The sequence below is a fragment of the Microbacterium sp. LCT-H2 genome, assembly GCF_001866135.1.
Classification (GTDB): Bacteria; Actinomycetota; Actinomycetes; order Actinomycetales; family Microbacteriaceae; genus Microbacterium.
The window spans coordinates 111599-168171 of the sequence record NZ_MODW01000005.1 but is presented as its reverse complement, the minus strand read 5'-3'; the positions used below and the strand labels follow the sequence as shown (position 1 = coordinate 168171).

The 56573-nt window shown below is 70.3% G+C and carries 54 protein-coding genes and 1 tRNA gene (1 of these 55 cut by a window edge); 41 read left to right on the top strand and 14 right to left on the bottom strand.

The annotated features are described in order from the left end of the window. Positions 1-294: 294 nt before the first annotated feature. Positions 295-1443 (bottom strand): M20/M25/M40 family metallo-hydrolase, encoded by a 1149-nt coding sequence (locus BK819_RS13275; protein ID WP_083391797.1) that lies wholly within the window; start codon positions 1441-1443, stop codon positions 295-297. A gap of 93 nt (positions 1444-1536) precedes the next feature. Here BK819_RS13275 and BK819_RS16885 point away from each other — a divergent pair, with 93 nt between their 5' ends. The 11 genes from BK819_RS16885 to BK819_RS13220 all read left to right on the top strand — a co-directional run bounded on the left by BK819_RS16885 (position 1537) and on the right by BK819_RS13220 (position 13417). Beyond that, on the top strand, positions 1537-2313 hold the full coding sequence (locus tag BK819_RS16885; RefSeq protein WP_177173845.1) for a GNAT family N-acetyltransferase: 777 nt from the start codon (positions 1537-1539) through the stop codon (positions 2311-2313). After that, a complete protein-coding gene (locus BK819_RS13265; RefSeq protein ID WP_071329560.1) occupies positions 2310-2999 on the top strand; it encodes a MurR/RpiR family transcriptional regulator in 690 nt (229 codons plus the stop codon). Before BK819_RS16885 ends, BK819_RS13265 begins: the two co-directional genes overlap by 4 nt. Further along, a complete protein-coding gene (gene menC / locus BK819_RS13260) occupies positions 2996-4144 on the top strand; it encodes an o-succinylbenzoate synthase (RefSeq protein WP_071329559.1) in 1149 nt (382 codons plus the stop codon). Before BK819_RS13265 ends, menC begins: the two co-directional genes overlap by 4 nt. Positions 4145-4176: 32 nt before the next feature. Next, positions 4177-5064 carry an aminotransferase class IV gene (locus BK819_RS13255; RefSeq protein ID WP_071329558.1) on the top strand — a complete coding sequence of 296 codons (888 nt, stop codon included), beginning with the start codon at positions 4177-4179 and terminating at the stop codon, positions 5062-5064. Position 5065: 1 nt separating this feature from the next. After that, positions 5066-6178 carry a dipeptidase gene (locus tag BK819_RS13250; protein ID WP_071329557.1) on the top strand — a complete coding sequence of 371 codons (1113 nt, stop codon included), beginning with the start codon at positions 5066-5068 and terminating at the stop codon, positions 6176-6178. Continuing rightward, on the top strand, positions 6175-6888 hold the full coding sequence (locus BK819_RS13245; RefSeq protein ID WP_071329556.1) for a type 1 glutamine amidotransferase: 714 nt from the start codon (positions 6175-6177) through the stop codon (positions 6886-6888). Before BK819_RS13250 ends, BK819_RS13245 begins: the two co-directional genes overlap by 4 nt. Further along, a complete protein-coding gene (locus BK819_RS13240; protein WP_083391794.1) occupies positions 6885-8411 on the top strand; it encodes a serine hydrolase in 1527 nt (508 codons plus the stop codon). Before BK819_RS13245 ends, BK819_RS13240 begins: the two co-directional genes overlap by 4 nt. A gap of 84 nt (positions 8412-8495) precedes the next feature. Beyond that, positions 8496-10109 carry an ABC transporter substrate-binding protein gene (locus BK819_RS13235; protein ID WP_071329555.1) on the top strand — a complete coding sequence of 538 codons (1614 nt, stop codon included), beginning with the start codon at positions 8496-8498 and terminating at the stop codon, positions 10107-10109. Between the two features lie 46 nt (positions 10110-10155). Then, positions 10156-11103 (top strand): ABC transporter permease, encoded by a 948-nt coding sequence (locus BK819_RS13230; RefSeq protein ID WP_071329554.1) that lies wholly within the window; start codon positions 10156-10158, stop codon positions 11101-11103. Between the two features lie 20 nt (positions 11104-11123). Next, entirely contained in the window at positions 11124-11912 is a 789-nt protein-coding gene (locus BK819_RS13225; protein WP_256209472.1) for an ABC transporter permease, read from the top strand. Next, complete coding sequence (locus BK819_RS13220) at positions 11909-13417, top strand: ABC transporter ATP-binding protein (RefSeq protein ID WP_071329552.1); 1509 nt, start codon at positions 11909-11911, stop codon at positions 13415-13417. Before BK819_RS13225 ends, BK819_RS13220 begins: the two co-directional genes overlap by 4 nt. On the opposite strand, the gene BK819_RS13215 is transcribed toward BK819_RS13220, so the two are convergent. Beyond that, a complete protein-coding gene (locus BK819_RS13215) occupies positions 13407-14048 on the bottom strand; it encodes a pentapeptide repeat-containing protein (RefSeq protein WP_071329551.1) in 642 nt (213 codons plus the stop codon). The genes BK819_RS13220 and BK819_RS13215 overlap by 11 nt on opposite strands. 252 nt (positions 14049-14300) lie before the next feature. Here BK819_RS13215 and BK819_RS13210 point away from each other — a divergent pair, with 252 nt between their 5' ends. The 5 genes from BK819_RS13210 (at position 14301) to ndk (ending at position 21050) form a co-directional block, all read left to right on the top strand. Next, complete coding sequence (locus BK819_RS13210) at positions 14301-15152, top strand: endonuclease domain-containing protein (RefSeq protein WP_256209471.1); 852 nt, start codon at positions 14301-14303, stop codon at positions 15150-15152. A 313-nt stretch (positions 15153-15465) separates the two neighbouring features. Beyond that, positions 15466-18870, top strand: coding sequence for an isoleucine--tRNA ligase (ileS, locus tag BK819_RS13205; RefSeq protein ID WP_071329550.1), 3405 nt, complete (start codon positions 15466-15468; stop codon positions 18868-18870). After that, entirely contained in the window at positions 18867-20219 is a 1353-nt protein-coding gene (locus tag BK819_RS13200) for a folylpolyglutamate synthase/dihydrofolate synthase family protein (protein WP_060921675.1), read from the top strand. The genes ileS and BK819_RS13200 overlap by 4 nt, the downstream gene beginning before the upstream one ends. Next, entirely contained in the window at positions 20216-20632 is a 417-nt protein-coding gene (locus BK819_RS13195; protein WP_256209470.1) for a DUF4233 domain-containing protein, read from the top strand. Before BK819_RS13200 ends, BK819_RS13195 begins: the two co-directional genes overlap by 4 nt. 1 nt (position 20633) lies before the next feature. Further along, complete coding sequence (ndk, locus tag BK819_RS13190) at positions 20634-21050, top strand: nucleoside-diphosphate kinase (RefSeq protein ID WP_071329548.1); 417 nt, start codon at positions 20634-20636, stop codon at positions 21048-21050. A gap of 67 nt (positions 21051-21117) precedes the next feature. Here the strand turns inward: ndk and BK819_RS13185 are convergent, their stop codons facing one another. After that, a complete protein-coding gene (locus tag BK819_RS13185; RefSeq protein ID WP_071329547.1) occupies positions 21118-21729 on the bottom strand; it encodes a vitamin K epoxide reductase family protein in 612 nt (203 codons plus the stop codon). A gap of 282 nt (positions 21730-22011) precedes the next feature. Between BK819_RS13185 and BK819_RS13180 the strand changes: the two genes are divergently transcribed. Further along, positions 22012-24447: an Rne/Rng family ribonuclease gene (locus BK819_RS13180; RefSeq protein ID WP_071329546.1), complete on the top strand. Its 2436-nt coding sequence runs from the start codon at positions 22012-22014 to the stop codon at positions 24445-24447. Here BK819_RS13180 and BK819_RS13175 read toward each other — a convergent pair. Further along, positions 24409-24678: a DUF4031 domain-containing protein gene (locus BK819_RS13175; protein WP_071329545.1), complete on the bottom strand. Its 270-nt coding sequence runs from the start codon at positions 24676-24678 to the stop codon at positions 24409-24411. The genes BK819_RS13180 and BK819_RS13175 overlap by 39 nt on opposite strands. Before the next feature lie 213 nt (positions 24679-24891). Here BK819_RS13175 and rplU point away from each other — a divergent pair, with 213 nt between their 5' ends. The 11 genes from rplU (at position 24892) to BK819_RS13120 (ending at position 32533) form a co-directional block, all read left to right on the top strand. Then, positions 24892-25200 (top strand): 50S ribosomal protein L21, encoded by a 309-nt coding sequence (rplU, locus tag BK819_RS13170; protein ID WP_025104973.1) that lies wholly within the window; start codon positions 24892-24894, stop codon positions 25198-25200. Between the two features lie 18 nt (positions 25201-25218). Next, entirely contained in the window at positions 25219-25476 is a 258-nt protein-coding gene (gene rpmA / locus BK819_RS13165; protein WP_025104972.1) for a 50S ribosomal protein L27, read from the top strand. A 98-nt stretch (positions 25477-25574) separates the two neighbouring features. Further along, positions 25575-27074 carry a GTPase ObgE gene (gene obgE / locus BK819_RS13160; protein ID WP_071329544.1) on the top strand — a complete coding sequence of 500 codons (1500 nt, stop codon included), beginning with the start codon at positions 25575-25577 and terminating at the stop codon, positions 27072-27074. Then, positions 27071-27856: a glutamate 5-kinase gene (gene proB / locus BK819_RS13155; protein ID WP_071329543.1), complete on the top strand. Its 786-nt coding sequence runs from the start codon at positions 27071-27073 to the stop codon at positions 27854-27856. Before obgE ends, proB begins: the two co-directional genes overlap by 4 nt. Positions 27857-27865: 9 nt before the next feature. Next, complete coding sequence (locus BK819_RS13150) at positions 27866-29119, top strand: glutamate-5-semialdehyde dehydrogenase (RefSeq protein WP_071329542.1); 1254 nt, start codon at positions 27866-27868, stop codon at positions 29117-29119. 67 nt (positions 29120-29186) lie between these two features. Next, the gene (locus BK819_RS13145; protein WP_071329541.1) at positions 29187-29408 is read left to right on the top strand and encodes a hypothetical protein; all 222 of its coding nucleotides are present in this window, start codon (positions 29187-29189) and stop codon (positions 29406-29408) included. 6 nt (positions 29409-29414) lie between these two features. Next, the gene (nadD, locus tag BK819_RS13140) at positions 29415-30017 is read left to right on the top strand and encodes a nicotinate-nucleotide adenylyltransferase (protein WP_082749995.1); all 603 of its coding nucleotides are present in this window, start codon (positions 29415-29417) and stop codon (positions 30015-30017) included. Continuing rightward, the gene (locus tag BK819_RS13135) at positions 30014-31066 is read left to right on the top strand and encodes a hypothetical protein (protein WP_071329540.1); all 1053 of its coding nucleotides are present in this window, start codon (positions 30014-30016) and stop codon (positions 31064-31066) included. Before nadD ends, BK819_RS13135 begins: the two co-directional genes overlap by 4 nt. Then, complete coding sequence (gene rsfS, locus BK819_RS13130) at positions 31066-31446, top strand: ribosome silencing factor (RefSeq protein ID WP_071329539.1); 381 nt, start codon at positions 31066-31068, stop codon at positions 31444-31446. The genes BK819_RS13135 and rsfS overlap by 1 nt, the downstream gene beginning before the upstream one ends. Position 31447: 1 nt before the next feature. After that, a complete protein-coding gene (locus tag BK819_RS13125; RefSeq protein ID WP_071329538.1) occupies positions 31448-32137 on the top strand; it encodes an SDR family oxidoreductase in 690 nt (229 codons plus the stop codon). A 138-nt stretch (positions 32138-32275) separates the two neighbouring features. Next, the gene (locus tag BK819_RS13120) at positions 32276-32533 is read left to right on the top strand and encodes a hypothetical protein (protein WP_231919629.1); all 258 of its coding nucleotides are present in this window, start codon (positions 32276-32278) and stop codon (positions 32531-32533) included. 139 nt (positions 32534-32672) lie between these two features. On the opposite strand, the gene BK819_RS13115 is transcribed toward BK819_RS13120, so the two are convergent. Next, the gene (locus tag BK819_RS13115) at positions 32673-33245 is read right to left on the bottom strand and encodes a hypothetical protein (protein WP_071329537.1); all 573 of its coding nucleotides are present in this window, start codon (positions 33243-33245) and stop codon (positions 32673-32675) included. Positions 33246-33797: 552 nt separating this feature from the next. Further along, entirely contained in the window at positions 33798-34481 is a 684-nt protein-coding gene (locus BK819_RS13110; protein ID WP_071329536.1) for a Crp/Fnr family transcriptional regulator, read from the bottom strand. 748 nt (positions 34482-35229) lie between these two features. Between BK819_RS13110 and BK819_RS17125 the strand changes: the two genes are divergently transcribed. Continuing rightward, complete coding sequence (locus BK819_RS17125) at positions 35230-35394, top strand: hypothetical protein (RefSeq protein ID WP_177173844.1); 165 nt, start codon at positions 35230-35232, stop codon at positions 35392-35394. Positions 35395-35423: 29 nt separating this feature from the next. Here BK819_RS17125 and BK819_RS13105 read toward each other — a convergent pair whose 3' ends face one another. Together BK819_RS13105 and BK819_RS13100 are read right to left on the bottom strand one after the other, a co-directional pair. Next, entirely contained in the window at positions 35424-35903 is a 480-nt protein-coding gene (locus tag BK819_RS13105; RefSeq protein WP_143049304.1) for a hypothetical protein, read from the bottom strand. Positions 35904-36765: 862 nt separating this feature from the next. Then, positions 36766-36838 (bottom strand) — tRNA-Ala (locus BK819_RS13100). Positions 36839-36973: 135 nt separating this feature from the next. Between BK819_RS13100 and BK819_RS13095 the strand changes: the two genes are divergently transcribed. The 5 genes from BK819_RS13095 to BK819_RS13075 all read left to right on the top strand — a co-directional run bounded on the left by BK819_RS13095 (position 36974) and on the right by BK819_RS13075 (position 41292). Beyond that, complete coding sequence (locus BK819_RS13095) at positions 36974-38041, top strand: NAD(P)/FAD-dependent oxidoreductase (protein ID WP_071329534.1); 1068 nt, start codon at positions 36974-36976, stop codon at positions 38039-38041. Positions 38042-38083: 42 nt separating this feature from the next. Beyond that, the gene (locus tag BK819_RS13090; RefSeq protein ID WP_071329533.1) at positions 38084-38875 is read left to right on the top strand and encodes a hypothetical protein; all 792 of its coding nucleotides are present in this window, start codon (positions 38084-38086) and stop codon (positions 38873-38875) included. Further along, on the top strand, positions 38872-39399 hold the full coding sequence (locus BK819_RS13085; RefSeq protein ID WP_071329532.1) for a DUF3592 domain-containing protein: 528 nt from the start codon (positions 38872-38874) through the stop codon (positions 39397-39399). Before BK819_RS13090 ends, BK819_RS13085 begins: the two co-directional genes overlap by 4 nt. A 28-nt stretch (positions 39400-39427) precedes the next feature. Continuing rightward, positions 39428-40084 carry an SDR family oxidoreductase gene (locus BK819_RS13080; protein WP_071329531.1) on the top strand — a complete coding sequence of 219 codons (657 nt, stop codon included), beginning with the start codon at positions 39428-39430 and terminating at the stop codon, positions 40082-40084. A gap of 83 nt (positions 40085-40167) precedes the next feature. Then, complete coding sequence (locus BK819_RS13075; protein ID WP_256209469.1) at positions 40168-41292, top strand: glycoside hydrolase family 3 N-terminal domain-containing protein; 1125 nt, start codon at positions 40168-40170, stop codon at positions 41290-41292. Between the two features lie 3 nt (positions 41293-41295). Here the strand turns inward: BK819_RS13075 and BK819_RS13070 are convergent, their stop codons facing one another. From BK819_RS13070 to BK819_RS13060, 3 genes are read right to left on the bottom strand one after another with little or no spacing between them, the layout of a single operon-like run. Next, complete coding sequence (locus BK819_RS13070) at positions 41296-42159, bottom strand: 3-methyladenine DNA glycosylase (protein WP_083391791.1); 864 nt, start codon at positions 42157-42159, stop codon at positions 41296-41298. Position 42160: 1 nt separating this feature from the next. Beyond that, a complete protein-coding gene (locus BK819_RS13065; protein WP_071329528.1) occupies positions 42161-43186 on the bottom strand; it encodes an App1 family protein in 1026 nt (341 codons plus the stop codon). A gap of 4 nt (positions 43187-43190) precedes the next feature. Beyond that, positions 43191-43862 carry a DedA family protein gene (locus BK819_RS13060; protein WP_025104953.1) on the bottom strand — a complete coding sequence of 224 codons (672 nt, stop codon included), beginning with the start codon at positions 43860-43862 and terminating at the stop codon, positions 43191-43193. A gap of 41 nt (positions 43863-43903) precedes the next feature. Here BK819_RS13060 and BK819_RS13055 point away from each other — a divergent pair, with 41 nt between their 5' ends. From BK819_RS13055 to BK819_RS13045, 3 genes are all read left to right on the top strand, one after another. After that, on the top strand, positions 43904-45217 hold the full coding sequence (locus BK819_RS13055; protein WP_071329527.1) for an anthranilate synthase component I family protein: 1314 nt from the start codon (positions 43904-43906) through the stop codon (positions 45215-45217). Positions 45218-45263: 46 nt separating this feature from the next. Continuing rightward, positions 45264-47828: a leucine--tRNA ligase gene (gene leuS / locus BK819_RS13050; RefSeq protein ID WP_143049303.1), complete on the top strand. Its 2565-nt coding sequence runs from the start codon at positions 45264-45266 to the stop codon at positions 47826-47828. A gap of 159 nt (positions 47829-47987) precedes the next feature. After that, entirely contained in the window at positions 47988-48587 is a 600-nt protein-coding gene (locus BK819_RS13045; RefSeq protein ID WP_071329526.1) for a ComEA family DNA-binding protein, read from the top strand. A gap of 7 nt (positions 48588-48594) precedes the next feature. Here BK819_RS13045 and BK819_RS16920 read toward each other — a convergent pair whose 3' ends face one another. Continuing rightward, the gene (locus BK819_RS16920; RefSeq protein ID WP_071329525.1) at positions 48595-49344 is read right to left on the bottom strand and encodes a DUF2510 domain-containing protein; all 750 of its coding nucleotides are present in this window, start codon (positions 49342-49344) and stop codon (positions 48595-48597) included. Between the two features lie 272 nt (positions 49345-49616). Here BK819_RS16920 and BK819_RS13035 point away from each other — a divergent pair, with 272 nt between their 5' ends. Further along, positions 49617-51980 (top strand): ComEC/Rec2 family competence protein, encoded by a 2364-nt coding sequence (locus BK819_RS13035; protein ID WP_083391790.1) that lies wholly within the window; start codon positions 49617-49619, stop codon positions 51978-51980. A gap of 34 nt (positions 51981-52014) precedes the next feature. Then, positions 52015-53052 carry a DNA polymerase III subunit delta gene (gene holA, locus BK819_RS13030; RefSeq protein WP_071329524.1) on the top strand — a complete coding sequence of 346 codons (1038 nt, stop codon included), beginning with the start codon at positions 52015-52017 and terminating at the stop codon, positions 53050-53052. 66 nt (positions 53053-53118) lie between these two features. Here the strand turns inward: holA and rpsT are convergent, their stop codons facing one another. Then, the gene (rpsT, locus tag BK819_RS13025; RefSeq protein WP_060921459.1) at positions 53119-53379 is read right to left on the bottom strand and encodes a 30S ribosomal protein S20; all 261 of its coding nucleotides are present in this window, start codon (positions 53377-53379) and stop codon (positions 53119-53121) included. 221 nt (positions 53380-53600) lie between these two features. Between rpsT and BK819_RS13020 the strand changes: the two genes are divergently transcribed. Next, positions 53601-54974: a glycoside hydrolase family 1 protein gene (locus BK819_RS13020; protein ID WP_071329523.1), complete on the top strand. Its 1374-nt coding sequence runs from the start codon at positions 53601-53603 to the stop codon at positions 54972-54974. Next, positions 54971-56209, top strand: a complete 1239-nt coding sequence (locus BK819_RS13015) for an MFS transporter (protein ID WP_071329522.1) — start codon at positions 54971-54973, stop codon at positions 56207-56209. The genes BK819_RS13020 and BK819_RS13015 overlap by 4 nt, the downstream gene beginning before the upstream one ends. Here BK819_RS13015 and BK819_RS13010 read toward each other — a convergent pair. Continuing rightward, positions 56201-56573, bottom strand: partial view of an alpha/beta fold hydrolase gene (locus BK819_RS13010; protein ID WP_071329521.1) — the 3' portion only. It continues 359 nt past the right edge of the window; only the last 373 of its 732 coding nucleotides appear in the window; the start codon falls outside the window, past its right edge; it ends in the stop codon at positions 56201-56203. The genes BK819_RS13015 and BK819_RS13010 overlap by 9 nt on opposite strands.

Below are 56573 nucleotides of genomic sequence, written 5' to 3'. Positions count from 1 at the left end.
AGACGCATGGAAGGTCCCTTCGGGCGCCGCCCGGATCCACAGTGAAGCCGGGTCGGTGCTGACCATGCAAGCGGAAGACGGCCCCGTGGTCAAGACATTCGATGCGTATCGCGGAAGAAATCTGCCGCCCTCGGGAAAGATCGCCGGCTGTCGAGGTGGTGTAACACGGCGGAAACACGCGGATGCCAGGATGCGCACGCCGAAACCGATCGCGGAGGCGTCGATCACACGTCGCAGACATCCGGAACGTATCTCGGGCCGTTCGGGTCGGGCACGGGAACCGGAATCGTATCGTCACTCCGCCGTGACGGTGAGCACGGCACGCAGGAGCGCGATGCGTTCGTGCAGAGAGGAGCGCAGGAAATGCTCGTCCACCGCATGCGCGCCGCCGCCTCGGGGACCGAAGCCGTCGACCGTCGGCACCCCGCGTCCGCCGAGGAGGTTCGTGTCACCGGCTCCGGCAGCGGGGCGGCCGTCGACCTGCTGGCCGAGCGCGGCACCGGCCACGGCGATCCGGGCCAGGAGGGCGCTGTCCGCCGCGGAGGCCTGCCAGGCAGGGCGGGCGCTCAGGACGGCGACATCGACGCGGGCGCCGGGGCGTACGGGGGTCAGGCCGCGGAGAGCGGCGAGGACGCGTTCCTCCGAGCCCGGGTCGAGGAAGCGGAGGCCGACCTCGGCGGCAGCTTGCGCGGGGATGACGTTGGTGCGGGCGCCGCCGTCGATGACGCCGACGTTGCAGAGCACCGGGCTCGGCAGGGCGGGGTCGGCCACGATCGCGCGGACCCGGAGGAGCTGGTCCACGAGTTCGTCGATCGCGGAGACGCCGTGCTCGGGGTCGAGCGCGGCGTGGGCTGCGCGTCCGGTGACGGCGATGCGCACCCGGGCGCTGCCGCGGCGGCCGACCTTGAGGGCGCCGTCGGGATGGGGGGACTCGAAGCCGATGGCGCAGGCCGCGCCCCTGGCCCGTTCCGCGAGCAGGGGGCCCGAGACGGGGGAGCCGATCTCCTCGTCCGCGACGAGCACGATCCGCACGGCGCGCCGCTGCGCGAGCGGCAGGGGCTGCAGGCGCCGCAGGGTCTCCAGTATCACGACGATGCCGGCCTTCATGTCGTACGCGCCGGGGCCGCGTACGACATCGCCGTCCTCGGCCCACGGCAGATCGTCCGCCAGGGTGCCGACCGGCCACACGGTGTCGGTGTGGCCGATGAGGAGGACCGGGTCTCCGGTGCCGGGGACGTCGATGACGAGATCCGTCCCGAGCTCGTGCGGGATCCGCTGGACGCTGCCGCCGACGCCGGCGAACCAGGCGGACAGCAGGTCGGCGATGCGGGCGCTCGCCTCCGTGTCGCGGCTCGGCGTCTCGATCAGCACGAGTTCGCGCACGAGTGCGATGATGTCGTCGGAAGGATGGTCCCCGTCGCGCACTGCCGAGAGAGTCGTCACGGTTACGAACCGTATCTTGCCCCTTGATCGCCCCGCAACCCGCCGATAGCATCGCTCTCAGCAGCAGGACTCCTCGATCTTAGGAAACGTATCGTGCCTCATTCTTCGGTGGCCGCCGGTGTCGCCCACGGCTGCCGCGAACTCACCCGGTACACCGAGTTCCGTGAGGCCGCCGCGCTGTACGCCCGCGTCTTCGCGTACACGGAGAACGAGTACGCCCTCAACGCCAACCTGCTCACCGCCCTCGCCCGCAACGGCGGTTCCGCGGTCGGTGCCTTCGCCGACGACGGGGAACTGATCGGGTTCGCGTACGGCTTCGCCGGCTGCGACACCGCGGGTGCCTCCTTCCACTATTCGCAGGCGGCCGCCGTGGACGCCGCATTTCAGGGGCGGGGCGTCGGCCAGGCCCTCAAGCGGGCGCAGCGCGACGTGGCCGTGCGCTGGGGGCAGCGGACGATGCGGTGGACGTTCGATCCGCTGCTCTCGCGCAACGCCCATTTCAACCTGAGCTCCCTCGGGGCCGTCGGCATCGCCTACGAGCGGGACTACTACGCCCGCCCCGACACCGACCGCCTGGTGGTCTCGTGGGACCTGGACGCCGCCGAACGGCCTTCCCACCGGTCCCTCCCGGTCCCTCCCGTGCTCGGGTCGGACGACTGGGGGCGAGCCGTGGCGGCGGACGGCGGCACCTGGATCGCGATCCCGACCCGTCCCGGCGAGCTCGACGTCGAGGCTCGCGCAGTGCTCCGGCGGGAGCTGGAGCGGACGATGACCGCGGTGTTCCGCCGCGGAGACGTCCTCGTCGGGGCCACCCGCCTCGACGACGACACGGCGGTCTACCGCGCGACACCCGGGGAGGGCACGGCATGAACGACCACCATCACGACCAGGAGGATCGCGACCTCGTCTCTCCGCGAGACCGCTACGGCGAGCGCATCCGCACCAACCTCTCCGCCGAGAGCATCCAGGCGCGGATCATCGAGACGGAGCAGCGCACGCTCGCCCAGACCTTCGAGGAGCTCAGCCGTTCGGCTCAGGTCCCGCAGGCCGCCGCGCTGCTGCTCGGCGCACGACGACGGTACGTGGCCGGCGAGGGCAAGGCGGCGGCGTACGCGCAGCTCCTCAACGCGGATCTCTCGGCGACGCTGTCGAACGTCTTCCTCGTCGACGGGCACGCGCTGCAGCCGCTCACCGTGCTCACGGACGTGCGGGCCAGTGACGTGCTCATCGCGTTCTCGCTGCGGCGCTACCGCGAGGAGACCGTCCGGCTCGGGCGGCTCTTCCATGAGGCCGGCGGTCAGCTCGTCGTCATCACCGACAGCGAGGACGCCCCGCTCGCATCGATCGCGACCTCGCTCATCCGGGTGCGCACCGGATCGGCGTCGTACGCCGACTCGCCGACCCCGGTCGCGGCCGTGTGCCATCTGCTGAGCGCGCTCACCACGGCGAGCGCGAAGGGAGCGCGTCGGCGGCTGGCCGAGCGCGACCGGCTGGTGGCCCGCCTGGGTCTCTACGGCCCCGAGACGGCGCGGGCCCGCCCGGAGGAGGACGCGTGAGGGTCGTCCGCGTCCGGCTGTTCGCCCTGCGTCAGCCGCTGCGCCACAGCTTCGAGACGAGCTCGCACCGCAAGTCCGGCATCGAGCACGTGCTCGTCGAGGTCACCGATGCCGACGGCCAGACGGGGTGGGGGGAGATCGCGTCTCCGAGCGACCCGTTCTACGGTGCGGAGACCACGGTCACCGCGTGGGAGATCGCGACCCGCTACCTGGTGCCCGTGCTGCTCCGTGCCGAGGGGGAGGAGCCGGCGGAGCTGGAGTCGTCGTGGGCGCGGGTCCGCGGGCACGAGTTCGCGAAGGCCGGGTTCTCCGGAGCGGTGTGGGACCTGGTGTCGCGGCGGCGGGGGATCGCGCTCGCCGCGGCGCTGGGCGGGACGCGTGACGAAGTCGTCGCAGGGGTGTCGCTGGGCATCGAGGCGTCGATCGACGAGCTCCTCGCCCAGGTGGAGCTGCAGCGCGCCGCCGGCTACCCCCGCGTCAAGCTCAAGATCGCTCCGGGATGGGATGTCGAGCCGGTGCGTGCTGTGCGCGGGGCTTACCCCGATCTGGATCTCCACGTGGACGCGAACGGCGCCTACGCCGATGACGAGCGGGCGGCCGCGGTGTTCGCGCGCCTGGATCGCGAGGCGCTGACCATGATCGAGCAGCCCTTCGCGCCACGGGATCTCGTGGCCCACGCCGATCTGCAGGCGCGGCTCGACACGGACGTGTGCCTGGACGAGTCTGTCGTCGACCTCGGCGACCTGGGGACCATGATCCGGCTGGGAGCGGGGCGGGTCCTCAACATCAAGGTGTCGCGGATGGGCGGGCTCACCGTCGCCCGCGCCGCGCACGACATGGCGCGGGACGCGGGCATCCCCGTGTGGTGCGGCGGGATGCACGAGTTCGGCGTCGGGCGGGCTGCGAACGTCGCGCTGTCCTCGCTCCCGGGATTCCTGCTGCCGTCGGATGTGTCGGGATCGGACAAGTACTACGAGTCGGACATCATCGAGCCTCCGGTGACCGCGGTCGCCGGTCGCGTCACGGTCCCCACCGGACCGGGGATCGGACACGAGGTGCTCGCCGAGCGCATCGCCCGTGACGCGTCCCGCGTCTTCGACTCCTCCGTGGCCGAGGCCCCTGAGGCCGTCCTGACCGCGGGCTGACCGGCCCCCGAACCCTGCGAGAGCGGAATCCCATGCGCGCACTGCTGCTGTACCGACTCGATCTCGCCGCCGAGCCCGCGGAGGACGGGATCCATGCCGTCGATCCACGGGAGCCGATCATCCGGGCGACCGACCTCGGCGTGACCCGCGGCGACGGCGTGTTCGAGACCGCCGTGGTGCGCGGAGGCAGGCCGCAGGCCCTGGAGGCGCATCTCGCGCGGCTGGAGCGTTCGGCGCAGCTCCTGGGGCTGCCCGCGCCAGGCCGCGAGCGGTGGGCGCGGGCGGTGCGCCGCGCGGCCGCCGAGGTCTCCCGCCCCGGAGTGCTCCGCGACGGGGAGATCGCCTCGATCAAGTTCGCGATGACCCGCGGGGACGAGATCGACGCGGCCGGCCCGACGGGGTGGGTGCTGGGCTTCGCGGGAGAGGACCCGGAGGCCGTCCGCGCGCGGGGCGTCTCCGCGGTGGTGCTCGACCGCGGGTACCGGCACGACGTCATGGAGACGGCACCCTGGCTGCTGCAGGGAGCGAAGTCCCTCGCCTACGCCGTGAACCAGGCGGCCCTGCGGGAGGCACGGAGCCGGGGTGCGGACGACGTCGTCTTCGTCAGCACCGACGGGTTCGTCCTCGAAGGGCCGCGGTCGACGCTGATCGCGCGGCTCGACGGGGCGCTGGTCACGCCACCGCCCGAGTATGGGGTGCTCCCCGGGACGACCCAGGCCGACGTCTTCGCGGGACTCGCCGAGGTGCCCTCCCGCGTCGGTCCGATGGTGCGGGACGATCTGGAGCGGGCGGACGCCCTCTGGCTCTGCTCCAGCACCCGGGGTGCGGTGCCCGTGCGCGAGCTGGACGGTGTCGCGCACGCCGTGGACCCGGTACTCACCGCGCGGATGAACGCGGTGCTGGATGGACGAGAGGACTGAGATGGTCGACGCGGACCTGCCGATCGATCGGGTGATCGACGGCCACAACGATCTGGCCTGGGCGAGCAGGACGCTGCTCGGCTATCGGGTCGCGGAGCTCTCCGGGGCGGTGGCGGCCACGCAGACGGATCTGCCGCGACTGACCGCGGGCGGGGTCGCCGGCCAGTTCTGGTCGGTCTGGGTCGATCCCGTGCTGGAGGGGGCGGAGCAGGTGGTGGCCACGCTCGAGCAGATCGACTTCGTGCACCGCCTCGTCGACGCCCACCCGCAGCGCTTCGCGATTGCTCGGACGGCGGCCGACGCGCGTGCGGCGATGGCGGAGGGGAGGATCGCCTCGCTCATCGGCATTGAGGGTGGCGACCAGCTCGGCGGATCGCTGGCCGTGCTGCGGCAGTTCGCGCGTCTCGGCGCGCGGTATCTCACCCTCACCTGGTCGCGGACGATCGCCTGGGCGGATTCGGCGACCGACGAGGCGCGCCACGGCGGTCTGACGGACTTCGGACGCGAGGTGGTGCGCGAGATGAACCGCATCGGTGTGCTCGTCGACCTCTCGCACGTCGCTCCGACGACCATGCGGCAGGCCCTGGAGGTCACGACCCGCCCGGTGATGGTGAGCCATTCCGGCGCCTTCGCCCTGTGCGACCACCCCCGCAACGTGCCGGACGACGTGCTCGCCGCGATCGGCGCGCAGGGCGGCGTCGTGATGGTGCCGTTCGTCCCCACGTTCGTCTCGCAGGCCCGTCGCGACTGGTGGGAGGCGGGGGGAGAGGGAGAGGCCCCGCGCGTCGGTGTCGCGGACGTCGCCGATCACCTGGATCACGTGCGTCGCGTGGCCGGCGCGCAGGCGGTCGGGATCGGCGCCGACTACGACGGCTCTGATGCGATGCCGGACGGTCTCGGCGACGTCTCGGGGTACCCGGCGCTGTTCGCCGAGCTGCGGCATAGAGGCTGGTCGGAGGACGACCTCCGGGCCCTGGCGCACGAGAACGTCCTCCGCGTGCTGGAGGGGTCGGACCCCGACCACGAGGCCTTCCTCGCGGGCGGCGCAGGAGAGCCGGCCGCAGCCGCGCTCGTGCCGGCGGTCGACACGACGATCCGGGGAGGGGCGCTGTGACCCCGCGCGTCCTCGTGATCGTGAACTCCGCGAGCTCCGGCCCGCGCCGCCTCGGCACCTGGCTGCGGGAGAAGGCGATCGCTGTCGACGAGATCGTGGGAGCCGAGCAGTCGCTGCCGACCTCTCTGGACGGCTACGCTGGACTCGTCATGCTGGGCGGCGGGCTCATGCCGGACGACGATGATCGCGCGCCGTGGCTCGCGGCCGAGCGGGCGCTCGCCGCGGAGGCCATCGACCGTGACCTCCCCACCCTCGGCATCTGCCTGGGCGGTCAGCTGCTCGCCCACGTGGCCGGCGGCGAGGTCGCCGAGAAGACCGGACCCATCGAACGCGGCGCGACCCCCATCCGCCCCACCGCGGCAGGACGTGCCGACGCCCTGTTCGCGGCCCTCGGCGATGAGGCTCCGATGATCGAGAACCATCAGGACATGATCACGCGGCTGCCATCCGCGGCGGTGCTGCTGGCGACGAGCGCCGCTGTCGAGAACCAGGCCTTCCGGCTGGGGGCGCGAGTGCGCGGGGTGCAGTTCCATCCGGAGGCCTCCGCCGCCGACCTCGCGCGCTGGGATGATGCCGCGCTGCGGGGCGAGGGGCGTTCTCTTCCCGCCCTCATCGCCGCCGCCGAGCGCGTGCACGACCACAACACCGCGGCCAGCCGCGCGCTCATCGAGGCCTTCGCCGACGAGGTGCGCGCCGGGGTCCCCGTATGACCGGGCAGGATGCGGATCTCCTCGTCACCGCCGAGTCCGCCGCGGAGGCCCTCCGCCACGGCCTGGACGAGCGCGCGCGTCATGCCGCTCCGGCCGCCATCTCCGCGGTGGCCGAACGGGGAAGCATCCGCGCAGTGCTCACCCACGGCCATCCACGCGCCGATGAGGCCCCGACGACGCGGGACACCGTCTTCCGCATCGCCTCGATGTCCAAGAGCTTCCTGGCCGCCACCGTGCTCTCCCTTCGAGACCGCGGCCTGCTCGACCTCCACGCGCCGATCCGCACCTATCTGCCGGAAGCCCGGCTGCGGCATCGGGGTGCGGACGTCGAGGTCACCGGCGACCTGCTGCTCTCCAACCGGTCCGGTCTGGGGGAGGACAACGCCTGGGTGGACCGGCATCTCGGCGCCTCCCGTGCGGAGATCGCCGCCGTGTTCGCAGGTGGGGTGCGCCTCGCGGCCGCGCCGGGAACCGTCTACCAGTACTCCAACCTCGGCCAGTCGCTGCTCGGCCGCGTCGTGGAAGCGGTGACGGACCGGGCCGTGGAGGACGTGATCCGGGAGACCCTGCTCGAGCCCCTCGGGCTGCGCCGGACCGCGCACGTGTCGGACGGCTACGCGCCGGAGACGCTGGCCGGCGGTTTCCGGACGTTCGACGACGGCACCACGTTCCGCCCCGAGCCGTTCGTGGGGTCCGGCGCGCTCGGCTGCATCGGCAGCATGTTCAGCACCGTCGACGACATCGCGAGTTGGATGTGGTTCCTCGGCTCGGCCTTCACCGACGACCCGCTGGCGCCCGCCGTGCTGGCTCCGGCGTCGCGACGGGAGCTGCAGCAGGCCCGCACCCCCATCCCGGTGCCGTCGGCGATGTTCGACGGGCGCGACCTCGCGGGGGCCGGCTACAGCTACGGCCTCTTCGTCGAGGACGACCGGCGGTTCGGGCGGATCGTGCAGCACTCCGGCGGTCTTCCCGGATTCTCGGCGCACATGCGCTGGCACGCGGCCAGCGGCATCGGCGTCGTCGCCTTCGGGAACTCCGACGAGTTCGGCGCCCGGCGGATCGCAGGCGCCGCGCTCCAGCAGCTGCTCGAACGGACGGACGCCCCCTCCGCGATCCTGCACCCGTGGGCGGAGACGGTCGCCGCCGCGCAGGCTCTCGACGCCGCGATCCGCTCGGGACGGCCCGCCGCCACGTACCCGTTCCTCGCCGACCATGTGCTCGATGACATCCCGGCCGGCGTCCGCGATGCCCGGCTGGCGGCACAGGTCCAGGAGATCGGCGGATTCCGCGCGGACCAGGACCCGTTCCCCAACCGTGTGGTGGCCGCGGCGACGGAGGCCGAGTTGCGCTGGCGGATCGCGGGGAACCGCGGCGACCTCCTCGTCGACGTGCGGCTGGTCGGGCTGCCGGAGCCTCGCGTGCAGGGGGTGAGCGCGGCGGTCGTCGCGCCAGGACAGATGCGTGTTGAGGGGGAAGGGGTCGGGGCCGCGGAGCGACACCGGATCATCCTGCCGTCGCCCTGATCCCGGGTCGGACACAGATCGACCGGGTCCAAAAAACCGCCCTAGGATGGAGACATCCCGACCCGTCCGTTCTGAGGAATCCTCATGCCCGCCACCCCTGTGCGTCGCCTCCTGCCCTTCGCCGCCCTCGCCGCCGCCACCGCCCTGGTGCTGAGCGCGTGCGCCGGCCCGTCCACGGAGAACGACGGCGGTGAGCTCGTGTGGTCGATCGAGGGCGCGAACCTGTCCGCAGGGCACATGGACCCGCAGGTGAGCCAGCTCGACGTCTCCGGCATGGTGCAGCGCGCGGTGCTCGACTCCCTGGTCTTCCAGGAGGACGACGGCACGTTCAGCCCGTGGCTCGCGAAGAGCTGGGACGTCTCGCCGGACAGCACGGAGTACACCTTCACGCTGCGCGACGACGTGACCTTCACCGACGGCGAGCCGTTCGACGCGGAGGCCGTGAAGGCGAACTTCGACCGGATCGTCGACCCGGAGACCGCCTCGGCCCAGGCGGCGAGCATGCTCGGCGCGGACTTCTACGCCGGAACCGAGGTCGTCGACGACCACACGGTGAAGGTCTCGTTCACGCAGCCGTATGCGCCGTTCCTGCAGGCGGCCAGCACCCCGCAGCTCGGCTTCTACTCACCGGCCGTGCTGGCCGAGTCGGCCGACAAGCTCAAGGCGGGCGGCCCCGACGTCACGGTCGGCACCGGACCCTTCGTGCTCACCGAGTACACCGCCGACCAGGAGATCGTCTACACGCGCAACGACGACTACGCCTGGGGTCCGCACGAGACGAAGGCGCCGGCGTTCGAGACGCTGCGCGTGCAGATCCAGCCGGAGGCGTCGGTGCGTACCGGAGTGATCGAGAGCGGCGAAGCCGACCTCGCCAGCAACATCCCGCCGAACCAGGTCGCCGGTCTGGACGACGCCGGCGTCACGGTCGACTCGGTGGAGTACCCCGGACTGCCGTACTCGCTCTACCTGAACGAGAAGTACGGCGTCTTCGCCGACGAGAAGGTGCGGCAGGCGTTCGCCCGCGGCATCGACGTCGACGCGGCGGTCGAGGAGATCTACTTCGGACAGTTCCCGCGGGCATGGAGCGTCCTCGGCAGCACGACCCCGGGCTATGACGCGTCGCTGGAGGACTCCTGGCCGTTCGATCAGGACGCCGCGAACGCCCTGCTCGACGAGGCCGGGTGGACGGAGCGCGACGCCGACGGCATCCGCATGAAGGACGGCGAGCGCCTGTCCGTGCGGTGGATCGCCTGGACCCCGGTCCCCGACGACCGCGCGGCGCTGGCCAACGCGATCCAGTCTGACCTCAAGGCCATCGGCTTCGAGGTGCAGCGCGAGGAACTGGAGCCCGGTGCCTACAACGCCCAGTACGAGCCCAAGACGTTCGACCTCACTGACTGGGGCTTCTCCGGCGTGGACGCCGACTTCCTCCGCGCGCACCTGCACACCGACGGCTTCCAGAACGCCTCGCAGGTGAGCGATCCGGAGATCGACGCGCTCCTGGAAGAGGCCGTCGCGTCGAGTGATCAGGACGCCCGCAACGAGCTCTACACGCAGCTGCAGGAGTGGAACGCGGAGTACACCGCGATCGTCCCGCTCTACAGCCCCTCGGCGATCACGGCGGTCGGCGAGCGCGTGCAGGGTCTGGACTACGACCTCTACGGGCGGCCGCTCTTCTACGATGTGAGCCTCGGCTGACATCCGGCGGCCGTCGTATCGAGGGAGCGGGCGGGGTGATCGAACCGTGACGGCGGCGCTCGGCCGCGCCCTCGGGCTCCTCGCCTCGGTGGTCATCGTGCTGTGGGGCGCCGCGACGGTCGCGTTCCTGGCCTTCCGGGTGATCCCCGGCGACCCGGTCTCGGTGATGCTGGGCCCGCAGGCGCAGGTGAGCGAGGCGGTCAAGGACGGCATCCGCGCCGATCTCGGTCTCGACCGCCCGCCGCTGGAGCAGTACGTCGGCTTCATCGGGCAGCTCGCCCGCGGCGACCTCGGCGAGTCGTACCAGCTGCGGCTGCCCGTGACCGAGGTCATCGGACGACAGCTCGGCGCGACCGTGCAGCTCTCGGCGCTGGCGCTGGGGATCGCCGTCGTCCTCGCCCTCGCGGTCGCCGTCTTCGTGCGGGGCCGTGTCGGGCGCACGGTGGCCGCCGGCGTCGAGCTCGTGGTGCTCTCCTCACCGGTGTTCTGGATCGGGCTGCTGCTGCTCAGCGTCTTCGCGTTCGGTCTCGGCTGGTTCCCCGTCTCTGGCACCCGCAATCCGGTGACCATCGTCCTGCCGGCGATCACGCTCGCCCTCCCGGTGGCGGCGCTGCTCAGCCAGGTGCTGCGCGACGGGTTGATGCAGGCGGAGCGGATGCCGTTCGCGGAGACGGTCCGTGCCCGTGGCGCCGGGCCGACCTGGTTCACGCTGCGGCACGGGGTGCGGCACGGCGCCGCGTCGGCGGTCACCCTCGCGGCCTATCTCACCGGCTCGGTGCTCGGGGGCGCGGTCCTCGTAGAGACGGTGTTCGCCCGGCCCGGCGTGGGGCGGGTCACCCTCGCCGCCATCAACGACCGGGATCTCCCCGTCCTCACCGGGATCATCCTGCTGAGCGCTCTCGTGTTCGTCGTCATCAACGTGGTGGTGGAGCTCGTGCATCCGCTGATCGACCCCCGCGTCGCCGCCTCCTCCCGACCGGGAGCCGTCCGATGAGTCGGGGGGAGCGACTCCTGTTGAGCTCCGCCGCGGTCGTGCTGGTCGTGGTCGCCATCGCCGCCCTCTGGCCGGGACTGCTCGCCACGCACGATCCGCTGCAGACCGAGGTGCGGGCCGCTCTGCTGCCGCCGAGTGCCGAGCACCTCTTCGGCACCGATCAGAGCGGCCGCGATGTCTACTCCCGCGTGGTGTTCGGCGCGGGGCGCTCGGTCGGGATCGGACTTCTCGCCACCGCCATCGCCCTCGCCGCCGGCCTGCTCGTGGGCGCGCTCGCCGGCATGTCGCCGCGGGGCGTGGACGTCACCCTCATGCGCATCAACGACGTGCTCATGGCGTTCCCGGAGTTCCTGGTGGCGCTCGTCGTGGTGGCCGTGCTGGGACCGGGACCGGTGAACATCGCCATCGCGGTGACGCTGGCCGCGGCACCCGTGTACGTGCGGCTCGCCCGCGTGCAGACCCGGACGCTGCGGGTGGCGGAGCACGTCGAGGCCGCCCGCATCCTCGGCGTGCCTCCGCTGCGGGCGTTCCGCCGGCACGTCATCCCGGGAGTGCTGGGATCGCTGAGCGTGCTGGCGACCATCGGTATCGGGTCGAGCATCCTCGCCGCGGCCGGGCTGAGCTTCCTGGGCCTCGGGCCGTCCGAGCCGACGCCGGAGTGGGGCCTCATGCTCGCCGGCGGTCGCAACGTGCTCGGGCAGGCGTGGTGGGTGTCGGTCTTCCCCGGTCTGGCGATCACGCTGACGGTGGTGTGCGCGACGGTGATCGGACGGATCCTCCGGGCTCGGGCAGACGGGAGGGACGCATGAGTGCGGCGCTGGAGGTCGAGGGGCTGCGGATCGGCTTCGCGGGGACTCCCGTCGTGGAGGGCGTGTCGTTCGCGGTGGAGGCCGGCGAGTGCGTGGCGATCGTGGGGGAGTCGGGGGCGGGGAAGTCGCTCTCGGCCCGCGCTCTGCTCGGCCTCACGCCGCCCGCGGCCGACGTCGCCGTCGACCGGCTCCGCATCGATGGGGTGGATGCCGCCGCCCTGACCGAGCGCGGTTGGCGGCGGCTCCGGGGCACCGGGATCGGCCTCGTGTCGCAGGACGCCCTCGTCTCCCTGGACCCGCTGCGGCGGATCGCGGATGAGATCGCCGAGCCGCTGCGGCTGCACCGCCTCGTGCGCGGTCGGGCGGCCCTCGCCGCGCGGGTGCGGGAGATTCTCGGACGGGTGTGGATGCCCGACCCCGACCGCCGCGCACGGCAGCGTCCGCAGGAGCTCTCCGGAGGGTTGCGGCAGCGCGCGCTCATCGCCTCGGCGCTGGCCGGGAACCCCGCGGTACTCGTCGCGGATGAGCCCACCACGGCCCTGGATGCGACCGTGCAGGCCCGGATCCTCGTGCTGCTGCGGGAGATCGCCGACGACGGCACCGCCGTGGTGTTCATCAGTCATGACTTCGCGGCGGTGCGGCGGGTGGCGGATCGCGTGCTCGTGATGAAGGACGGCCGGATCGTGGAGTCCGGCCCGGTCGCGGAGGTGCTCGCCGCCCCCCGGCACCCGTACACGCAGCAGCTCCTCGCGGCGACGATGCACGAGCCGCGGGAGGAGCGTGCGGCGTCCTCGGAGGCCGTGGTCGTCGCGGAGAAGGTGTCCAAGGCTTTCGGCGGGGTGCCCGCGGTCGTCGACGCGTCGTTCACGGTGACCGCCGGTCGGACGCTCGGCATCGTCGGCGAATCCGGATCGGGCAAGACGACCCTCGCCCGGATGCTGGTGGGCGTGGAGACGCCGGACACCGGGGCGCTGCGGTGGACCGGGGCACCGCGGGTGCAGCTCGTGCACCAGAACCCGCTCGGCGCCTTCGACCCGCGGTGGACGGTCGGGCGGTCCCTGGAGGAGGCGCTGGAGGCGGGGGGAGTGCCGCGCGGTGCCCGTCGGATGCGGGTCGCGGCGCTGCTCGCGGAGGTCGGCCTCGACGAGAGCGTCGTGGTGCGACGACCGGCGGCGCTGTCGGGCGGACAGCGGCAGCGGGCGGCCCTGGCCCGCGCCCTCGCGGCGGGCCCGGACGTGCTGGTGCTGGACGAGCCCGTCTCCGCTCTCGACCCGTCGGTGCGGGAGCGGGTGCTCCGGCTCCTGGCGCGGGTGCAGGAGGAACGGCGGCTGACGATGGTCTTCGTCTCCCACGATCTCGACGTCGTCGGCGCCGTCGCGGACGACGTCCTGGTCATGCAGGACGGCCGGATCGTGGAGCAGGGGCCCACGGCGGCGGTGTTCGCCGCCCCGCAGCACCCGTTCACCCGGGAGCTGCTCGCGGCGAGCGGCCCCGTCAGTCCGTGACGATGATCCCCAGTCCCGCCGCCATCACCGGGGCGAGCTGCTGCACCTGAACCGACGAGAGCGTGGTGCCGCGGAGGCTCTGGACGTCGAGGTAGGACAGCACGTCGAGGCCGCGGAGGTCCACATCCTTCGCGCGTAGGCCCCGGGGGTCGACCTCGTCGCTGCGCGTGGCCTGGAACCGGACGCGCGTGAGCTCGGCCTGCGGGATGTCGATCGTGCGGATCGCGCAGGCCGCGATGTCGAGGTCTTCGGCGCGGGCGGCGCCCAGGTTCAGATAGTCGATGCGCACGTCGCGCAGCTCGAGTTCCGCCACGCGGGCGTCGCTGAGGTCGAGGGTCCCGATGCGCCCTCCCGTGATCCGGAGCCGACGGATGCTCGCGTTCCGCAGCCGGAGCGCCGCGATGCGCGGTTCCGGAAGATCGACGTCGAGGAGCGTGGCCCCGGTGAGGTCGACGCTCTCGGCGTCCGCCTGCACCGCGCACTGCTCGAGCGTGGCGTATGCGAGGTCGACGGTGCCGGTGAGCTCCAGGGCGGCGGCGAGGAGATCGGCGCGGCGCGCGGCTTCACGGGGCTCCAGCACGGGCGGCAGATCAGGCGCGGACACACGGGGTGCGGTCGGGGGCTTCGGCATCCTCCGAGGCTATGTCCTCCCTCCGACACCCCAGTTTTCCTCCTTGCTCCTGCGGGAGCTCGCTGATCTGCGCCGCGTCGCAGGCTCTCGGCGGGAACGTCCGACGGGGCGGGAATCTGCGACATCGAGCGGGGGTCCGGAGGAGGGACTCGGGCTGCACGGGAGGGGGAGTGGGGGGAGTTGTGCACAGGGAATGGGAGGAGGTGGCCGAGGCTGGGAACGAGGGAGGGGCAGGGGAGCAGTATCAGGGCCATGAACGGGATGAGGCGAACGCGGCTGCTGCAGGCGATGCGCGAGGTCGACGGAGTCGCGCGGGTCGAGCGGCTCCGGGAACGCGGGGTCAGTCGGTACGACCTCGAGACGGCGCTCTCGGAGCGGATGATCCACCGGGTGCGGGTCGGGTGGGTGGCGCTGCCCGATGCTGATCCGGCTCGGGTGACCGCGGCGCAGCACGGTGTTCTGCTGGCGTGCGTGACGCAGGCGCGACGGCTGGGACTCTGGGTGCATGACGAGAGACCCCGCCTTCACCTCGCCGCCAGCCCGGGCAGCCGGGGAGGGAAGCCGTCGGAGGCCCGCGTGCACTGGGCACGGCCTCTGGTCCCGCGACACCCCGATGTCCTGGAGGACCCGATCGAGAACGTGCTGAGCCTGGTGTCCACCTGCGAGCCGTACGAGCAGGCGCTCGCGACCTGGGAGTCGGCATTGAACAAGGGGCTCGTCGATCGAGAAAGGCTGCTCCGCCTCCCGTGGGGACCGCGCGGTCGGCGGCTCCTGGCCGAGGCGCTGCCGTTCGCGGATGCGGGGCTTGAGACCTACCTGCGCGTGCGACTGCGCTGGCTCCGGCTGCCGCTGCGCTTCCAGACATGGATCGCCGGGCATCGGGTGGACGCTCTGATCGGCGAGCGACTCGTGCTGCAGATCGACGGCGGCACCCACGTCGGAGCCCAGCGCGACCAGGACAACCGTCACGATGCGGAGCTGAAGCTGCGCGGCTTCCACGTCATCCGTCTGGGCTATCACCAGGTGATGGACGAGTGGCCTGCAGTGCAGGACCTCGTCATGCGCGCCATCGCCCAGGGACTGCATCGTGCGCGCACGGCGTGATGTCGCAGATCCCGCCGCGGGTCGCAGGGCTGTCTCCAGATCCTGCGACGCCGAAGGGAATCCGCGGGGGGGAGGAGCACGCGTACAATGGGCACACGAGCATCGATCCGGCCATCACCGGGGAGCTCTCGGAAGAACGGTCCGGCGACGGACTCAGTAGAACCGAGCGGGGCAGGCCCGTCACAGCCGCAGTGAGAGTGGTCCGTGGGTCTCTGAGCTTGTCGAGGGGATGCAGGGGCACGCGAGGTGGTACCGCGGTCCGCGAGGATCGTCCTCGCAGCAGCATCCGCCACGACGACCACTGCGAGAGACCATGACCTACCCGCGCTCCTCTTTCGGCCCCGCAGCCGACCAGGCCGCCACTGTGGCGCCGAGCCCCCGCTTCCCGCAGATCGAGGAGGAGGTGCTCGACTTCTGGAAGACCGACGACACCTTCCGCGCCTCCATCGAGCAGCGCGAGGGCGCCCCCGAGTGGGTGTTCTACGACGGCCCTCCCTTCGCGAACGGTCTGCCGCACTACGGCCACCTGCTCACGGGTTACGCGAAGGACGTGTTCCCGCGCTTCCAGACGATGATCGGGCACAAGGTCGACCGCGTCTTCGGATGGGACACCCACGGGCTCCCGGCCGAGCTCGAGGCGATGAAACAACTCGGGATCACCGAGAAGAGCGAGATCGAGGAGATGGGGATCGACGTCTTCAACGAGAAGGCGCGCTCCTCGGTCCTGAAGTACACACGGGAGTGGGAGGACTACGTCACCCGCCAGGCCCGGTGGGTGGACTTCGAGCGCGGATACAAGACGCTCGACCTCGGATACATGGAGAGCGTGCTCTGGGCCTTCAAGACCCTGTACGACAAGGGGCTCGCCTACGAGGGCTACCGCGTCCTCCCGTACTGCTGGCGCGATGAGACGCCGCTGTCCGCGCACGAGCTCCGCATGGATGACGACGTCTACCAGATGCGACAGGACCCGTCGGTCACGGTCACCTTCCCGCTCACCGGAGCGAAGGCCGAGGCGCTGGGGCTCACCGGGGTGCGCGCTCTCGCCTGGACGACGACGCCGTGGACCCTGCCGACCAACCTCGCGCTCGCCGTGGGGCCGGACATCGAGTACGTCGTGCTGCCTGCCGGTCCCGCCGGCGCCTCCGACGTACACCAGGGGCGCGCCGCTCCCTCGGCCGACCAGCTCGCGGTCGAGGCCTCCGCGCACCGCTACCTGCTCGCGAAGGATCTGCTCGGCGGGTATGCCAAGGATCTCGGCTACGAGAGCCCGGAGGACGCGCACGCCGCGGTCGACGCCACGCTGCGCGGTGCGGAGTTGGCGGACGTCACCTACGACCGCCTGTTCGACTACTACGCGGACGAGGAGACCTACGGCACGGAGAACGCCTGGCGCATCCTCGTCGACGACTACGTCACCACGACCGACGGCACCGGCATCGTCCACCAGGCACCCGCCTACGGTGAGGACGACCAGCGCGTCGCCGGCGCTGCGGGCATCCCCACGATCCTGTCCCTCGACGACGGCGGCCGCTTCCTCCCGAACGTCACGGATGTCGCGGGCGAGCTGTGGATGGACGCGAACACCCCGCTCGTGCGGATCATCCGCGACAACGGCCGCCTGGTGCGGCTGCAGAGCTACGAGCACTCCTACCCGCACTGCTGGCGCTGCCGGAATCCCCTGATCTACAAGGCCGTGTCGAGCTGGTTCATCCGGGTCACCGACATCAAGGACGACCTTCTCGCGAACAACGAGCAGATCACCTGGGTGCCGGAGAACGTGAAGGAGGGGCAGTTCGGCAAGTGGCTCGAGGGCGCCCGCGACTGGTCGATCAGCCGCAACCGCTACTGGGGCTCGCCCATTCCGATCTGGAAGAGCGACGACCCGGAGTACCCGCGCGTCGACGCCTACGGCTCGCTGGAGGAGCTGGAGCGCGACTTCGGCACGCTGCCGCGCAACCCCGAGGGCGAGGTGGACCTGCACCGCCCCTACATCGACGATCTGACGAGGCCGAACCCCGACGACCCCACGGGCAAGAGCACGATGCGGCGCATCGGCGACGTCTTCGACGTGTGGTTCGACTCCGGCTCGATGCCGTACGCGCAGGTGCACTATCCGTTCGAGAACCAGGAGTGGTTCGACTCGCACTCCCCGGCGGACTTCATCGTGGAGTACATCGGCCAGACCCGCGGCTGGTTCTACGTCATGCACGTGCTCTCGACGGCGCTGTTCAACCGCCCGGCGTTCACGGGCGTCAGCTGCCACGGCATCGTGCTCGGCAGCGACGGCTACAAGATGTCGAAGTCTTTGCGCAACTACCCGGACGTGTCCGAGGTGCTGGACCGCGACGGGTCCGACGCGATGCGCTGGTTCCTGATGTCGAGCGCAGTGCTCCGCGGCGGCAACCTCATCGTCGCCGAGGAGGGCATCCGGTCCGGCGTGCGGGAGTTCCTGCTGCCGCTGTGGAACTCGTGGTACTTCTTCGCGACGTATGCGAATGCGTCGACAGGCTCGGCACCCCAGGGAGGCGGGTACGAGGCGTCGTGGCGCACCGACTCGACGGACGTCCTCGACCGGTACATCCTCGCGCGCCTGGGCGACCTCGTCCGCGAGGTCCGGGCCGATCTGGAGGGTCTGGACTCGACCAGCGCGTCCGCGCGACTGCGCGACTTCGCTGAGGTGCTGACGAACTGGTACATCCGCCGCTCGCGCGACCGGTTCTGGGTGGGCGTGACGGACGACCCGAAGAGCCGCGAGGCCTTCGACACGCTCTACACGGTGCTGGAGACGCTGTGCCGCGTGGCCGCGCCGCTCGTCCCGCTCATCAGCGAGCGCGTGTGGCAGGGCCTCACCGGCGGGCGCAGCGTGCACCTGCAGGACTGGCCCGATGCGGATCAGTTCCCCGCAGCCGACGAGATCCGCGACGCCATGGATGCGGTTCGTGAGCTGTCGAGCGTCGGCAACGCGCTGCGCAAGAAGGAGAAGCTGCGCGTGCGGCTGCCGCTCGCACGGCTCACGGTGGTCTCTCCGCTGGCGGCCGACCTCGGCCAGTTCGAGGACATCCTCCGCGAGGAGCTCAACGTGAAGACCGTCGAGCTCGTCCCGCTGACCGACGAGGCGGCCGGGGAGTACGGCATCAGCCACCGGCTGAGCGTGAACGCCCGCGCTGCGGGTCCGCGCCTCGGCAAGGACGTGCAGAAGGCCATCCAGGCCGCGCGCTCGGGTGACTGGTCCGAGACCGACGGCGTCGTGACCGCCGGCGGCATCGCGCTGGAGCCCGCCGAGTACGACCTCGTCCTCGAGACCACGGGTCGCCCCGAGGGGGAGGCTCTGGCCATCGTCCCGTCCGGCGGCTTCGTCCTGCTCGACACCGACACGACGCCGGAGCTGGAAGCCGAGGGCATCGCCCGCGACGCCATCCGCGTCGTGCAGGAGGCGCGCAAGAACGCCGGGCTCGACGTCAGCGACCGGATCGTGCTGGCCCTCAACGCCGCTCCCGCGGAGGCGGCGGCGCTGGAGACCCATGCCGACCTCATCGCCGCCGAGACGCTCGCCGTGGCGTTCGCCGTGCAGCCGACCGACGACCTCGACCGGCTCGTCGACGAGGTCACCAGCCCCGGAGACGGCGTGCATCGGAGCGGGGCGAAGGCCCTCGGGGCCGGGAAGGCGCCGCTCCTCGTCACGATCGACACGAACCTGGAGAAGGTGGGCGCATGAGTGCGAGAGACCGGGCCGATGCCGTCTACGAGACGCTGCTGAGCCGAGCCGGAGAACGCTGGGTGCAGCCGCGCAAGGAGCGGACGGCGCGGATCCTCGAGTACCTCGACGATCCGCAGCGCACCTACCGCGTCATCCACATCACGGGCACCAACGGCAAGACGTCGACCGCGCGGATGATCGAGAGCCTGCTGCGTGCTCATGATCTGCGCACCGGTCTGTTCACGAGCCCGCACCTGGAGCGCTTCACCGAGCGCATCATGATCGACGGCGAACCGATCGCCGACGAGGCCGTCGCCGACGCCTGGGACGAGATCGAGCCGTTCGTGGGGATCGTCGACGCCGAGCTCGAGGCGGCGGGGGAGGCCCCGCTGACGTTCTTCGAGCTGCTCACGGTCCTCGCCTTCGTCGCGGTCGCCGACGCACCCGTCGACGTGCTCGTCCTCGAGGTCGGCATGGGGGGAGAGTGGGACTCCACGAACACCGCGGACGGCGACGTGGCGGTGTTCGCTCCGATCGACATCGACCACGCGGATCGCCTGGGGAGCACCATCGCCGAGATCGCCCAGGTCAAGGCCGGCATCATCAAGGAGGGCGCCGCCGTCGTCTCCGCCCAGCAGCCGGCCGAGGCCGCCGAGGTGCTGCGCCGCGTGGCCGCGGAGCGCCATGCCACCATCGCCTTCGAAGGCGAGGACTTCGGGCTCGCCGAGCAGAAGCTCGCCGTCGGCGGTCAGCTCCTCACCATCCGGGGCCTCGCGGGGCAGTACGAGGAGGAGTACCTGCCGCTGTACGGCGCGCACCAGGGCCACAACGCCGCGCTGGCCGTCGCCGCGGTCGAGTCGCTCATCGGCGGCGCCGGCCAGGCGATCGCCGGCGGCGTGATCTCCGACGGACTCCAGGGCAGCACGTCTCCCGGCCGCCTGCAGCTCCTCGGCATCGCTCCCACCGTGATCGTCGACGCCGCGCACAACCCGCACGGCGCCGCGGCGCTCGCCCAGGCGCTGGACGACAGCTTCGACTTCGACGAGTGGGGCCTCGTGCTCGGCGTCCTCGCGGACAAGGACGCGGCGGGGATCGTCGCGCGGCTCGCGCCGGCCGCCGCACACGTCTTCGCGACCGCGCCGGAGTCGGACCGCGCCAGCGATGCCGACCTCATCGCCGATCTCGTCGAACAGGCCGGACAGCGCGCCACCGTGCACCCGTCCCTCGCAGACGCCGCGGACGCGGCCCGGGAATGGGCGGCCTCGTCGGATCGTCGGGCCGTGGTCATCGCCGGGTCCGTCGTGCTCGCCGGCGAGGCGATCGCGCTCTCCGAAGAGGAGGACTGGAAGTCGGGGTGGCGCGCATGAGCGCCGCCGCGGCCCCGCGTCGACCCCGCGCACCACGTACCCTCGTGCAGAAGCTCGCCCCGGTGGTGCTCGGTTTCGAGGCGATCGTCGTCTTCCTCGTCGGTCTCACGATCTTCGGCCTGAAGGCTCTGCCGGCGGGAATCGAGCAGTGGTGGGGCATCGTGGGCGGTGCCGTCGTGGCCGTGGCCTGCGTCGTCATCGCGGGCATGATTACGAAGCCCTGGGCGATCCCCGCCGGGTGGATCGTGCAGATCGTGGTCGCGCTGTCGGCCATCGCCGTCCCCGCCGTGCTTCTCGTCGTCCTGATTTTCGGCGGCATGTGGGCGTATGCGACCATCATGGGGGCCCGCCTGGACGCACGACGCCCGAGCGAGGCTCCGACCGCGCAGAACGCAGACACAGAGAGTGAATGACATGGCCACCGAAGAAACCCTCGTCCTCGTCAAGCCGGACGGTGTCGCCCGCGGCCTCACCGGAACGATCCTCGCCCGCATCGAGGCGAAGGGCTACGCGCTCGTCGACATCCGTCTCGTCGAGCCCGACCGCGACCTGCTCGCCGCCCACTACGCCGAGCACGAGGGCAAGCCGTTCTACGAGCCCCTTCTCGAGTTCATGATGTCCGGTCCCTCCGTGGCGATCCGCCTCGCGGGCAACCGCGTCATCGAGGGCTTCCGCTCCCTCGCCGGCACGACCGACCCCACGACCGCTGCGCCGGGCACCATCCGCGGTGACTTCGGCCGCGACTGGGGCCTCAAGGTGCAGCAGAACCTCGTGCACGGCTCGGACAGCCCCGAGTCGGCCGCTCGCGAGCTGGGCATCTGGTTCGACTGAGCCCGAGTATCACGACGAAGCCCGTCCGCCGGAATGGCGGACGGGCTTCGTCGTTCTCGTGGAGAGATCAGAAGAGGATCTTCGCCATCTCGCCGAGGAAGTCGAGTCCCTGCAGCTGCGCCAGGAAGATGACCAGCGCGTAGGCGAGGACGGTCGCCAGCGGTACCCATGGCATGAGCTTCTCGGCAGCGGCACGGACCTTCGCGTTGCCCGTGAAGGTCCCGTTGCGGGCGAGGTGCACCATGGTGGCGAAGAAGGTGGGGATCGTCACCGCCCAGGTGACCATGCACCAGGGGCAGAGCACGAAGAGGTCGTAGAGGCTCTGGGCGATCAGCCAGCACACGAGACCGAATGCGAAGGTGATGCCGACCCCGAACGCTGCCCAGAACCATCGGGGGAAGCGTGCGCCGGCGAGGATCGCGACACCGACCACGAGCGGCGCCATCCAACCCGTGAGGCCGATGATCGGGTTCGGGAAGCCGAAGACCGAACCCTGCCAGGACTGCAGGTTGGTACTGCACTGGATGAACGGGCTGAGATCGCACCCGAGCGCTTCCTGGGGGTTCTCCAGCAGCGCGAACTTCTCGACCGTGAGCTGGAAGGCGGCGTACCAGCCGATGACGCTCGCGATGATCAACCACACGGCATAGACGACGGGGCGGGTGCGCTGCTCGCTCATGCTCAGGATTATCCCAGCGACGGCTATGGAAAGGGCGAGAACCGCCCGGAGAAAACGCGTGATGAGCGACGGGATGCCGCGATCGGACCGACTTGGTGCGATAATGACCTGTGATGCGATGAACGGCGTTGCCGCGACACGTGTCGAGCAGACTTCGGGGCCCATGCCCCACGCGACCAGAGCCATGAGCCGGTCGCAGGCCGATTGAGTTCGCGGCACCCGCGGGTGCCGCATGAGATTTCACGGGACGCGCAGTGGACCGTGCCAGGGAGCACGCCAGAGATGGCCGATGAGAACAATGACAACAACGCCCCCGCCCTCGACGCCCCGGCTGATGCCGCGGAGCCGCTGACGGCGACCGCCGACGCTCCGGGCGTCGAGACGGAGAGCGACGCTTCCGCGGCGCAGGCTCCCTCAGAGGACGTCCCTGTGGAGTCCGACGCTCCGACGGAGTCCGAGGCTGCTGCGGAGTCCGAGGCTTCTGCCGAGCCTGAGGGTCCGGCTGAGGCTCCCGCAGAGTCCGACGCTGCCGCTGAGTCCGAGGCTCCCGCAGAGTCCGAGGCCCCTGCCGAGCCCGAGGCCGCTCCTGAGCCGGAGGCCCCGGCCGACCCGGAGAAGCCCGCCGCCGTCACCGCCGTTTCGCTCGGTCTGCTGCCCGAGGTCTTCGTGTCGCAGGTGTCGACGCAGCTGCACTTCTACGCGCCGGAGATCGTCCCGCTTCCTGCACGCCCCGGTCGCGACGACCGTGCACCGGAGCGTGACCAGGAGGAGTCTGGGGGAGGGCGCCGGGGGCGTCGTCGCCGCGGCGGCTCCGAGGGCGACGAGCAGCGCGACGAGCCGCGGCAGCGCCAGCGGGTCGTCGAGTACATCACCGAGCCGAAGGCGATCAAGGGCTCGACGCGCCTCGAGGCCAAGAAGCAGCGCCGTCGTGACGGCCGCGACGCCGGTCGCCGTCGTCCTGTCGTGACCGAGGCCGAGTTCCTCGCGCGTCGTGAGTCCGTCGACCGCAAGATGGTCGTGCGCTCCAAGAACGGCCGCACGCAGATCGGCGTCCTGGAGGACGGCGTGCTCGTGGAGCACTACGTCGCTCGCAACCAGGACGCCTCGCTGATCGGCAACGTCTACCTCGGTCGCGTGCAGAACGTGCTGCCCAGCATGGAGGCCGCGTTCGTCGACATCGGTCGCGGCCGCAACGCCGTGCTCTACTCGGGCGAGGTGGACTGGGACGGCGTCGAGACCGGCAACCAGCCCCGTCGCATCGAACTGGCGCTCAAGCCGGGCGATCGCGTGCTCGTCCAGGTCACCAAGGACCCGGTGGGTCACAAGGGTGCCCGCCTCACGAGCCAGATCTCGCTGCCCGGCCGCTACCTGGTGTACGTGCCCGGCGGTTCGATGAACGGCATCAGCCGCAAGCTCCCCGACAACGAGCGGGCGCGACTCAAGCGCATCCTCAAGGAGGTGCTGCCGGAGTCGTCCGGCGTGATCGTCCGCACGGCGGCCGAGGGCGCCACCGAGGAGCAGCTGACCCGCGACGTGCAGCGCCTCACCTCGCAGTGGGAGCACATCCAGAAGCAGGTCGAGAGCCAGCAGGCTCCGGCGCTCCTGCACGCCGAGCCCGACCTGCTCGTGAAGATCGTCCGGGACGTCTTCAACGAGGACTTCACGAAGATGCTCATCCAGGGCGAGGAGTCGCAGCGCACGATCCGGGCGTACCTGGAGAGCGTCGCGCCCGACCTGCTCGAGCGCGTCGAGGCGTACGAGGACGACGTCGACCCGTTCGACGCGTTCCGCATCACCGAGCAGATCGAGAAGGCGCTGGACCGCAAGGTGTGGCTGCCCTCCGGCGGTTCGCTCGTGATCGACCGCACCGAGGCCATGACGGTCGTCGACGTCAACACCGGCAAGTTCGTCGGCTCGGGCGGAAACCTCGAGGAGACCGTCACCAAGAACAACCTCGAGGCCGCGGAGGAGATCGTCCGCCAGCTGCGCCTGCGCGACATCGGCGGCATCATCGTCGTCGACTTCATCGACATGGTCCTGGAGTCCAACCGCGATCTCGTGCTTCGGCGCCTGATCGAATGCCTGAGCCGCGACCGGACCAAGCACCAGGTCGCCGAGGTCACCTCGCTCGGGCTCGTGCAGATGACGCGCAAGAAGCTGGGGCTCGGCCTGCTGGAGACCTTCAGCGAGGCGTGCGAGGTCTGCGCCGGTCGCGGCGTGATCGTGCACCACGACCCGATCGTGAAGCACCGCGCGAACGGCAACGGCAACAGCAACGGTGGCAACGGAGGACGCCGGCAGCGCGGTAACGGCAACGGTAACGGCAACGGCGGGGGCACCAATCACTCCACGCCCGCCGCACCGCCGGTGACCCACGCCATCACCGAGGGGGCGAAGTCCGCTCTCGCGCAGATCGCTGCCTCCACCATCGTGCCGGCCGGCGAACCGGCTGCCGAGGTCCCGGCCGCCGAGCCCGCTCCGGCGTCCGCATCCGAGCGCCCGAAGAAGGCCCGGAAGAAGCGCGGCGACCGCAAGGGGCCGAAGACGCCGACCGAGGAGCTGCTCGACTCGGTGCTGGACGCGCTTCCGGAGCCCAAGGCGCCGGGTCAGGGCCGTGGACGGCGCCGGGTCACCACCGCCGCGCTCTCCGGCACGCCGGTGTCCGTGAACTCGGAGGCGTCAGTGCCGCCGGTCGCGTCCGCGGACCCGGAGGCCTGAGGCGATCAGGCGCCGGACGAGCTCCTTGCCGGGGACGTGCTGCGCACCACCGGCGATGAGCCGGGGAACGGCGTCCTCCGGGACGTCGTAGTGGTCGAGGTCGAAGGCCCGGGCGGGGATGCCGTGCGCGTGGGCGAACGCGTGCAGCTCGTCGAGGTTGTCGTCGCTGACCAGGTGCGCCCACAGGCGTCCATGGGCGGGCCAGCGGGGGTCGTCGACGAGTACGGTCACTCCGTCAGCCTACGACCGGCCCCGTCACCCGGCTCACTTTGCGAGGTCAGCCGGCATCCGGTAAAGTAGTCCCTTGGTGCGCATGCCGCGTCGTCCTCGACGGCCGAAGCGGAGAGTCTTGCATTCGCGCCCGTCGTACCAGCGACGCATGCAAGCAACAGTCTTCCCGTGAGATTCTCGGAGCCGCGTGCTCCCCAACGAAACAGGTATGAAGTGGTTTACGCAGTAGTGCGCGCCGGTGGCCGGCAGGAGAAGGTCGAGGTCGGCACCATCGTTCAGCTCGACCGTGTTCAGGCTGCCCAGGGCGACAAGATCCAGCTGCCCGCCGTGCTGCTCGTCGACGGCTCCACGGTGACCACCGACGCTGACGCGCTGGCGAAGGTCACCGTCACGGCTGAGGTCGTCGGCAACCTCCGCGGCCCGAAGATCGTCATCCAGAAGTACAAGAACAAGACCGGCTACAAGAAGCGTCAGGGCCACCGCCAGGAGCTCACGCGCGTCAAGATCACCGGCATCAAGTAAGACCGAGGAGACCAGGACATGGCACACAAAAAGGGCGCAAGCTCCACCCGTAACGGTCGTGACTCCAACGCACAGCGCCTCGGCGTGAAGCGCTTCGGCGGTCAGCAGGTCCTCGCCGGCGAGATCATCGTCCGCCAGCGCGGCACGCATTTCCACCCCGGCGCCAACGTCGGCCGTGGTGGCGACGACACGCTGTTCGCTCTGGCCGCCGGTGCGGTCGAGTTCGGCGCGAAGGGCGGCCGCAAGGTCGTCAACATCGTCGCTGCTGCTGAGTGATCACAGCACCACGCTAAACATCCGGTTCGGGGCGGGCTTCGGCTCGCCCCGTCCGTGTATCTGCCGTCAGGCACCCTGAGCAACCGAAGGACTCCCACATGGTCACGTTCGTCGACACCGTCACACTGCACTTGCGTGCAGGCAAGGGCGGCAACGGCTGCGTCTCCGTGCACCGGGAGAAGTTCAAGCCCCTCGGCGGCCCGGACGGCGGGAACGGGGGCGACGGCGGCGACATCGTCCTCGTCGCCGACACGCAGACCGGCACGCTGCTGTCGTACCACCACTCGCCGCACCGCTCGTCGGGCAACGGCGGACCGGGCATGGGCGACCACCGCTCCGGCTTCGACGGCGAGACGCTGGAGCTTCCCGTCCCGGTCGGCACCGTGGTCAAGAACACGAACGGCGATGTCCTGATCGACATGATCGAGCCCGGTGAGCGCTTCGTCGTGGCCGCGGGCGGTCAGGGAGGCCTGGGCAACGCCGCCCTGGCGACCCCCAAGCGCAAGGCTCCGGGTTTCGCCCTGCTCGGCACCCCGGGATTCGAGGGCGACGTCGTCCTCGAACTCAAGACCGTAGCCGACGTGGCACTCGTCGGCTACCCGTCCGCGGGCAAGTCGAGCCTCATCGGTGCGATCTCGGCTGCGCGGCCCAAGATCGCCGACTACCCCTTCACGACGCTGCACCCGAACCTCGGCGTGGTCCAGGTGGAGGACTTCCGCTACACCGTCGCGGATGTGCCCGGCCTCATCGAGGGCGCGAGCGAGGGTCGCGGGCTCGGACTCGAGTTCCTGCGCCATGTGGAGCGCTGCTCCGCCCTCCTGCACGTGCTCGACTGCGCGACGCTGGAGCCGAACCGCGACCCCATCTCCGACCTCGACGTCATCCTCGCCGAGCTGGCCGCGTACGAAGTGCCGGAGGGGCAGACGCCTCTGCTGGAGCGTCCCCAGTTCGTGGCGTTGAACAAGGTCGACGTGCCGGAGGCGCGTGACCTCGCCGATCTCGTGCGGCCGGATCTGGAGGCTCGCGGATTCCGGGTGTTCGAGATCTCCACCGTCTCGCACGAGGGGCTGCGCCCCCTCACGCTCGCTCTCGGCGAGCTGGTCGAGCAGCACCGCAAGGAGACGGCGGTCGAGGCGCCGCGCGAGCGCGTCGTCATCCGCCCGAAGGGCTCCGTGAAGCCGTTCACCATCCGCGTCGAGGGTGGCACGTACGGCAACATCTACCGCATCCTCGGCGAGAAGCCGGTGCGCTGGGTGCAGCAGACCGACTTCCAGAACGAGGAGGCCGTGGGCTACCTCGCCGACCGTCTGGAGAAGCTCGGCGTCGAGGACGAGCTCTTCCGTCTCGGCGCCGTGCAGGGCTCGACCGTCGTGATCGGCGAGGGTGACAGCATCGTCTTCGACTGGGAGCCGACGATGAGCTCCGCCGCCGAGCTCATGACGGCGCCCCGAGGTACCGACCCGCGTCTGGCGCCGAACGCGCGCCGGACCACATCCGAGCGTCGTGAGCAGTACTACGAGCGCATGGACGCGAAGGCGCAGGCGCGCGCCGAGCTGGAGGCGGAGCGGCTCGCCACGTACCGCGAGGACGAGGCGTGACCGCACGCACGCGCGCCGATCTCGCGACGGCGACGCGGATCGTCGTGAAGGTGGGCTCGTCGTCCATCAGCGGCGAGTCCTCCTGGCGCATCCCGGTGATCGTCGAAGCCCTGGCGGAGGCACACGCCCGCGGAGCAGAGGTCGTGCTCGTGTCGTCGGGAGCGATCGCCTCCGGTATCCCGTTCCTCCATCTGGACGCGCGACCCACCGACCTCGCCACGCAGCAGGCCGCGGCGGCGGTCGGCCAGAACATCCTCGTCTACCGCTACCAGGAAGCGCTGCGCCCCTTCGACATCGTCGCCGGTCAGGTGCTGCTCACCACCGGAGACCTCGAGAACCCGACGTCGCGCTCGAACGCGCGGCGGGCCATGGAGCGCCTTCTGGGTCTGCGAACCCTTCCGATCGTGAACGAGAACGACACGGTCGCCACGCAGGAGATCCGGTTTGGCGACAACGACCGGCTGGGCGCCCTCGTCGCGCAGCTCATCGAGGCCGACGCCCTCATCCTCCTCAGCGACATCGAGTCGCTGTACACGCGGCCGCCGAGCGACCCCGGCGCCGAGCCCCTCGACGTCATCGCTCCGGACGCGGACCTCTCCGGGCTGGAGTTCGGCGCCACGGTCGTCAACAGCGTCGGCACCGGGGGAGCGGCCACGAAGGTCTCCGCCGCCCGACTCGCGGCGGCCTCGGGTATCGGGGTCCTGGTCACCAGCGCTGACCTCGTCTCCCAGGCCCTGGCGGGCGCCGACATCGGGACCTGGTTCGAGCCCGCCACCTCCTAGACTGGGCGGATGACCGACCTCACCCCTCAGACGCGCCTGGAGCGGGCCAAGGAGGCCTCGCGGGCGACCGCCGCCCTCACGAGCGATGACAAGGCGAGGGCACTCGAAGCCATCGCCGTCGCCCTCGAGGCTAATGCCGCCCGGATCATCGAGGCGAACCAGCAGGACGTCGAGCGGGGTCGTGAGGACGGCATCGGCGAGTCTCTCGTCGACCGCCTCCGTCTGGACGAGAAGAGGGTCTCCGCCCTCGCAGCCGCCGTCCGCGATGTGGCGGCGCTGCCCGACCCGGTGGGTCGCGTCGTCGGCGGGCACCGGATGCCGAACGGCGTGGCTCTCGAACAGGTGCGCGTGCCGTTCGGCGTGGTCGGGGCGATCTATGAGGCGCGACCCAACGTCACCGTCGACATCGCCGCCCTCGCCCTGCGCTCGGGCAACGCGGTCGTCCTGCGCGGAGGCAGCGCGGCACTCCACTCCAACACCGTCCTCGTCGACGTCATGCGCTCCGCCCTCGGCGAGGCCGGGGTGACGCCCGAGGCGATCCAGACCGTGGACGACTTCGGGCGGGACGGGGCGAAGGCGCTCATGCACGGTCGCGGCCTCATCGACGTCCTCGTGCCGCGCGGCAGCGCCGGCCTCATCGAGACGGTGGTGACGGAGTCGACGGTGCCTGTCATCGAGACGGGCGCGGGGAACGTGCACATCCTGCTCGACGAGAGCGCCCCGGACGACTGGGCGTCCGACATCGTCGTGAATGCCAAGGTGCAGCGCCCGAGCGTGTGCAACGCGGTCGAGACCGTTCTCGTGCACCGGCAGGCCGCACCGCGGCTGATCCCGCTCGTCGCGAGCGCCCTCATGAGTGAGGGAGTGGCGATCCACGGCGACGACGTGGTCGCAGGACTCGTGGCCAACATCATCCCGGCGACCGACGAGGACTGGGCGACCGAGTACCTGAGCCTGGACGTCGCGATGAAGGTCGTCGACAGCCTCGACGACGCCCTGGACCACATCCGGCGCTACAGCACGGGGCACACGGAGTCCATCGTCACCACCGACTCCCGCAGCGCAGAGCGGTTCCTGGCCGAGGTGGACTCCGCCGTGGTGATGGTGAACGCCTCCACACGGTTCACGGACGGGGCCGAGTTCGGCTTCGGTGCCGAGGTGGGCATCTCGACGCAGAAGCTGCATGCGCGGGGTCCGATGGGGCTCTCCGAGCTGACCAGTACGAAATGGCTCGCGCGTGGGGCAGGTCAGACCCGCGGGTGAGGGCTAGACTGGGGGACGCTGTATCCCCACAGGACCCCCGAGACAGCACGCCACGAACGGAGTCAGGATGAACCTCGTCGCACAGATCGCGATGGCCGCCGCAGAGACCGAGCACTACGGCAACGTGGCTCTCGACACGGTGATCTTCGGAGTCATCGCCGCGATCGTGTTCGCCGCTCTCGGTCTCGTGACGCTGTCGTACAAGAACGTCGCGAACCGCCACTCGGCGAAGGCGGAGGCCTGGGCGGCGAAGCACGGCAAGGACCACGAGGCGGGACACGGCCACTAGGCCCTCATGAGCACCGCGACCACGCGCGCACCGCGCATCGGCGTGATGGGCGGGACCTTCGATCCGATCCATCACGGCCATCTGGTCGCCGCCAGCGAGGTCGCGCACTCGTTCGATCTCGACGAGGTGGTGTTCGTCCCGACGGGTCGTCCCTGGCAGAAGGCCGACGTCACGCCGAGTGAGCATCGCTATCTGATGACAGTCATCGCGACGGCCTCCAACCCGCAGTTCACGGTGAGCCGCGTGGACATCGACCGCGCGGGTCCGACGTACACGATCGACACGCTCCGCGACCTCAAGGAGCAGCGCCCGGACGCCGAGCTGTTCTTCATCAGCGGGGCGGACGCCGTGGCGCAAATTCTCAGTTGGAGAGACCATGATGAATTGTGGGAACTGGCCCACTTCGTCGCGGTCTCCCGCCCAGGACACGTTCTGAGCATCGACGGCCTCCCGAGCGACGACGTCAGCCAGCTCGAGGTGCCGGCGCTGTCCATATCGTCGACGGACTGTCGCGACCGCGTCCGCGACGATCAACCGGTCTGGTACCTCGTCCCCGACGGGGTCGTCCAGTACATCGCGAAGCATCATCTGTATCGGAGCAAGGCATGAGCACATCGGATCAGCGAGGTCCGCTGACGCGGAAGCAGCTGCGGGAGATCCGGTTGACGGGATCCACCCCGATCATCAGCGAGGAAGAGGCGAAGGCCGCCGCGGAGTCCGCTCCTCCTGCCCAGCCGTTGCCCCGCGCTGCCGAGCCCGTGGTCATCCCGCCCGCCCCGGTCGCCGGCACTCCTGTCGATCCTGAGGCCGCGCCGCTCACCCGGCGTCAGGCACGGGAGCAGGAGAAGATCAAGACAGTCCCGGTTCCCGCCGTCGGCGCACCGGAGCAGCGGCCGGTGGAAGAGCCGGCGGTGCAGTCCGACGCCTCCGGCGACGACGACATGGATGACGAGGTCGTCGCGGAGCCCGTCAGCGCGGCGGAGGCCGCCGACACGGTCGGAGAGGTGCCCCTCGCCGACGAGTACGCGCAGACCCCGGAGCCCGAGCCGGAGGATCCCGCCGTCGCACTCGGCGTCAGCCAGGAGGACGCCGCCGAGGGGGAAGACCTCCTGGATGAGGACCCCGAGAGCGATGTCGACCAGGGGGAGCGTCCGACCGTCAGTCCGACATTTGGTCAGGGTGTGCTGCAGGACGAGGCGCCCGCCGAGCCGGCACCCTTCCGCCCCTCCTTCGACGAGCTGCTCACCTCGAACGACTCGGGGGGCACCCAGCACTCGGCCCCGAACGCGCTGATCTTTACCCCGTCGGCCGGCGAGGGGTCTCTCTCCGGTCCGGTCGCCTCCACCGGCGAGATCCTCGTCACGGGGTCGTACGAGCTGCCGAAGGGACTCGGCTCGCAGGGGCACGCCCACGGAACGACGGACGGCAAAGAGGTCGACGCCGTCCTCATCGACGGTGAGCTCCCGCCCGCGTCTTCCCCCACTCCGATCGCGGCGAGCTCCGCCGTCAGCACCATCAAGCCCGCCGGCGAGGTGATCCGTCCGCCGGCACCCGAGAAGGGCAACCGGCTCATGCTGATCGCCGCCATCGTCGCGGGCGCCCTCGCGCTGGGTCTGGGCACGGCCCTGGTCATCGCCTTCACAGGAAACGTCTTCTGATGCAATCACCCGAAACCGCCGAAGAGATGCTGCGCATCGCCGCCGAAGCCGCCGTGGCCAAGGGCGGTGAGGACCTCGTCGCGCTGAACGTCTCCGAACCGCTTCCGCTCGTGGACATCTTCCTCCTCGTGACCGGCAACAGCGAGCGGAACGTCGCCGCCATCGCCGACGAGATCGAGGACCGTCTCGTCGAGTCCGGACACAAGCGCGTGCGCCGAGAGGGGCGTGCCGAGGCGCGGTGGGTGCTGCTGGACTTCGGCGACCTCATCGTCCACGTCTTCCACCAGGAGGAGCGGGTCTACTACGGTCTGGAGCGCCTGTGGAAGGACTGCCCGGTCGTCCCGATCGAGGTCGCCGGGGCGTCGGCCGAAAACGCCTGACATGGCCACGCACCTGCTGACCGGTGCGGGCTCGGGGATCGGCGCGGCCCTCGCCCGACGGCTCGTGGAGCGCGGCGACGACGTCGTGGTGCTCGCGCGCGATGCGGGACGAGCGCGACAGATCGCCGAGCAGCTCCCCGGGGTCTCGACCCTGGTCGGCGATCTCGCGCAGCCGGGACGCCTCTCGTGGGCGCTCTCGAAGCAGAGCCTGCCCGATCGCATCGATTCCCTGGTGCACGCGGCCGGGGTCGTCGACCTCGGAACGGTGGGGGAGCTCACCCCGGCGCTCTGGGACCAGCAGCTCGCCGTCAATCTCGTCGCCCCGGCGGAGCTCACCCGGCTTCTGCTGCCCGTGCTCCGGGTCTCGCGGGGGCACGTCGTGTTCGTGAACTCCGGCGCCGGGCTCCGGGCGAGCCCGGGGTGGTCGGCCTACGCGGCTTCGAAGCACGGCCTGCGAGCTCTCGCGGACGCGCTCCGGCAGGAAGAGGCCGAGCACGGCCTCCGGGTGACATCGGTCTATCCCGGGCGCACGGCGACGCCCATGCAGGAGCGCGTACACCAGCAGGAAGGTCAGGAGTACGACGCGGCCCGGTTCATCACACCGGAAGCCGTGGCGACGACGATCCTCGCGGCGCTGGATCTCCCGCGGGACGCGCACCTCACGGATCTCACGGTGCGTCCGCAGGGCTGAGCGAGTCAATCACCCCATTCTCCTGCACCTCCTCGTGAGGGTGTCAAGGCCCTTCCCTTCCCTGGCGGGGTATCGGAGGCTCGTCATCAGAGAGTCCTGGAGGGCCGACTGATGTCAGAAGTTCCTGATCCCCGTTTCGTGCTTCACCGCATCACGCCGTCGGAGTGGGTGATCAACGACCTGCGCTATCCCCAGAACGACCCGCGCCATGTCGTCGCCTGCGTCTACGAGCTCGCCGACACCGAGGTCGAGGTCACGTGGCTACGCGATCTTCCGCTGGCGATCCGCTACGGCACGGCGTTCGAGGTGTTGGAGGAGGTCGAGCGGATGCAGGGTGCCAGCCGGGCCACGCGACCCATCGCGATCCCGTCTCGCCCGCCTCTGCTGGCCACCTGAGCCGGCTCCGCGTGAGAAAGGGCACCCCTCCGTGAGGAGGCGGTGCCCTTTCGCGCCGTGCTGGTCAGCCGTCGTCGCCGCGGACAGCCGCGCGGTCGGCGTCCGTGCTGTCGATCCGGGCGCCGTCCGCGGGGCAGGGTCAGGAGGCGGCTGTCGCACGTGCGATGCGATCGGAGACCGACCGCCATGCTCCGAACACCGCTTCCAGGTACGGGCTGGCGCAGGTGCGCCCAGAGATGCTCGCGTTGACGGTCATGACGAAAGCCCCGTCGTAGCGGTCGAAGAAGTCGAACACCGTCGATGAGGGTGCGGGGTCGACAGAGCCAGGTGCGGACTCGAACCGCCATCCGAAGTTGTTGCGTTGGGGCAGATACCACTGGTCCCGGAGGACGACGTCGAATCGACCGATTCCCGCAATGTGGAGAGCGATGCTCTCGCCGTTCCGCGGCATCTCGGCGGGAGAGCCGGCGATGATCGATCCGTCGCCTTGGAAGATCTCCGCGAATCGGGACGACAGCATCTCCTGCACGCTGCGCGCGTCGATATCGCTGGACGGCCCGAGGACGTATGACGACGCGTACGTCATGTTCCCGGCAGGAGTGCTTCGACAGGTGCCCTCCCATGCACTTGTCGCCTGGGCGGGGGCGGGGAGTCCGGCGAACCCCAGGGAGATCAGGGCCAGAGTCACCACGATCTTCACGCTGCGTCTCATCTGCTTGTCGTCCTTTCGTCATCGGACACGGCCCGAGCTGGTCTGAGCCGAAAGGCAATCCGATTATTGGACAGGATACAAAAATATGTGCGTCGCGCCGATGGCTCGCAGCGAGCATGCCGGGATGGGACGATCGAGGCGGGATCGTGGGGCGTCGTACCACGGCCACCGCAAACGAGCCACGATGACGTAGCTGCGGGCACTGCAGCCTTCGCACTACGAACCTGATGCTCCGGATCGAACGAGTCCAAGGCGACTCCAGCAAGGAAGCTCTCGCCGAAGCGAACCGCATCATTGAGAAGATGCGTCGGTGGGCGCACGATCCTCACCAGCTTGAACCGCGGTCGCTTGCGCGGGTCGGGACGATGCGATCCGAAGATACGGGATCGGCTAATGACGGACGGGACCACCCACCACATCGATATGACGCGGCCGGGTCATGTTCTGTTCTCGTCGGTTGGCATCAAGCAGGCATTGCGTCGGGGACCGCCCGGCAGCTCGGCACCCCGCCTTGTGTTGGCGGACCCGGGGAACAGTCCCCGGGTCGGGACGCTATCCCTCTAGGCTCCGCGCATACGCGGCCAGGTTCGTCGCGCTCGGGACGACCAAGCGGGCACGTCCGGGCATGACTAATCCCAACCCGGTTAGCTGACTGAGTGCGCGGCTGACGCTCTCTCTGGACGCGCCTATGAGATTGGCGATCTGTGCGTGCGTCATACGGACCAGCAGGCCTCCGCACCGTCGGCGCTCCCCAACCGTAAGTATCGTTTGGGCGAGTCTCAACGGCACCGGACTGAATGTCACCTCAGCGAGACGTGCTTCCAACCACCCGATGCGCTCGCTGACAATAGAAAGGAGCCGAAATGCGATGCGAGGGTCGGCGATGAGGAGTTCCCTCACGTGCCGCGAGTTGATGACGCAGACCTCTGTGTCATCAAGAGCCTCGACGACGTTGTCGCCCATGCGTTGCCCCAACAAGGGCATCTCCCCGAACACAGATCCTTGCCCCAGAATCGCCACGGTGAGTTCCCTGCCTTGACCGCTCGTCCGGAACACGCGCACCCGCCCGGTCCGAAGCACAAACAACAGATCCCGCTCACGCACTGGGTCGAGAACAGTTTCGCCTGGCTTGAACGCTCGCTGCAGCAACTGCTCGTCTAATGCCGCGAACTCTTGAGCACTGAGATCCACAAAAAGATCGGTGTCTCGGAGGCAGTCGAACTCTCTTCGGCTCAAAGGGGTGTTCCTCACCGGCCGCCGCGGAGCCCTCGGTGGCGCGTGTACTTGACTGAGTGTGCTCACCGGATGAGACGACACAAGTCACGAACTGTGATGCGATACCCGAAATACTGCTGCCGCTCTGCGACGTCTGTCACTGAACGGACCATAGTTCTCCGCGTACGGTGGCAGTCCATGCAATCGGAGAACGGCAGCAACACTGAACAAGTTCTCGACACGCATCCTCCCCATCGCATCCGCAGCCCTCGCGGCGGTCTCCCTCCTGGCTATCGCCCCAGCCGCAAGTGCGGCGGAGATGCGTGGAGAGCTCGTCGGGACATTCCAAGGACATGAGGTCACCGCACGGATCGTGGACGCCACGTAGAAGGTGCGCCCGCCGACGTCGTCAAGAAGCCCGCCCCGCTGACGCTCAATACCGCGAAACCGCGCCGGCCTCGCATGGGACGGCGGAAAAGCTCCCGGAGGTCGTCTCCCTCTCGCAACGTCGGCTGATGGACCCTGCCGCGGTGATCGCCGGGCTTCCGCGAGACACGAGGCCGTTGCCGCCAATGGACCGTTACGAACATCTGCAACCAAAACGCGCCGCGAAACTCACGGTCGACACCACCGATGTAGGAGCAAACACCGCATGACCCCTGCATTCACCACCCAGACGCCGACAACGCTGCGCGGGCGGCGAGGACTCACTGAAGAAGCCTCGACGGCCGCGGTCGACGCCGCCTGCCGCAGGCTCAGACTGCCCACGATGCGATCTGTCATGAACGACGCCCTCTCCTACGCCGACCGTGAGCAGCTCTCCTACCGGGGCTTGCTCGCCGAGCTGCTCCTCGCCGAGGTCGACGAACGCTATCGATGGTCCACATCGGCGACGTCGCTGCATTGCACTGCTCCGGCTCGACGGCTGTGGTGACGCCGCGAGCGACGCCACCACAGTTGTCATCAGAGGTTGGTGATGATGTTCGTATCCCAGGCGAGCCACGAGTTCGTGTTGTCGGATGATTGGATACGCACGTGGTTGACCAAATGACCGATGCCGCTGTAGGCCTTGACGGTCACCGGCACACTGACTGTCTCACCGGCGCCGACCGTGACTTGTCCGGTCAGGCCGCTTGCCCCCTCGACCAGGGAGCCCGGGTCTGTCACTGTGGCGCGTCCGGGGGTAATGAAGCGCTGGTCGATATCGACCGTCTCCGTCTCGGCCCCGGAGTTGGTGATGACGATGTCGAACGTATAGCTCGAGCCGGGGCGCACCTTGAACGTGTTATCGACGATCTTGGCGGTGACTTCGTGCTCGACCCAGGTGCCGACGAGTTCGCCCGAGGGCTCGACAGCCTGCGCAGCGGGCGCGATGGCGACGATCGAGGCCGCGACAAGACCCACAGCAGCAGTGGAGAGGAGACGCGAGGTGATTCTGTTCATGAGGTGTGTACCGCTTTCTCCGGACGTTCCGGACTGCCACGGTAGGCAGCAACCGCGCTGTGGCTCAGTGATCAAGATCACGGAACGACGGCTAGTGCAGCCCCAGGCATACTCCTGCATCTGGCACCGAGTCACCCGGACACGCCAACCCGCCGACGCTCCGGAGGGGGACAGCTGAAACTACATCGCGGACGGCGCGGGGACCGAGTTGCATCTGGCACGTGGCATTCGGGTGGTGGTGGTCATGAGGCGGGCGTTGTGGCTTGCGCCGTTGCCATTGCACCGTGCCCGATGAGCCTGGAGACCTGGCCGACCTGCGTCGTGGAGACGCCGGCGGCCGCGCCGTCACTTCCCCTCGGGGGTTGTACCCGGGCACGGGTGGATCGATCTCGGTCACTGCCAGCAACGGCGTATACCGCTGGCATGTGATCGCATCCTGCGCCACGTACTGTGAGGGGAAGTTCTCGATCACTGATCTGACAAGCGGGCTCAGCGGGGGCTTCTCAACGGCCATTGCCTTGTCTAGATCGGTCGCGACGACCAAGCTCAAGGAGCACAGGTACTCAGGGACCTTGTCGGGCGTGGCATCCAACTTCCTGGTCCCCTGTGCGTGGACGGGGCCGAACAACACGATCTGCAAGTTCGGAACAAGGTTGGTGCGGGGGCCTGGGAACTGACCAGGCCCCTCAGCCGGCTATGCGCACTACATGCGCGGCGCCTCGGCCCTCGTGTGCACGTGGGCTCTCGTTGCTTTTCGTCCGAGATAGTCAGAACTCGTCGAAAAACGTGAGTAAGTCGTGAGCGGCCTCGAAACGGTGGTCCGTAGAAACACGAAAACCCCTGGAGAACCAGGGGTTTTTCGTGGACCTGAGGGGACTCGAACCCCTGACCCCCTGCATGCCATGCAGGTGCGCTACCAGCTGCGCCACAGGCCCAGACGCTGCTCCGGAGTGCTCCAGGCAACGTGAAAACACTACTACACGAATCCGCATCCGCACCAATCGGGACGGGCCACCCGGGCGCGTCGGGGCCCGAGGAACATCCGGAGGACCCACGACGTTCGATCCACCGTGAGCACTCTCGACAGCATCGTGATCGGCGCCGGCCAGGCCGGGCTGTCTGCGTCGTTCCACCTGCGCCGCCGCGGGATCGAGCACGTCGTCCTGGATGCCGATGCTCGCGCCGGGGGAGCGTGGCAGCACCGGTGGGACGCCCTCACGATGCGCGACGTGCACGGGGTCGCCGAGCTCCCGGGCGACACCGCGCCGCCGCGGGACGAGCGGCGGGCCAACATCGCGGTACCGGAGTACTTCGCCGCGTACGAGAAGGCCCATGAGCTGCCGGTGCTGCGGCCGGTGCACGTCCGCCGGGTCCACGATGACGACGGCGTCCTGGTCGTCCAGGCCGACGAGGGGGAGTGGCGCACCCGCACCCTCGTCAACGCGACGGGCACCTGGACGCAACCCTTCCTCCCGCACTATCCGGGGATGGAGACGTTCCTCGGAGAGCAGTTCCACACCGTCGACTACCCGGGCCCCGAGCACTTCCTCGGCAAGCGGGTGCTGGTCGTCGGCGGCGGTGCGTCCGCCGTGCAGTTCCTCGGTGCCCTCGCTCCGCTCACCGAGACCCTCTGGGTCACCCGACGCCCACCCGTCTGGCGCGACGACGATTTCACGCCGGAGGCCGGGGCCGCCGCGGTCGCGCTCGTCGAGAAGCGCGTGGCGGCCGGCCTGCCCCCGGAGAGCGTGGTCAGTGTCACGGGTCTCATGCTGCGACCGCAAGAACGCGAAGCGGAGCGCCTCGGGGCCTATGCCGACCGTCGACCGCTCTTCCAGCGCATCGAGCCCGACGGCGTGCGCTGGGCCGACGGATCGTTCGAGCGGGTGGACGTGATCCTGTGGGCGACGGGGTTCCGGCCGGCCATCGGCCACCTCGCCCCGCTCCACCTGCGCAGTGCCGCGGGCGGAATCCAGCTCGACCGCGGCGGCCGCGGTACGACGGCGGTGGCCGACCCCCGGGTGCAGCTCGTCGGGTACGGCCCGTCTGCGAGCACCATCGGTGCGAACCGGGCGGGGCGGGCCGCGGCGGCCGGTGTCGTCCGCGCGCTCGCGATGACGGGAGCCGCGGTCTCGTCCTGATCGTTTCGTCGTCCGGCGCATCCTGTGGATACGCTGGGAGGCATGCTGCGCATCGTCCTGACCGTCGTCTGGCTGCTGCTCTCCGCGTGGCTCGTGGTGTGGGTGGGGGAAGGCCTGTTCGGTGTGAACCAGCGCGAGTCGATCCTCCCCTTCGCGAGCGACGACGGCCCGGGCGGACCGATCGTGATCGGCGTCGCCTGGGGCCTGCTGCTCACCTTCGGCGGATCGATGTCGGGTCTGGCACGGCGCAAGAAGCTCCGCGGGCCGGCGCAGATCGGTGTCGGCACCATCGTCGAGATGTCCCGCACCGGCGTCACCGTGAACGACGTCCCGCAGTACGACCTCTTCATCCGGGTCAGCCCCAGCATCGGCGACGACTTCATCGGACAGCTGCGCATGCTGCTCGACGCCGGCGACGTCGGAGCCCTGCAGGTCGGGCAGCCCGTCCCCGTCCGCTACAACGTGGATGACCCCGACACGGTCGAGCTCGCCGACCTCAGCGACCCGAGCGTCCGGGAGGCGATGCTGCAGTGGCGCATCGACCGCGGCCTCATCGACCCGTCCCAGGTCCGCGCGCGCACGACGGGGATCCAGGTGCCCGCGTCCGTGGTGGGGGTGCGTCCGACCGGGCGGCGCCGTGAGGGGCAGAGCGAGCTCGCGCTGACGGTGCTCGTTGCCCCCGAGGGAGCAGAGCCGTGGGAGGCCGACACCACCGTGTTCGTCTACCCGCAGGCCGTGTCGCGCCTGCAGGTGGGAGCGCCGATCTGGGCGTTCTACCAGCGGGAGGATCCGCACACGGTCGCCGTCACCATCGAGAAGGAGGCGGCACGATGAACCCCCTCGACACGCTGATGTGGCTGGTGAACTTCCCCGCCGCGCACGGCTATGCGATGGTCTTCATCGCGGCGTTCTCGATCCTCGGGCTGTTCGCGATGTCCGCGCGAGGCGTGACTGCCGGCGGCTCGCTGCGGGCGGTACGCGAGCGGGAGGGTCTGGTTCCGGCGGGCACGCGATCCAGGGGCAGCATCGGCGGCGCCGCGGTCCGCGTGCTTTTCCGCGTCCTGGCCTTCGTGATGCTCGGCTCCCTCATCATCGGCATCCTGAGCCTGACCGGTGTGCCGGTGACCCGCGCGTACATCTTCGAGAACGGCCGTCCCACCACCGGCACGGTGGACGGCGACTGGGTGACGTTCACGGCCGCGGATGGCACCGAGTACACGCTGGAGAGCGACTTCTTCACTCCGGCCGTGTACCCGGACCGTGACGCGTGGCTCCCGAGCGGAGCGCCCGTGGTCGTGCGGTACCTGCCCGCGCACCCTCAGGCCTTCGTCATCGACAGTTCGCAGATCCCGGACTGACGTCGGTGAGGGCGCGTAGGGTGAAGACATGTCGCGCATCCTCGTCTTCGGCGGCCACGGCCGCATCGCCCTGCTGCTCGCCCCGCTCCTCGTCGCCCGCGGTCACGAGGTCACAGGGGTGATCCGGAACCCCGATCACGTGTCCGAGGTGGAGGAGGGTGGCGCGATCGCGCTCGTGGCCGACATCGAGACCATGGACGTCGACGCCCTCACCGAGATCATCCGCGGGCATGACGCGGTGGTGTGGTCGGCGGGCGCCGGGGGTGGGAGCCCCGAGCGCACCTACGCCGTCGACCGGGACGCGGCGGAGCGGACCATGGACGCGGCCGAGCGCGCCGGTGTGCGGCGGTACGTCCTGGTGTCGTGGATCGGGTCCACGGCCGACCACGGAGTCCCGGAAGAGGACTCCTTCTTCCCATACGCCGATGCGAAGTGGGCTGCCGACGAGCACCTCCGCGCTTCCGGCCTCGACGGGACGATCCTCGGCCCCGGCACGCTGACCTTCGACGACCCGACCGGACGCATCCGCATCGATCCGGAGGGGCGCGGCGAGGTCTCGCGCGCCGACGTCGCGGCAGTCATCGTCGCGACCCTGGAGGACCCGGGCACGATCGGGCGCACGATCCGCTTCGGCAACGGCGATGAGGAGACTTCGGTTCCGATCGCCGAGGCGATCGCACGCTGAGAGCGATGAAGCAGGGCCGGTCACGGGTGCGGCGGGGCGTCGGCGCTGCACTCGTCCTGCTTGCCCTCACGGGAGGTGCCTGCGTGTCGGCGGCTGCACAGTCCAGCCCGGAGCCCGCTGCAGAGGCGGTGTCGGTGCAGGCCGCAGAACCGGACGCGTTCCGAGAGCAGGCCGCCGCCCTCGTCGCGGACATGAGCACCGCGGATCAGGCGTCATCCATCGTGATGGGACACATCGGCGGGACCGATCCGGCAGCGCTGCATGACTACATGAAGTCGGGGCTCGGAGGGTTCATCCTCATGGGCGGCAACATCCCGGCCACGGAAGCGGAACTCCGCACGCTGACGTCAGCACTGGCGATCGATCCCGCGCTCCCGCCGCTGATCGCGGCGGATCAGGAGGGCGGCATCGTGTCGAGACTGCCGTGGGACACGTACGCGGCGTCGCCGATGCTGAAGAATCGCCCGGTGGACGAGACGGAGGCCGCGTTCGCCGCGCGCGGCGCGCTCGTCGCCCGCGCCGGGATCACTGTCGACTTCGGCACCGTCGCCGACGTCCCCGCGGACCCCGGCTCGTTCATCTTCGCCCGGGCCCTCGGCGCCGATCCGGAGGGTGCCGCCGCTCGCACCGCCGCCGCGACGGAGGGCCAGGAGCACTTCGTCGCGTCCACGCTCAAGCACTTCCCCGGGCACGGAGCGGCACCGGGCGACTCCCATCACGCGATCCCGAGCACCAGCATGACGAAGGCCGCCTGGCGCGAAGCGGACGGCGTCCCGTTCGCCGCCGGCATCGAAGCCGGCGCCTCGTTGCTCATGTACGGCCATCTCGCGTACACCGCCGTGGACTCCCGTCCGGCGTCGCTCTCCGCCGAGTGGCATCGCATCGCGCGAGAAGAGCTCGGGTTCGACGGCGTGGCCGTGACGGACGACCTCGGCATGCTGCTGTCCTCGGGGGATCCGGCCTACGCCGACCCCGTCGCGAACGGCGTCGCCGCGGTCGCAGCCGGCAACGACCTCGTGCTCATGATCGCGGGGTCCACGGCGCAGACCGCGACCGAGATGGCCGCGGGGATCGCCGCGGCCGTCGACGCCGGGACGCTCCCCGCCGAGCGACTGGAGGACGCGGCGACCCGAGTGCTCGCCCTGCGGCTGCAGCTCGCCGCAGCGTCGTCGTCGTGGGCGGTCTGCGGGGACTGCGCCGTCCGCTGACGCTCAGGCTGCGGCGCGCTCGTCCGGGCCGAGCCAGGCGGTGAGGAGGGCGGCGCGGAGGCCGGCGCCGCGGTCTGCGAAACCACGCTGGCGCCGGACGTACTCGGCCTTGCCCTCCGGCGTCTCGATGCGTACCGGTTCGACGTCCCACGCCGACAGGTCGTACGGGGCGGCCTGCATGTCGAGCAGTCGGATGTCGCGCGCCAGCTCGAACGCGTCCAGTAGCAGTTCTCCGGGAATGAGCGGGCCGAGTTTCATCGCCCACTTGTACAGGTCCATGCCGGCGTGCAGACAGCCGGGCTGTTCGAGGAGCGGCTGATCCTCTCTCGTCAGTGCCGCGCGGTTGCGAGGCGCCGCCTCCGGAGTGAAGAACCGGAAGGCGTCGAAGTGCGTGCAGCGGAGATCGTGGCCCTCGACCACCGCGTCCGTGCCCTCCTGCCCGAGCCGCAGGGGGACGGCATGCCGATGCTCCGCGGCACGGTAGACCATCGCCCACTCGTGCAGGCCGAAGCAGCCGAACTGCCCGGGCCGGGAGCCGGTGCGGCGCAGCATCAGCGAGACGAGGCGAGCGAGCTCCGGCTTCTCGGCGGCGAAGCGCTGGGCGTCGGGGATCGCGCCGCCGGGTGTGATCCCGGGGGAGTACCAGCGCCATGTCACTCGCTCGGATGCGTCCTGCAACTCCACGCCCGCCCCCGGGTGCCATCGCCGGAGCTGTGCGGGCTTATAGCCGTAGTAGGTGAAGAGGAAGTCCCACACGGGGTGCTTCTCGCTGCGCGCCACACGGTCTCGGTGCTCCGCCGTCAGCGCGTCGGCCCGTTGCCGATGCGCGTCCTCGCGCTGCAGCCAGTCGTCACGCCTGAGGATCATGTCAGCGCAGGATGCCCGCATCGCCGAGCTGGTCGCGGAGGCCAGCGCCGTCCTCTGCGCTCACCCACGGAGCCTCGTCCGCGTCATGGGATTCCATCTCGGCGCGACCGCCGGCGAGCACCGCCTCCGCGGGCAGCAGCCGTCGGATCGCGACACCCGCGACGGAATCCGGGTACTCCTCCTGGAACTGCGTGTAGATGGCCTCGTCATGCTGGCCGTCGTCGCCGATCAGCAGCCATTTGACGTCCGGGAACTCGGTGGCCAGCCGACGGAGATTCGTGAGCTTGTGCTCGCGACCGCTGCGGAACCAGCGGTCGTGCGTGGGACCCCAGTCGGTCAGCAGCAGCGAGCCGGCGGGGAAGAGGTGCCGACCGAGGAACCGCGACAGGGTGGGGGCGACGTTCCAGGCGCCGGTGGAGAGATAGATCATGGGGGCGCCGGGGTGCTGCCGGAGAAGCTGATCGAGCAGAACCGCCATCCCGGGCACAGGAATGCGTGCGTGCTCGTCGACGACGAACGAGTTCCAGAAGGCGATGAAAGGGCGGGGGAGCGCCGTGACCATGACGGTGTCGTCGACGTCCGACACGACACCGAACCGGGTGGCCTCCGCGACGACGAAGGCCCGGGCCTCGATGGGCTCCTGCCCCTCGACAGTGATCGTGAAGGTCTGCCAGCCGGGGTCGAGCTCGGCGCGGATGACGGTGTCGATGACGCCGCCGCGGTCGGCGACCACCCGATGCGTGCTGTCGCCGACATGCACGTCGACCGAGGCGAAGCCCACGGGGATGCCGACGAAGCTGCGCCAGCCGCGGATGCTCGCCGGTTCCCCGTCGCGACCGGGGCGCTGCGGCGGGACGATCAGGACGCGACAGAGCACGCGGACCCACCCGGGGCCGCCGTAGCCCGGGAAAGGCAGCACGGTGGCGTTCCGGCCGCGGCGGCGCGCTCGTCCCTCGCGCCACACGTGCAGGCGGTGCTCGAGACGGGCGAACCAGTGGATCCTGGGCGCCGGGGGTGCGGGGGCCATTGCCTCAGTCTTTCACGTCGGCGTCGGACTCCGCCGCAGGGGCCTCCAGATGACGAGCTTCCAGGCGGTGCAGCAGCCGCTTGCCCAGGTAGGCGAGCACGAGGAACAGGGCGATGACCCCGACGAACAGGTAGCCCGCGAAGTGCACGCGGTCGACGAGCTCACGGAAGCTCCCGGCCGCCAGTGAGGTCACGCTCACGTAGGCCGAGGCCCAGATGATGCAGGCCGGGGTCGTCCAGGCCAGGAAGCGCCGGTAGGGGTACTCGCTCATCCCGACCGTGAGAGGGACGAGGGAGTGGAGGACAGGGAGGAAGCGGGAGAGGAAGATGGCGATGCCGCCGCGTCGCGCGAGGTAGTTCTCCGCGCGGACCCAGTTGTGCTCCCCGATCCGCCGCCCGAGCCAGGAGGCACGGATGTAGGGGCCGAGCCAACGGCCGAGCCAGAAGCCGATGCTCTCTCCGATGAGGGCGCCAACGACGACGGCCACACCCATCGCGATGCCCTCCAGAGGGGTGGCGACGCCCATCGAGGCGATGATGACGATCGTGTCGCCCGGGACGATGAGGCCGATGAGGATGCTCGTCTCTAGCATGACGGCGAGACCTGCGACCAGCGTGCGCGTGACCGGATCGATCGACTGCACGGTGTCGAGGAGCCAGAGCAGGAGGTCGTCCACCCCATGAGGATACGGGAGCGGCCCGGTCCTAGGCTGGAAAGGTGCCCGACCGCCTGAGCTCCCGACCGCTGCCGTCCTGGGTGGCTCCGGAGCGTCTCTTCCCGGCGCTCGCGGCGCGGCGGTCGGACGTGTTCTGGCTCGATGCGGGCGCTGACGCCGTCGAGGGATGGAGCTTCCTTGGCACCGGCGTCGCCGAACCGTTCCCGGAGGACGTGCGCCTGGATGCCGGGTCCGTCGAGGCGGGGATGCCGCCGTTCCGCGGGGGATGGGTCGGCTGGCGGGACTACGAGAGCGGAGCCGCGCGCGCGGGGGCGCCGGTCGCCATCGACCCGGAGCCGGAAGCCCGGACGTGGCTGCGCGTGACCAGGGCCGTGGCGTTCGACCACGCCGCGCACCGCCTGTGGCTTCTAGCCCCGGAGGAAGAGGGGGAGGGCTGGCTGGAGAGTCTCCTGGCCGCCACCAGTCTCGAGACGCCGACGCCGCGGGCAGTGGAGGACCGACACGTCGCCGAGGCCCGCCATACACCCGCCGCGTACGAGCAGCTCATCGAGCGCTGCCGTGACCTCATCCACGCGGGGATCGCCTATCAGCTCTGCCTCACGACGCGGTTCACCGTGCCAGGGACCCACGACCCCGTCGCCGTCTACGAGCGGCTCCGGGCGGCGACCCCTGCCCACCATGGCGGATTCCTGCGCATCGGGGGACGTGCGCTCCTCAGCGCCAGCCCCGAGCAGTTCCTCCACGCCGGCGGTGGGGTCATCCGCACCCGTCCCATCAAGGGGACCCGTCCTCGGGGCGCCGATGCCGCGACCGATGCCGCGCTCGCCGCAGAGCTCGCCGCGGATCCGAAGGAGCGGGCCGAGAACGTCATGATCGTCGACCTCATGCGCAACGACCTCTCCCGGGTGTGCGTGCCGGGGTCGATCCGGGTCGAAGGGCTCTGGGAGGTCGAGAGCTATCCGGCCGTGCATCAGCTCGTCAGCACCGTCAGCGGCACGGCCGCGGAGGGGACCACGGTCGGGGCGCTGCTGGAGGCGGCATTCCCCGCCGGAAGCATGACCGGAGCGCCGAAGCTGTCGGCGATGACGCAGCTGCACGAGCTCGAAGGAGGCCCGCGCGACATCTACGCCGGCTGCTTCGGCTACATCGGCGTGGACGGTGCGCTCGACCTCGCGATGGTGATCCGCAGCATCGTCGTGGACGAGGAGGCCGCGTTCGTCGGAGCCGGTGGCGGGATCACCTGGGGATCGGTTCCCGCAGCCGAGGCGCGTGAGGTCGCCACGAAGGCACGCGCCCCCCTCGCGGCGCTCGGCGCGGAAATGCCCGCCACCTGGCGTTCCGATATCCTGAACTGATCCCGTTGTTCCCTTCAGATTGGTCGTGCGTTCGTTGTCCGAGAACATGTCCACCGCTCCCGTCGACGAGGAGTTCTCCTCGCCGCACGCCATCCAGGCCAAGTGGCAGAAGTACTGGGCGGAGCACGAGACGTTCCTCACGGGCGGCGACGAGGACACGCGGCCGCGGCGCTACGTGCTGGCGATGTTCCCGTATCCCTCCGGTGACCTGCACATGGGGCACGCGGAGAACTACCTGTACTCCGACATCGTCGCCCGCTTCTGGCGACACCGCGGTCACAACGTCCTGAACCCCATCGGGTGGGACTCCTTCGGTCTGCCCGCGGAGAACGCCGCGATCCGCCAGGGCGCCGACCCGCGCGAGTGGACGTACCAGAACATCGCGCAGCAGAAGGTGGGCTTCCAGCAGTACGGCGTCTCGTTCGACTGGAGCCGGGTGCTGCACACGTCCGACCCCGAGTACTACCGCTGGAACCAGTGGCTGTTCCTGAAGATGTACGAGCGCGGCCTGGCGTACCGGAAGAAGAGCCCGGTGAACTGGTGCCCCAACGACCAGACGGTGCTGGCCAACGAGCAGGTCGTCGACGGGCGCTGCGAGCGCTGCGGCTACGAGGTCGTCAAGAAGAAGCTCACCCAGTGGTACTTCCGCATCACCGACTACGCGGACCGCCTGCTCGATGACCTGAACCAGCTCGAGGGGTTCTGGCCGCACAAGGTGCTGCAGATGCAGCGCAACTGGATCGGCCGCTCCGTCGGCGCCGACGTCGACTTCCGCATCGAGGGGCGCGAGGAGCCGGTGACGGTGTTCTCGACGCGCCCCGACACCCTGCACGGGGCGACGTTCTTCGTCGTCGCCCCCGACGGCGACCTGGCCGCCGAGCTCGCCGCCGACGCCGAGCCCGAGGTGCGTGAGCGCTTCCAGGCCTACCTGGCCGAGGTGCAGAAGACCACCGACATCGATCGGCAGTCCACCGACCGCCCCAAGACGGGCGTGTTCCTGGGCCGTTACGCGATCAATCCGGTCAACGGCGAGAAGCTGCCGATCTGGGCCGCCGACTACGTGCTGGCCGACTACGGCCACGGCGCCGTCATGGCGGTCCCGGCACACGACCAGCGCGACCTCGACTTCGCACGCGCGTTCGACCTGCCGGTCAAGGTCGTCGTCGACACCACTGCTCCGGTCACCGGTGCCATGCCGGTCATCGAGGTGGACGAGGACGGCGTCCCGATCGATGCGGATGCCGCGCTCGACGAGCAGAACCCGGCGAAGACCGGCGTCGCGCTCACCGGCGAGGGGCGCATGATCAACTCCGGTCCGCTCAACGGCCTCTCGAAGCGCAACGCGATCGCGCGCGCCATCGAGCAGCTGGAGGCCACGGGGACGGGTCGGGCGGCGAAGAACTACCGCCTGCGTGACTGGCTGATCTCGCGCCAGCGCTTCTGGGGCACGCCGATCCCGATGCTGCACGCCGAGGACGGCCGGATCATCCCGGTTCCCGAGGAGCGGCTGCCCGTGAAGCTGCCGAGCGTGGAGGGCCTGGACCTCAAGCCGAAGGGGACCTCGCCGCTGGGCGGCGCGGAGAGCTGGGTGCGCACGACCGACCCGGAGACGGGCGACCCGGTACTCCGGGACCCCGACACGATGGACACCTTCGTCGACAGCTCCTGGTACTTTCTCCGGTTCCTGTCGCCGAACAGCGACACGGTGGCGTTCGACCCGGCCCAGGCGGCGCGCTGGGCCCCGGTGGACTCGTACATCGGCGGCGTCGAGCACGCGATCCTGCACCTGCTCTACGCCCGCTTCATCACGAAGGTCCTCTTCGACATGGGGCTGATCGACTTCACCGAGCCGTTCTCGAACCTGATCAACCAGGGCATGGTGCTGCTCGACGGACAGAAGATGTCGAAGAGCAAGGGCAACCTGGTGCTGTTCCAGGAGGAGCTCGACGCCCACGGCGCCGACGCCCTGCGCGTCGGTCTGGCCTTCGCCGGTCCGGTGGAGGACGACAAGGACTGGGCGGATGTGTCGACCACCGGCGCGCAGAAGTTCCTCGCGCGCGCCCTGCGGATCGCGCACGAGGTCGCGAGCCCGGTCGACGTCGTCTTCGACGGCGGCGACGCGGCGCTGCGCCGTGCGACGCACAAGCTGCTCGCCGAAGCGCCCGCCCTGGTCGAGCAGACCAAGTTCAACGTGCTCGTCGCCCGTCTGATGGAGCTGGTCAACGTGACCCGCAAGACGATCGACGGCGCTGCCGGTGCCGCCGACCCCGCCGTCCGCGAGGCGGCGGAGACCATCGCCGTCATGCTCGACCTGATCGCCCCGCACACCGCGGAGGAGATGTGGGAGATCCTGGGGCACGAGCCGTCCGTCGGACTCGTGTCGTGGCGCTCCGCCGACCCGGCGCTGCTCGTCGAGGACACCGTCACCGCGGTCGTGCAGATCGGCGGCAAGGTGCGCGCGCAGCTGGAGGTGCCGGCACGCATCGGCGAGGCCGAGCTCGAGGCGATGGCCCGGGCGGACGAGCGCGTCATCCGGTCGACCGGCGATCGCGAGATCGTCAAGGTCGTCGTGCGGGCCCCCAAGATCGTCAGCATCGTCGTCAAGGGCTGAGCCCTCGGCGTGCGAGGAGGCCGTGCGGGAAGGGATGATCCTCGGACCAGGCCCCGATCGGGAACGGCTGTCCTCCACGACGAGTCCCTTCTGCGCGTGTCTTCACGGTTGCTGTGCCCGGAGCCGAGAGGCGGTGGGCGCGGAGCTTAGGGTGACCGGATGACCTCGTCCCCGCCTCCGCCTCCTCCGGCCCGTCGGAGGTTCCGCCTCGGGCTCGGCGCGGCGGTCGTGCTGGCGATCGTCGCGCTCTCCACCGCCGTCGGCCTCGGCCTGATGCAGGGCCAACCGTCGTCCGTCGAGGCCGTTCCGCTTGCGGAGAGCTCCGCGTCGGTCGAGCCCGCGCCCGGGGAGATCTACGTGCACGTGCTCGGGGCAGTCGTGCGCCCGGGCCTGTACGTCCTGCGCACCGACTCCCGGGTCGTCGATGCTCTCGCGGCCGCCGGCGGGTCGACGGATGCTGCCGACCTCGCGGGGGTCAACCTCGCCCGACGTGTCGAGGACGGGGAGCAGATCCTCGTCCCGGTCGTGGGTGCCGTCACCGACCCCTCGGCTGCGCCTCCCGGCGACGGGACGGTCGATCTGAACACGGCGGATCAGGCCGCTCTGGAGGAGCTCCCGGGAATCGGACCGGCGCTGGCCGAGCGCATCGTCGCGTGGCGCGAGGACAACGGTCGGTTCCGCACGGTGGACGACCTCCTGGCAGTGCCGGGGATCGGGGAGAAGGTCCTGGAGGGGCTGCGCGACGCGGTGCGCGTGTGAGAGTCGCCTACCCCTGGGGATCGCAGGTCAGCGTGGCATCTGTGATCACCTGGGTCGCCAGCTCCCGCTCGGACTCAAGCGGATCGCGTCCGTCGACCAGGAGCTGGACGCTCTCATCGGACAACTCGGAGTCGTAGACGTACTGCCCGACGCAGGGATAGAAGTCCGGCATGTCGTCATAGGTCGTCAGGCCGTTCGACCGGTTGATCTCCTCCGCGGACGCCCCGATCTCCTCGGGCGTCGGACGGCTCTCACTGGCGCTGCTCGGCGCGTCGGATGGCTGGGCGCTGGCCGAGGGAGCGCTTTCGGCGGGCAACGCGCCGTTCAGCGCCGAGGAGGCCAGCACGAGCGACACGATGAGCACGATGACCCCGATCACGGCGCCGACGACCGACACGACCATGCCGACGATCGACGGCCACTTCGCGGCGCTTTTCGTGAACAACCCGACCAGCGACACGACGAACCCGGCGAACAGGATCACCGCGCCGACCACGAACAACACGGGGATGAAGGCGAGAATGGCGCCGAGGACGGCCAGGCCCAGCCCGATGAACCCGAGGACCGGCGCCGGCCGAGAAGCAGCGTCAGGGACCTGGTGCGCCGGGGCGGCCGACCCGTATGTCGGCGCCTCGGGATGAGGCGGCGAGGGATTCGTCGGAGCTGAAGTGGGAGCGTACGCGTCCGTCCACCGTGCTCCGTCCCACCACCGCTGGCGCCCGGAACCATCGTCGTACCACCCGGCCGGGACACTCATGCGCTCTCCTCCTCGTTGCGGCAGCGTCTGCCGCGCGCGAGTACCCAGGCTACCCAATCGCCTCGGACGAGGCCGTCACCGCGTCGGTCGCCTCCGACGCCGGCGGTCTCTGCCATCGGAGAAGTGCTCCTCCACACCCTGACTTCCAGGGTCGTTGTCCTCTGCTCCTGCGGCGGCGGTCGCGGCGGGCGGAGCGGGAGTCAGCGCGACTCTAGCGTGATCGGATGCATGAGCTGCCGTGTTCGTCCCCGGGGTCCGAGTGGGGATCCGCGATGACGCGCGACCTTCGCCTGCTGCCGGTGGCGCTCGGTGCCTGGGGTGTGGCCCTGGTCTGCGTGTTCCTGCCGGGAACGGCGGGGTGGCTGGTGGGGGGATGCCTGGCAGCCGCGGTGGTCATCGGCGCCGCGCTCGCGATCCGGCACCGCGCAGTCGCGACGATCGGGGGACTGGTCATCGTGGTGCTCGCGACAGCGGCAGCCGTGGCGTTCACCGTCCTCGTACAGTCCGCGGACCGTGACGCCGTGCACGCGTGGGGAGGCAGAGCCGTCGAAGCGGCGGGGCAGGTGTCGTCATCGGCGTCCGTGGGACGCGATGGGCGTCTGTGGATGGACGTGCAGCTGCGCGGCATCGGTGCGCCCGGAGCCGTGGCGCCGGCGGCCGGTCCAGTGCGCATCGGCATCGAGGAAGGGGAGGGGTTCGTCCTCGGCGCGCAGGTGCGGGTGACCGGTGAGAGTGCGGAAACGGATCCGGGGGAGCGGGCAGCCCTCGTCGTCTTCGTCACCGCCGGAACGGTGGAACAGTCCGCACCCGGCGTCTTCGGATTCGCAGCCGACCTCCGCCGTTCGTTCGTCGAGCGCGCGACGCGGCTCCCCGAACCCGGCGCCGGACTCCTCCCGGGGCTGGCGGTGGGCGACACCACCGCCGTGCCCGTCGCCGTCGACGCCGACATGCGCACGAGCGGTCTCAGCCACCTCACCGCCGTGTCCGGGGCGAACTGCGCGGTCGTCGTCGCTGCGGTGTTCGGGATCGTGGCGTTGAGCGGTGGAACGCGAGCGCTGCGGGTCGTGCTCGCCGCCCTCGCCCTGGCGGCCTTCGTCGTGCTCGTGACGCCGGAGCCGAGCGTCATCCGGGCCGCCACGATGGCCGCGGCGGGCATGCTGTCGATCCTCGTCGGGCGGCCGAGCGCAGGGGCCGGAATCCTGGCCCTGTGCGTGGCCGTGCTCCTCGTCGCCGATCCCTGGCTCGCATCGACGCCGGGATTCGCGCTGTCCGCGGTGGCCTCCGGGTCCCTCATCCTGCTGGCCCCAGCGCTGGCGAACGGGATCGGACGCTGGCTACCCGGTCCGCTCGCCCTGGCGATCGCCGTGCCCCTGGCGGCGCAGCTCGCGTGCGCGCCCGTGATCGCGCTGTTCGCGGAGCAGCAGTCGCTCGTCTCGGTCGTCGCGAACCTCCTCGCCGAGCCGGCGGCGCCGATCGCGACGGTGATCGGGCTCGTCGCCTGTCTCGCTGCGCCTCTCCCACCCGTCGCGGATCTGCTCGCGGCGTGCGCCTGGCTGCCGTCTGCGTGGATCGCGGCCGTCGCCCATGTCACTTCCGGGCTCCCTGGCGCTCAGGTGCTCCTCCCCGCGGGGCTCGGCAGCGCTGCCCTCGTTGCGCTGGTGACCGTCGCGATCGCCATCGTGTGCTGCCGCGGAAGGCCGGGCCCCCGGGGGGTCGCGCGCCCGGACGTCGTGACGGTGCGGTCTCGTCCGCCGGGGCTCTCGACGTCCGGCGGCGTCCTCACCATCGTCCGATGCGTGGCGGCCGGCGTTCTCATCGTTGTGGCGTCCGTCGGTGCTTCCCGCGTGCTGGTCGACGGTCCGCTCGCCCCGCTCGTGACGCCGCACGGGTGGGTGATCGCCGCATGCGACGTGGGCCAGGGCGATGCGATCCTGGTGCGTTCGCAGGACGCGATCGCGCTCATCGACACGGGACCGGACGCGGGTGCGCTCGATGCCTGCCTCCGCTCGCTGAGCATCGACCGCATCGATCTGCTCGTGCTCACGCATTTCGACGCGGACCACGTCGGGGGTGCGGCCGTGCTCGAAGGGCGGGTGGGTACGGTGCTGCACGGACCGCCCGCCGATGACGCCGATACGCGCGTGCTCGACGACCTGGCGCGGGCGGGCGCTGCCCTCCGTCCGGTCGGCGCCGGGGACCGGGGCGCTCTCGGCCAAGCGTCGTGGCGAGTGCTCTGGCCGCGGAAGGACAGCGTCGCCTTCCCACCGGGCAACGATGCGAGCGTCGTCACCGAGTTCGCCGGGGGAGGAGTGCCCCGTGCCCTGTTCCTTGGCGATCTCTCCGCGGCCCCGCAACGTGCGCTGCTCCGCGGTACGCCGCTGACACGATACGACGTGCTGAAGGTCGCCCACCACGGCAGCGCTGACCAGGAGCCGGCCCTCTACGAGGCTCTGCAGCCGAGCGTGGCGCTCATCACGGTCGGCGCGGAAAACGACTACGGGCACCCGCGTCGGGAGACCCTCGATCTTTTGTCGGCGCTCGGCGCGCAGGTCTACCGCACCGATCACGACGGCCGCACGCTGCTCGGCGTCGAGGACCATGCCCTCCGCGTCTGGACCGATGGCGCGCCGCCCTGAGTCGGGTGTCCGACACCGCCGGTAGGCTGGTCCCATGGCAGCTTCCCGTCCTCCCTCCCGCGGCGGCGCGAAGGCCACGAAGATCCCGCAGGTGTCGTGGCGAGAGCCTCACCCCGCGCCGCTGGTGCTCGTCTCGGGCCCGGAAGAGGTCTGCGCCGAACGCGCGATCGCCGGGGTGCGCGACTACCTCCGTGCCGAGGATCCGGCGCTCGAGGTCAGCGACGTCCGTGCCGACGACTACGCTCCCGGCACGCTGCTCTCCCTGACCTCGCCGTCGCTGTTCGGAGAGCCGCGACTGGTCCGCGTGTCCGGCGTGGAGAAGTGCTCCGACGCGTTCCTCCAAGAGGCCATCGGGTATCTGGAGAACCCGCAGGAGGGGGCGACCGTCGTCCTGCGGCACACCGGAGCCAGCGTCCGCGGGAAGAAGCTCCTCGACGCCCTCCGCGCGGGGACCGGCGGCGGGATCGAGATCGCCTGCCCCGCCATCAAGCGCGACGGCGACCGGGTCGACTTCGCGGCGGGGGAGTTCAAGGCGGCCAAGAAGCGCATCGCTCCGCCGGCACTCCGAGCGCTCGTCTCGGCATTCGCCGACGACCTCACCGAGCTCGCCGCTGCATGTCAGCAGCTCATCGGCGATGTCGACGGCGACATCACCGAAGAGGTCGTCACCAAGTACTACGGCGGCCGGGTCGAGGTGTCGGCGTTCGTCGTCGCCGACACCGCCATCGCTGGCCGATACGGTGAGGCTCTCGTGGCGCTCCGCCACGCCCTGTCCTCCGGCGCAGACCCGGTGCCGATGGTCGCCGCGTTCGCGATGAAGCTGCGCACGATGGCGCGCGTCGCCGGCAACCGTGAACCCAGCAGGCAGCTCGCCCAGCGCCTCGGGATGAAGGACTGGCAGGTAGACCGCGCGCGCCGCGACCTGGCGGGATGGAACGAGCGCTCCCTGGGAATGGCGATCCAGGCGACTGCGCGCGCCGACGCCGAGGTCAAGGGTGCAGCGCGCGACCCCATCTTCGCGCTTGAGCGCATGGTGACGGTCATCGCCACCCGTGAGCCGTTCGGGGGCTAGGGCTCTCGCCCCCGGAAAGCAGAAAGCCCGCCTCACGAGGAGACGGGCTTTCCGGAAGTCAGAAGCTCAGAGAGCGGCGACCTGCTTGGCGATCGCCGACTTGCGGTTCGATGCCTGGTTCTTGTGCAGCACACCCTTGCTGACGGCCTTGTCGAGCTTGACCGAGGCCTTCTTCAGGCTCTTCTCTGCTGCGGCCTTGTCGCCGGCGGCGACGGCCGCGCGGGTCTGGCGGACGAGAGTCTTCAGCTCGCTCTTCACGGCCTTGTTGCGCGCGTGAGCCTTCTCGTTGGTCTTGTTGCGCTTGATCTGCGACTTGATGTTTGCCACGTGTGGACGCTTTCTGTACAGGAGTTATTCGGAGTGCCGGCAGCAGAAGAGGGCTGCTGCACGGCGGTCGTGAGGGAAGAACCCACACGCAAGCCAAGAGTCGAGTCTACCAGCACCGGACCGGATCGTGTGAAACGGCGCCGTCCCGGCGAGACGCCGTCGCGCGGAGGGTGGGACCGGGTGCAGAATCATCCTCAACGACGATGACGTCAAGGAGCCCGATGACCCCCCTCAGCACCGACCCGACCGCGCGTGCGCGGCTTCGCTGGTCCGCCGCCACCTCAGCCATCCAGATCGAGGGTTCCCGCCGTGCAGACGGAGCGGGCCGGTCGATCTGGGACGACGAGATCGCGAAGCCCGGACGCATCCGCGACGGCTCGACGGCGGAGCCGGCCTGCGACAGCTATCGCCGTGTGGCGGATGACGTCGCCCTGGTGGCCGGTCTCGGACTCGACCGGTACCGGTTCTCGATTCCGTGGGCGCGCGTGCAACCGGACGGACACGGACCCGGGAACGTCGCGGCACTGGACCACTACGCCCGCGTCGTCGATGCTCTGCTCGAGGCCGGAGTCACACCCTTCCCGACGCTCTATCACTGGGAGCTGCCGAGCCCGGTCGAGGCCGACGGCGGCTGGCTCGCCCGCGACACCGCCGAACGCTTCGGGGAGTACGTCGCCCTCGTCGCCGCCCGCCTCGGAGACCGGGTGTCGTCGTGGTACACGCTGAACGAGCCTGCCATGACCACCCTGCAGGGCTACGCGGTCGGCGCGCTCGCACCAGGCAGGCAGCTCTTCTACGGCGCGCTTCCGACCGCGCACCATCAGCTGCTCGCCCATTCCCGAGCCGCTGACGTGCTGCGAGACCAGGGTGCGGAGAGCGTGGGGCTCGTCAACAACCACACCTGGGTCCTGCCGCTGCGGGACACCGAAGAGGATCATGCCGCAGCCGCGGTGTACGACCTCCTGCACAACCGGCTGTTCAGCGAGCCGCTGCTCTCCGGGACGACACCGGATCTGGAGGCGCTCGGGCTTCCGCCGCTGCCCCTCCTCGGCGACGACCTCGCACGCATCGCGGGATCGATCGACTTCTATGGCGTGAACTTCTACAACCCGACGACCGTCACCGCCGCGAGTCCCGGGAACGACATCCCGTTCGAGATCGTGCCGACACCCGGAGTCCCCGTCACCGGGTTCGGACCCGAGTGGCCGATCATGCCGTCCGCTCTGCGTGATCTCTTGATCGATCTGCACCGCCGCCACCCGGGCATGCCTCCGATCATCATCGGAGAGAACGGAGCTTCCTTCCCGGAGCCCGACGTCGCCGGTCCTGTGGAGGACATCGACCGGATCGCCTACCTCTCCGCGCACATCGACGCGGTGGGCGAGGCCATCGCCGCCGGCGTCCCCGTCGAGGAGTACACAGTCTGGTCGCTGCTCGACAACTGGGAGTGGATGGACGGCTACACGCAGCGGTTCGGTCTCGTGCACGTGGACTTCTCGACGGGGGAGCGGATTCCGAAGGCCTCTTATGGCTGGTATCGGGAGCTCGTCGCGGGCGCTCATGCGGCCCGCACCGCCGGGGCGGCACGCGCATGAGCGGGGCCCCGGGCATCGCCACCCGCAGGGCGGGCCTGCGCTGGATGTCGTTGTTCACCCTCGCCTGGCTCGCCATCTGGACCGTCCAGCTCACCCCGGTCCAGCTCCTTCTCCCGCTGCAGCTCGACACTCCTGAGGACGACTGGATCCGTGGCGTCGTCTCCTCCGGGATCGTGCTCGGAGTGGGTGGTCTCGCCGGCGTCGTCGCCGGGCCGCTCGCCGGAGCGCTCTCGGACCGCGCCCGTGCCGGCGCACACCGACGGCGGCCATGGGCTCTGGGCGGCGTCGCGCTCACCGCCGCGTGTCTCGTGCTCACCGGATTCGCCGAGGGGCCGTGGGCGGTCGGCGCCGGCTGGGTCGGCGTCTCGATCGGCGTCGCTGTCTCCTCCGCCGCGTTCACCGCGCTCATCGCCGACCAGCTCCCGACCACGCAGCGCGGCGCCGCGTCCGCCGCGGTCGGTTCGAGCCAGGCGGTCGGCATCGTGCTCGGGGTCGGCCTGGTCGTGCTGCTGGGCCTCGGTATCGTCGCCGGGTATCTCCTCCTCGCCGGCATCATCGCGGTGGTGGGCATCGCCGCGGCGCTGCTGCTGCCGGACCCGCCGAGCACCGATGCGCTGCGTCCGCAGCGCATCGGGCGTCCCCGGCTGGCGTCGCTCCGCGACCGCGACTTCGCCTGGATGCTCTCCGGTCGGCTCGTCACGAACATCGGCAACGCTCTCGGGACGGCCCTGTTCCTCTTCTTCCTCCTTCACGGCCTCGGCCAGGAGAGCACGACCGCACAGGACAACCTCCTTCTCCTCATCGTCGTCTACACCGTCTTCGTCGTGATCGCCTCGGTGATCACCGGGATCATCTCCGACCGCACCGGCGAGCGGCGTCGACTCGCTGTGGCGGCCACGGTCGTGCAGGCGGCGTCGGGCGTGGTAATCGTGGCTCTACCCACCTTCGAGATGACGATGATCGCCGCCGCGCTCATGGGCGTCGGCTACGGCACCTTCTCTACGGTGGGACTCGCGTTCGCGGCCGATCTGCTCCCGGATGAGCAGGACCACGCGCGCGACCTCGGCATCGTGAACGTGACCGCCGCCCTCGGCCAACTCATCGGACCCGTGCTCGGAGCGGGGCTCGTCGCCCTGGCCGGCGGGTTCTGGCTCGTCTTCCTCGCGGCGGCCGTCCTGTCGCTCGTCGGGGGAGGACTCACCGCGGCCGCGCGGCCTCGGGTGCTCTCAGCGTGACGCCCTGCGTTGCTCGATCGTCGCGATCGCGAGCGCGAGGACGGCGTTGAACACCCGCGGGCGCATGGCCGTGAGAAGGTGCGTGGTCCGCGGCACGACGATGAGCTCCGCCTCGGGGGCCAGACGCCGGAACAGGGGCTCGTTCAGCCGGAGCTGATCGTACTGGCCGTTCACGAACCACAGGGGCACCTCGATGCGGGGGACAGCGGCGGCGACGTCCAGGGCGGCGAGGCTGCGGAGCGTCTGGTCCTGGATGTCGAGCGCATAGCCGCCGGCGGCGAAATCCCCGCGATTCTCCTCGGGGATCGTCGCGGCGAGCATGCGCTGCGTCAGCCACATGCCACGGTCGGGCAGGGAGTCGACC

What these genes read in the sequence shown, in the direction of transcription:
- BK819_RS13265 (WP_071329560.1), top strand. Translation starts at nt 2,310, where the DNA reads ATGAACGACCACCATCACGACCAGGAGGATCGCGACCTCGTCTCTCCG.
- BK819_RS13255 (WP_071329558.1), top strand. Translation starts at nt 4,177, where the DNA reads ATGCGCGCACTGCTGCTGTACCGACTCGATCTCGCCGCCGAGCCCGCG.
- BK819_RS13250 (WP_071329557.1), top strand. Translation starts at nt 5,066, where the DNA reads ATGGTCGACGCGGACCTGCCGATCGATCGGGTGATCGACGGCCACAAC.
- BK819_RS13240 (WP_083391794.1), top strand. Translation starts at nt 6,885, where the DNA reads ATGACCGGGCAGGATGCGGATCTCCTCGTCACCGCCGAGTCCGCCGCG.
- BK819_RS13235 (WP_071329555.1), top strand. Translation starts at nt 8,496, where the DNA reads ATGCCCGCCACCCCTGTGCGTCGCCTCCTGCCCTTCGCCGCCCTCGCC.
- BK819_RS13220 (WP_071329552.1), top strand. Translation starts at nt 11,909, where the DNA reads ATGAGTGCGGCGCTGGAGGTCGAGGGGCTGCGGATCGGCTTCGCGGGG.
- BK819_RS13215 (WP_071329551.1), bottom strand. Translation starts at nt 14,048, where the DNA reads ATGCCGAAGCCCCCGACCGCACCCCGTGTGTCCGCGCCTGATCTGCCG.
- BK819_RS13210 (WP_256209471.1), top strand. Translation starts at nt 14,301, where the DNA reads ATGAACGGGATGAGGCGAACGCGGCTGCTGCAGGCGATGCGCGAGGTC.
- ileS (WP_071329550.1), top strand. Translation starts at nt 15,466, where the DNA reads ATGACCTACCCGCGCTCCTCTTTCGGCCCCGCAGCCGACCAGGCCGCC.
- BK819_RS13200 (WP_060921675.1), top strand. Translation starts at nt 18,867, where the DNA reads ATGAGTGCGAGAGACCGGGCCGATGCCGTCTACGAGACGCTGCTGAGC.
- BK819_RS13195 (WP_256209470.1), top strand. Translation starts at nt 20,216, where the DNA reads ATGAGCGCCGCCGCGGCCCCGCGTCGACCCCGCGCACCACGTACCCTC.
- ndk (WP_071329548.1), top strand. Translation starts at nt 20,634, where the DNA reads ATGGCCACCGAAGAAACCCTCGTCCTCGTCAAGCCGGACGGTGTCGCC.
- BK819_RS13185 (WP_071329547.1), bottom strand. Translation starts at nt 21,729, where the DNA reads ATGAGCGAGCAGCGCACCCGCCCCGTCGTCTATGCCGTGTGGTTGATC.
- BK819_RS13180 (WP_071329546.1), top strand. Translation starts at nt 22,012, where the DNA reads ATGGCCGATGAGAACAATGACAACAACGCCCCCGCCCTCGACGCCCCG.
- rpmA (WP_025104972.1), top strand. Translation starts at nt 25,219, where the DNA reads ATGGCACACAAAAAGGGCGCAAGCTCCACCCGTAACGGTCGTGACTCC.
- obgE (WP_071329544.1), top strand. Translation starts at nt 25,575, where the DNA reads ATGGTCACGTTCGTCGACACCGTCACACTGCACTTGCGTGCAGGCAAG.
- BK819_RS13150 (WP_071329542.1), top strand. Translation starts at nt 27,866, where the DNA reads ATGACCGACCTCACCCCTCAGACGCGCCTGGAGCGGGCCAAGGAGGCC.
- BK819_RS13145 (WP_071329541.1), top strand. Translation starts at nt 29,187, where the DNA reads ATGAACCTCGTCGCACAGATCGCGATGGCCGCCGCAGAGACCGAGCAC.
- nadD (WP_082749995.1), top strand. Translation starts at nt 29,415, where the DNA reads ATGAGCACCGCGACCACGCGCGCACCGCGCATCGGCGTGATGGGCGGG.
- BK819_RS13135 (WP_071329540.1), top strand. Translation starts at nt 30,014, where the DNA reads ATGAGCACATCGGATCAGCGAGGTCCGCTGACGCGGAAGCAGCTGCGG.
- rsfS (WP_071329539.1), top strand. Translation starts at nt 31,066, where the DNA reads ATGCAATCACCCGAAACCGCCGAAGAGATGCTGCGCATCGCCGCCGAA.
- BK819_RS13125 (WP_071329538.1), top strand. Translation starts at nt 31,448, where the DNA reads ATGGCCACGCACCTGCTGACCGGTGCGGGCTCGGGGATCGGCGCGGCC.
- BK819_RS13115 (WP_071329537.1), bottom strand. Translation starts at nt 33,245, where the DNA reads ATGAGACGCAGCGTGAAGATCGTGGTGACTCTGGCCCTGATCTCCCTG.
- BK819_RS17125 (WP_177173844.1), top strand. Translation starts at nt 35,230, where the DNA reads ATGCGATCTGTCATGAACGACGCCCTCTCCTACGCCGACCGTGAGCAG.
- BK819_RS13105 (WP_143049304.1), bottom strand. Translation starts at nt 35,903, where the DNA reads ATGAACAGAATCACCTCGCGTCTCCTCTCCACTGCTGCTGTGGGTCTT.
- BK819_RS13090 (WP_071329533.1), top strand. Translation starts at nt 38,084, where the DNA reads ATGCTGCGCATCGTCCTGACCGTCGTCTGGCTGCTGCTCTCCGCGTGG.
- BK819_RS13085 (WP_071329532.1), top strand. Translation starts at nt 38,872, where the DNA reads ATGAACCCCCTCGACACGCTGATGTGGCTGGTGAACTTCCCCGCCGCG.
- BK819_RS13080 (WP_071329531.1), top strand. Translation starts at nt 39,428, where the DNA reads ATGTCGCGCATCCTCGTCTTCGGCGGCCACGGCCGCATCGCCCTGCTG.
- BK819_RS13070 (WP_083391791.1), bottom strand. Translation starts at nt 42,159, where the DNA reads ATGATCCTCAGGCGTGACGACTGGCTGCAGCGCGAGGACGCGCATCGG.
- BK819_RS13065 (WP_071329528.1), bottom strand. Translation starts at nt 43,186, where the DNA reads ATGGCCCCCGCACCCCCGGCGCCCAGGATCCACTGGTTCGCCCGTCTC.
- leuS (WP_143049303.1), top strand. Translation starts at nt 45,264, where the DNA reads ATGTCCACCGCTCCCGTCGACGAGGAGTTCTCCTCGCCGCACGCCATC.
- BK819_RS13045 (WP_071329526.1), top strand. Translation starts at nt 47,988, where the DNA reads ATGACCTCGTCCCCGCCTCCGCCTCCTCCGGCCCGTCGGAGGTTCCGC.
- BK819_RS16920 (WP_071329525.1), bottom strand. Translation starts at nt 49,344, where the DNA reads ATGAGTGTCCCGGCCGGGTGGTACGACGATGGTTCCGGGCGCCAGCGG.
- BK819_RS13035 (WP_083391790.1), top strand. Translation starts at nt 49,617, where the DNA reads ATGACGCGCGACCTTCGCCTGCTGCCGGTGGCGCTCGGTGCCTGGGGT.
- holA (WP_071329524.1), top strand. Translation starts at nt 52,015, where the DNA reads ATGGCAGCTTCCCGTCCTCCCTCCCGCGGCGGCGCGAAGGCCACGAAG.
- BK819_RS13020 (WP_071329523.1), top strand. Translation starts at nt 53,601, where the DNA reads ATGACCCCCCTCAGCACCGACCCGACCGCGCGTGCGCGGCTTCGCTGG.
- BK819_RS13015 (WP_071329522.1), top strand. Translation starts at nt 54,971, where the DNA reads ATGAGCGGGGCCCCGGGCATCGCCACCCGCAGGGCGGGCCTGCGCTGG.